Genomic DNA, 56,039 nt, shown 5'->3' with positions numbered 1-56,039 from the left:
ATCCGTACGGCTTCAGCAAAATGCTGCTGCTGTACGCCGCCCGCTCCTGGCACCGGTGGTTCTCGCAGCAGATCATGGTGGCGCTGCCGTCCAATCTGGTCGGCCCGGGTCCTTCCGGCGGCATCTGCGGACTGCTCGCCCGCAAAATCGCGGCCCTGGAGAAGGGCGGCCCGTCGGAACCGTTCCGGCTGTCGTCCCTCGGCGAGGAGCGCGATTACCTCGATGTGCGGGACGCGGTCTCGGCCTATGAAACCATTCTCGGCCACGGCGAGCCGGGGGCGGTCTACCGCATCGGATCGGAGCGGCTTCGTCCGCTGGGCGAGATCGTCTCGGTCTTCCGTTCGCTGAGTCCGGCGGCGCTGCCTCTGGAGGTCGAGAACAAGCCGCGCCCGGATCCCGTCAGACCGGTGGATGTCTCGGCTTTGAAGGCGCTGGGCTGGTCCGCGCGGATTTCTTTCGAAACGTCCCTGTCGGATGCGCTGGAGTATTACAGGCGGAACTGACGAGCGCTCCCACCTTTGAAGGAAAAGAGGTGAATGCATGCTGCCGAAAGTAACGGTCGTGATTCCCTTCTACAACTGTCCGTACGTGGATCAGGCGGTTTCCAGCGTGCTGAACCAGACCTATACCAATATCGAACTGATTGTAGTGGATGACGGCTCCACGCTGCACAAAGAAAAACTGGAGCCCTATATGGACCGGCTGATTTATCTCGGAAAAGAAAACGGGGGAGCCGCCTCCGCTCTGAATATGGGTTTTGCTCTCGCCACGGGGCACTATGTAGCCTGGCTGAGTTCCGACGATCTTTTTTACCCGGATAAAATCAGGCGTCAGGTGCAGTTCATGCTGGAACGGAACTCGATCTTCAGCCATACGGCCTTCGACCAGATCGACGAGGCGGGAGCCGTCACGAAGGCGAATGTGGCGTCCAGATACCGGTATCCCCATGAATTTACGCGCGCTTTCCTGTCGATCTGTCCCGTCAACGGCTGTACGGTCATGATGCGCCGGGATCTGTTCAGAGCGGTCGGATATTTTGACGAGACACTCCGGTATACCCAGGATTACGAGTTCTGGATCCGCGTGCTGCTGGCCGGTTTTTCGCTGGATTTCCTGGATGCCCCGCTTACGCTGTACCGCCATCACGGCGGCATGGGGACGATGCTGTACCAGCCTGCCATTTGGGAGGAGGTTATGAGCGTCCGCAGCCGTTACCGGAACGATTTGCTGCGGCATTCGCGAAGCCAGAGGCGGTTGCTGTCCGGAAGAAGGCACACGGCATTGCGGTCTCGCAGACGCCCGGCCGCCCGGCTTCGCAAGCGCCCGGCTAAAGCGGTCAAATCCCGCAAGGGGAAAGCCGGCAAAGGGGTTAAAAAACACAGATAACGGGCAGGCGACTGCGGGAAGGAGGTGGGAAATGCCGCCCCGGGTGAGCGTCATAATCCCTTTTTACAATTGTGCTTATGTGGATCAGGCGATCGTCAGCGCGCTAAACCAGACGTATCCCGACAAAGAAATCATTGTAGTGGACGACGGTTCGACCCTGCATCGGGATAAAATAACGCCGTACTTGCCGTGGGTCCATTATTTGGGGAAAGCAAACGGAGGGACGGCCTCGGCGCTCAACCACGGAATCCGTCACGCTTCGGGCGATTATATCGCCTGGCTCAGTTCGGACGACCGTTTTCACCCGCATAAACTGGCGGTTCAGCTTAACGGGCTGGCTTCGGCGAATGCGGACATCAGCTTTACGAACTACGAGGTTATTAGCGAGCACGGGCACGTCCTGTACGCCCCTAATTTTCCTACCGATCCGGGAAATACGGAGTATTTCAATACGTCCACGAAGCTGTACACCTACATGCTCCAGTACAACCCGATCAACGGGTGCACTGTCCTGATGCACAAAAATCTGTTCCGGAGCTACGGATTTTTCGACGAGACGTGCAAGTACACGCAGGACCTGGAAATGTGGCTCCGCCTGGCCGCAGCCGGGGTCCGGATCGAGTTCGTGAACGAGAAACTGACCCAGTACCGGCTCCACGGGGAGATGGGGAGCCGGAATCACCAGCCGGCAATCCAGCGCGAGGTGGATATGCTGCGTGCCCGTTACAACCCGCTGCTGGCCGCACGCATCGCTTCCTTGGAAGCCGGGAGTTAGAGGCCCCGCCCGTCTCTTGCATCAGCTTGAAAGAAGGTGTGCCATGAAGCTTTTATTCGTGTTTTATATCCCGAGCGGAGGAATGGAGACTCTGAACCGCCAGCGGGTTATCGCGCTGAAGAGAATCGGCATCTCGTGCAGCCTGCTGTATTTGCATGAAGGAACGGGGATGCAGAACCTGGACGGGGTGCCCGTTTACGTAACGAAAGACGAGAAAGAGATTACGGAGCTTGTCAACCGGGAACGGTTCGAGGCGGTTATCATCTCGACGGTGGCCGAACTGATTCTTCCCCTGCGGTCAAGCGGCTACACGGGCAAAATCATTTACGAGGCGCAGGGACTGGGGAGCGTGGAGGAAGCGGAGTTTGTTATGAAACGGGTTTTACCGCTGCTTACCCTGCACGCCGATGCCATGCTGTGCCCCCGCACCCCGCACCTGATCCGGATGTTCGAGACGTACTACGCCCGGATGAAAAGGTTCAGCTTTCATAATTGTATCGACATGGAAAGCTTCCGCTTTGAAAGGCATCCCGTCGCGCCGGTTCCCATCATCGGGTGGGTCGGACGGATCGAGCCGAACAAGAACTGGCGGAGTCTTCTGGAGGTCGCACGCTTGTTCAAAACGCGGGACCGCCCGGTCGAAATCCGCATGTACGTGGACAATACGCTCGGATCGGAAGAGGGGGAGTTCCGTAAGCTGGTTGCGGATTACGAGCTGGGTTCCCGCTTGACGGTGCAGGCGAACCTGCCGCACAAAGAAATGGCACGGCAGTATTCCGTCATCGGCGATTCCGGCGGCGTGCTGCTCTCGACCTCACGCGTGGAAGGATTCGGCTATGCCGTGCTGGAAGCCATGTGCTGCCGGTGTCCCGTCGTCTCGACGGATTCGGACGGAGTCAGAAGTTTTATCGCGGACCGCGTAACGGGAAGGTTCTATCCCCACGACGACCATGAAGAGGCGTTCCGGCAAATTTCGGAGATCATGGACAACGTCCCGCTGCGGGAGGAAATCCGCTTCAGAGCGAGCCGTCATGCGGCGGAAGTGTTTTCTCCGGATCTGTACGCCCGGCAGTTTTCCTGCATGCTGGGCGAACTTGGAATCGGGCATGTGAAGCAGCACGGTTAATAACGCTTGGCGGACTCCGCCAAGCGTTATTTCGCGTACGCGCACGATAGAGACAGGGGTGCAAAGGACTGCAGCCGTTTACTTGGGGAGCAAAAGTTCCTTCAGCTTCGCTGAACGAAACAGTTCGGTTGCGGGCATGCCTGCACGAGGATCAAAGCGGTACGCGAGATCGCTCCGGTCGCCGTTGTAGCAAACGGAGTAAGCCCCCTCGGGAGCGGCGCGCAGGGCGGCCGTCAAGACCTGCAGATCCATGTATTCAAAATCCCGCTCCCGGTATGCGATCGCGGCGAACGGGGTCGCAAGCCCTTTCAGGCAGGCATGAACGGCTTCGACAGGCGGCATGCCGGGAAGGAAGCGGGTGCTCAGCAGAGGGTCCCGTATCCCGTGAAGTAAACCCGCCGAAGCCCGGCCTGGGGTTACGTCGACCACGATCACCTGAAAGTTGCTGTAGTATTGGTCCAGGAGGCAGTCGAGCCGGTCGGGAAGACTCTCGGACGCATCGGTCACCGGTAAGTAAACGGTCGTTTCCAGAGGAATATTTTGTCTTTCCCTGGCCTCCTTTTTGGCCAAACGGAATGCGTGACGCCAGCGCCTGTGCTGCTCGACAGAACCCTTGAGCTTGGCGGAAATGCTGAAATCCGAGTCGACCCGGTATTCCACGAGTTCTACGGGGATATAGCGCAGCTCGCACAGATGAGATAATCTCAGCCAATATTCGTAGTCTTCGACGGGTTCCATGCGGTATCCGTCTATTTTCCGGGCGAAGCGCGATTTGTACATAAAAGATACACCTACAATGCACACGTCGAGAAGTTCCTCTTTCGGCTTATTCTGATACCGGCGGAATTCCTCCTGAAAGGCCTCGTCGCGGAGCGGCAGTCCGTCCGCGTCTATTTCCCGGAAGCAGCTGTAGACCAGCCCCACTTCCTCTGGCGCATGCGCAAGCTCATGCCGCAGAAGCTCGATAAAGTACGGATGGGTGCGGTTGTCGCTCGACACCCAGGTCACATACCGGATATGGGGATCTTTAAAAAGCCGCTTAAATCCCCGGTTCAATGAAGCGGATACGCCTACATTCCTTTTGTTTTCCAAAATCTCCACGCGTTTGTCGTGGGCGGTCAACTGCCGGATCTGCGGTCCCATTTGTTCCGATACTCCGTCGATCACGATGATAAAGCGGAAATCCGCATAGGTCTGGTTAAGGATGGTTTCGATCGCTTCCTGTAAATAAGACGGCCTCTGCAAATACACCGGCATGACAATGCCGACATCGCTCATGTAACATCCCTTCTTTCCTGGCTGATTGCTTGGGCAGACAAGCGTACCGCCGTCGCGCCGGATGCATACTTCAGTTTATTCGGCCGTATTTGACGGGTGTGGACATTGAAAGGGGAGGCGATTAATTTCTGTATTGTCCATTCCCGTGACCCATCTCCGGCATACATTGGAGTACAAGATTATGCGCATTCGACAGGAGGCCCCTATGCCTAACTTTCAAGTGAACGCTTCGGGCAATCCGAAGCAGGAACCTTCGCTAGCCGTTAATTTGCTGGATGCCAATATCATGATCGCAACGGCCACCGATTTTACGTTGGGGCCGCCGCTTACGGGCGTATACCGGTCGCAGGATGCGGGAGTGAACTGGACGAATTCCTTTCTTCCCCTGCCGCCCGGGTTTACGGGAGCGGAGGCCGCCTTTGCGGCTTACGGGTTTCCGAATCTGTTCCTGATCGTGGCCCATGTTTTCCCCGGCAACTCCAGCGGTACGATTGCGGTTTACAGGTCCACGGACAACGGGCTCAGCTTCTCGGCGCCGATTATCGTGAATCCGGGATACGGCACGTTTATCAATGACGACTGGACGAAAGTGTTCTATGACAATTCTCAATCCAGTCCGTATCTCGGCAACGCTTATGTGACCTATAACCGGCAGTACAATGTCGATGCGGGCGGTTTTTCGATGGCGACATTTCAGCGGTCCCTGGATGGGGGAGTCACTTGGGAAGCTCCGTTGATTTTATCGGATGTGATGAGGAATACCGAGCGCCCCGATGTCGGTATCGGGTTGCAGGGGGACCTCTACTTTGCCTGGATCGACACGACACCCCCCGCAGCCTACTACATTAGACGGTCGCTGGACGGTGGCGAGTCTTTCGGACCGCCTATTCTGGTCTCCGGCGTATCGGTCGTTCCGCTTGTACTGCCGGTGCCCGGGTATGAGTTCCGCGTCCTGACTTGCTCGAACATTATGGCGGATACCGCGCTTGTGTCCCCCGGACGGGGGAACATTTATGCGGTGTGGCAGGATTTCCGACAGGGGTATGCGGATGTGTTTCTGTCCCGCTCGTTGGACCAGGGACTTACCTGGAGCGCACCGATTCCCATTACGGATAGCCCGGCAGGAGCGCAAAATTTTTTTCCGGCAATAACGGTATCGCCCAAAACCGGTACCATTACCGTGATTTACTACACGAACCGGCTGAACGGCTTCGATCTCGACGTTTATGCGGCCCAGTCCAGGGACGGAGGCAGCACTTTCACGAATATTCGCGTGACGACCACTTCTTTTAACCCGAATGGAGACGACCCCGTCCCGACGCCGCTTATCGGAGATTACATTGATGTCGGCACCGTTCCGCCGGACAATTTCTATGCCGTCTGGACTGATACGAGAACCGGTGCGCAGACGACGTGGGGCGGGTTTTAACATTTACTAAAGGAGGTGAACCCAAATGGCGAATTCGCAGGTATCGCCGGCAGGAACGCTTGCCCAGACACCCAGCGTGGCGGCCAATTACTTGACTACGCTCAATATCGTGGCGGCTGCGACGGATTTTACGACGGGGGCCGCCCAGATTGCCGTCTATCGCTCGGTTGACCAGGGCATCTCATGGGGACCGCTTATTCTGCCGCTCCCGGCGGGATATATCGGCGGCGAGTCCAACGTCGTGGCTTACGGGTTTCCAAATGTGTTCATCGTGGCGTCCCATGTTTTCAATGCGGCGGGCAGCGGCTCGATTGCCGTCTACACGTCAACGGACAACGGAATCACTTTCGGAGCACCGGTCATTGCGGCTCAAGGGTTTACGACGTTTATCAACAATGTGCAGGTGAACGCGGTCTTTGACAACTCCCAGGCCAGTACGTATCAGGGCAGCGTTTACCTGGTCTATGTCCACCAATTCAATACGGACTTTGTGGGCGGGTCCGTGATCTTCTTTCAACGTTCGCTGGACAACGGGCAGACCTGGCTGCGGCCCGCGCTTGTATCTCCGGACGCCGATTATGTGACGCGTGGGGACGTGGCTGCGGGGCTGACGGGAATTGTCTATGTGGCCTACATCTCGTTAACTCCGGTTACACGCTTCGAGGTAAGCCGTTCGCTGGACGGCGGGGCCACTTTCCAGACGCCGATAATCGTTTCGCCCGTCACGCTGGTACCCAACGTCCTGCCGGTTACGGGGTACGGCTTCGAAGTACCGACCGGCGCCTGTATCGCCGTCGATAATTCGGCGCTGTCGACAAGCGGGATTCTTTACGCGGTGTGGCAGGATAACCGGCAGGGTTATTCGGACGTATTCCTGTCCCGGTCCTTCGATCAGGGACTGACTTGGACGGCTCCCGTCTCTGTTACGTCGGCTCCGGCCGGCACTCAGAACTTTTTTCCTTCTATAGATGTGTCCCCCAAAAGCGGGCTGATCACCATTCTGTACTATTCCAATCAGATTAACGGGTTCGATTTGGATGCGTATGTGGCCATATCTGTGGACGGGGGGGCCTCGTTTTTTAACCGGAGAGAATCCACCGCCTCCAGCAACCCGAATGCGGGCAGCGCCACACCGGTGCCGACCATCGGGAATTATACGGACATCAGCACCATCCCGCCTTACGGGTTTATCGGCGTTTGGATGGATACGAGAACGGGTGCGCAGGCGATCTTTTCGGGCAATTAACCGGTATGGGAGCCGGACGGGAGACATATTCGAAATCCGGGAGCAGGCGCATATGCAAAAAAACGGACGGCCCTCGGGGTCGTCCAATCTTTTTGGTTCCGGAAGAATATACTGCTTAAGAGATTGCTAGAAAAGGGGTGAAGAAGTAAGACTTTTACGACAGGAATGCTTATTAATACGAAAGGTTTCGGGACAGCCTCCGCTAATGCGGCCGTTCTCATCAACAACGAAGACGCTGTGAATGCGGCCCGGATTGTCGCTGAAATCTTTTATACGCTGAGCACGGGGGTTCGCAGAAGCAAACAACCTTAAAAGGCCGCTTCCGAATAGAAGGGCCTCTTTTTTACGGGCAAATCCCGGCACCGACAGTCAGAGCGGATCGCTGACCGTCAAATCATTCGTGGTGAAGGTTGCAACAAGAACCCCTTCGTTTTTAGCGTACATCGTCATCGCAAGGGGATAAGGATTGGTCAAATTCGTGTGAATGTGAAGCGTAAAGGGCTGATTGTGATTATATACCGTCGGCAGATGGGCAATCGAACCGGGCAGCGGAGCGGGATCGAGATGATAGAGCCCCAAGAGAAAACGGCTCTGGCCTTGATAGCCCTGTATAAGAACGTCGAAATGCCGCTGGGCGATATTTTGAAAGACAAGATCGAAACTCTGGATATAACGCGAGTCGTAAGGTCCGAACTCGTAGGCGTCAAAATAGTAAATAGACATGGTCACCTTCCCTTCCGTTCAATCCGGCACAGTTCAGTATATGAAATTGCCGCACAGACGTATGGACACGTACACATTTTGAGCCCGGTGAGGCAAACGACCCGTGAAGGAGGGGAATAGCCGCATATAGTGTAGGGATAAAGGCATGCCGGTGCCGACACGCAGCCTTGTGAGTTTCACGCAGAAAAGAGGGGACATTCTTGAAGATACTGCTCGCGACCTATTGGCGGTTACCGCATTTGGGCGGAGTGTGGCCGCTTATGGTCAATATGAAAGAAAAGCTGGAGGCGCTAGGCCACGAGGTCGATGTATTCGGCAACAGCGAAGATGAAAGTGTGTTTCATATGCCGTTCAGCGGCCGTGTTTTTTATAAAGAGGCGGTAAGGCCTTTTCTGGAAAAGAAAATAAGCCCCGAGCTGTATCCGATCCTTCACTCCAGCTCCTGGCTTTCGCATTTTGAAATGAACACCTTGAGCATGGAGCTGGCCGCCGCCTATTTCGGGCTGGAGCAATATGACGTGATTCATACGCAGGACGTTCTGGCCACGCGTTCTTTCCGGCGGGTCAAATCACCGCGGACGGGACTCGTCGCCAGTCTGCACGGTTCGGTGGCTCACGAGATCAAGCTGCATCTGTTGGAAAATAACGTCAACCTGGAGGAGTCGCTCATCTGGCGGTTCCAGTCGGCTATCGAGCATCTCGGCGCCACGAGCAGCGATATTACGATCGCCTCCTCCCAGTGGCTGAAGCGCCTGCTGACCACGGAATACTCCGTTCCCGAGCATCAAGTCGAGGTGTTTCAGTACGGGTACGCTACGGGCGATTTCTATGCGAAGATGGCAAGCTCCGCCACCCCGATCTATAAGCCGCCTGGGAAAAAAGTCATTATTTTCACCGGCCGGCTCATCCCGATCAAGGGCTTGTCGCTGCTTATCGAAGCGGTCGGCCTGCTCCGGACGGTGCGGGACGATTTCGTCTGCTGGATCGTGGGAGAAGGCGACCAGGAGGCGGAGCTTAACCGGCAGTGCGCGGAACTCGGACTGCTGGAAACGGTCCAGTTTATGGGCAGGCGGAACGACGTGCCTTATCTGCTTGCCCAGTCCGATATCTTCGTGCAGCCGAGTTATGTGGACAATCAGCCTTTGTCGCTGATAGAAGCGCAGCTCGCAGGGAAGCCGTCGATCGTCAGCGACGCCACGGGCGTGCCCGAGATGGTCGAGCACGGCCGTACGGGGCTTATCTTCCCGTCGGGCAACAGCCAGCAGTTGTTCACCCACTTGTACACGCTGCTGGAGAATACCTCTATGCGGGAAGCGATGGGCAGGGAAGCCGGGCAATGGGGGGCCGTCCACTGGTCCATGGATCTGATGGTTCAGCGGCTTCTCGATGTATACGGCAGGGCAATCGCCAAAGCCGCTCAAGCCTGAATTTCCTTGCGGGGACAGAAAGGAGAATGATCATGAGCGAGAAAGTGTATGTGATTGGCGACCTGTACAATTCGCTTTTTTCCGTGCAAGTGTCGAACCCGGAGTATCTGGTCGATTACAAGCTGTGGAACCAGATCCGGGCCGGGCTTCCGGATAACTACCGGATGCCGGACCCGGTTATCCAGCATATTTTGAACAGCCACCCGAACGGGTAGACGCCGGTTCGCGGAGAACCGGTGCGGCTGCGTGTCCATGAAAGGAGGAAAAAGCATGAGGCTGGTGTTTCCTATCCTCACCTTGAATTTCGGCGGGGCCCAGCGGATGCTGGCGGAAATTACGAACGGATTGGCGGACCGCGGGTATGACGTCACCATCGTGATGCCTGCTCATGCCGAAGTCAAGTTTGATATCCGGGCCCGGATTGTCCGCGGCCGTCACAGTATTACGCTGGACGCGGACGATATTCCGCCCGGAGACGTAGTCGTCTCCAACTTCTACACGACCGTGCCCGCATGCGTGGAAGCGAGCGCGCGGGACCGGAGCGTTCATGTCCGGTTCAGTCTTTGCTACGAACCGACTTTTCTGCCGGACGATCATATCACGTTCCCCACCTATCATACGACGCCGCATCTTATCGTACTGTCCGAGTGGCAGCAGAAGTTGATCGAGCTTAATCACGGCATCCGCGGACATATCGTCCCGATCGGACTTGGACCGTTCATGCAAAATCTGAACCTCCGGAAATCCACCCCGCCCGCTGTCAAAATTTCCGCTGTCGTCCGCAATTCGGAGGGAGGGATTGCCTGGCACCGCGACCAGGATTATCTGGTCAGCCGGCTCGCGTTCGTCAAACATCATTATCCCGATACGGAAATCAATCTGATCTGCCCGCCCGACGAATTTCATACCGCACCGAGTCTGCAGCGTCTCCGCGATACGGGCAGTTTTCAATTCTGCCTGCCCAATAACGACGAGGAGCTGCGCTACCTCTACAACAAAACCGATATCTACGTCAGCTCTTCGCTCTACGATTCCGGTTCGCTGCCCGGCCTGGAGGCCATGCGATGCGGGGCGGCGCTCGTCACGACGTATTCAGGCGGAAATGCGGATTATGCACGGCACGAGCGCAACTGCCTCCTTTCTTACCGGTACCAGAACCGGCTGGCGGCAGACATCGTCCGGCTGATCCACGATAAGGAGCTGCGGGCCCGTCTGGCTCTCCAGGGCCTGTACGATTCGTATCAATGGCCGTGGGCCAGAAGCGTAGACGCATTCGCCCAGGCTATCCACGATATCTGGAACAGCCGCTGACCGTTTCGCTAAAAAAAAGCAAGCCCCGGTATTCCGGATTGTCCGGAATAAACCGGGGCTTTTGTTTCGGGCCACGACACGGTATCTGCACGGGAACGAGACGGCATGGCGCGGCACCGGCACGAGACCCGTGAGACACGGCGTGGCACAGGCACGCGAACGACGAGACATGGGGCAGACATGGCGCAGGCTTCCTTCGGGTGCCTGCAAACCGGTGCCGCCTTAAGCCAGGAACGCGGCGCAGGTTTCCCGCAGCCCGTCGGCGATGCGGTACCGGGGGCTCCAGGCCAGCTCTTCCTGTGCCCGGCGGTTGTCCAGGCAGCTGTGCCGGATATCGCCGGGCCGGGCTTCGCCGAACAGGACCGGAACAGGCGCCGACCGGGTCTCGCGGATGAGCTCGGCCAGCTGCCGGATGGTCGTGCTCCGGCCCGTGCTGACATGGTAGAGCCCGCAGCCCGTAGATGCGGCGGCCGCCAGATTGGCCTCCACGACGTCCCGGACATACACGAAGTCCCGGGTCTGCCCGCCGTCTCCGTGAATCGTGATGGGCTGTCCCCGGCGCAGCTGCTGCAGGAACACGGCGACTACGCCGCCCTCTCCTTTGGGCGTCTGCCTCGGGCCGTACACGTTTCCGTAACGGAGAATCGTATAGGGCAGTCCGTACAGCTTGTGAAAAATCCGGATATACCCTTCCGCCGCAAGTTTCGACTGACCGTAGTACGAAATGGGCGCGGCCGGGATATCCTCCGATAATTTTTCGTGCACGCTGTCCCCGTACACGCCGGATGTCGAAGCGAAGACGAACCGCCGCACAGCCGATTTCCGGCAAGCATCAAGGAGCGACACCGTTCCGGTAATGTTGACCTGCGCATCGAAAGCCGGATCGGCTATGGATCTCTGAACGTCGGCTTGAGCGGCCAAATGGAACACGACTTCGGGCCGGATACGTCCGACAAGCTCGTGAAGCTCCGGGCTGTTTAGTTCCAGGACATGAAGAACGGCTTGGCCGGGCACCCATTCGGCTTTTCCGCTCGACAAGTTGTCGAGCACATGGACTTCATGGCCCGCGTCCGCGAGCGCTTGCGCCAAGTGAGAGCCGATAAAGCCCGCCCCTCCGGTGACTAAGGCTTTCATAACGCACCTCTTTTCTCTGTGCTTGTATCCTCCATATCGTATGAAAGCAGGGGGGCGAAGGTCCGGGCGCAAGCGGACGAATCCGCCGGTCCGGCACGTTTCTGCCGCCTTTTTTATAGGATAGAGGCCATTCTCCATGTCAATCCCGTTATCCCGTCCATATGATAAAAGAAGATGCTTGTTCTCCGCGCAAACGGTGCGGGCTGCAGGAACGCCGGCAAGGAAGGAAACAGAGGCGAAACGGGGGGAAGGTTCTTGAAAATATTGCTCGCGACCTATTGGCCGATTCCCCATCTCGGCGGGGTATGGCCGTTTATGCTTCAGCTTAAGAAGCGGCTGGAAAACTGGGGGCATCAGGTCGACCTGATGGGGAACGGACCCGACGAATACAAATATTACATCTACGGAACCGACCTAAAGGTGATGAAAGACGATCTGATGCACATGCTCCAGGCAAAATTAAACCGGAACGCGCTGCCGGCCCTTCATCAGGACCCGCTCGTGCGCCGGGTGGAAATGGATCGCTACTGCATGGAATTGGCCGCGGCTTCGTTCGGACTTCAGCAGTACGACGTCATCCATGCCCAGGACGTGATCGCCTCGCTCGCATTAAACCGGGTAAGGCCCCCGAGCACCGGTCTGGTGGCGAGCATTCACGGATCACTGGCAAGGGAGATTAAAATCTTGCTGGACGAGGAAGGCAGGCTGGATTCCGAGAGGCTGCGGCCGCTTGCGCACCTTTATTACCGCACGCTCGAATATCACGGCGCCATGGCGGCGGAGAAGGCGGTAACGGCCTCCAACTGGCTGAAAAACGTTCTCTCCCGGGAATACGGCGTACCCGCAGGACATATCGAAGTGTCGCCCTACGGATTCGATATGGAGCCGTTCACGCACAAGCTCGCCGCAGGCACGCCCCTGGTCCGTCCGGAAGGGAAAAAACTGATCGTGTGTCCGGCGCGTCTGGAAACGATCAAGGGGATTCACTTTCTGATCGCTGCCCTGGCCAATTTGAAACAAAGACGCTCCGACTGGATCTGCTGGCTGGTCGGCGACGGCGACAAACGCGATGAGCTGATCGCTCAGGTGCGGGCCGCCGGGCTTGAGGACGATGTCCGGTTCCTCGGGCACCGGGAAGATGTGCCGGCCATCCTGGCGCTCTCGGATATCTTCGCGCACCCGAGCGTGCAGGATAACCAGCCCTTTGCCGTTATGGAGGCGCAGACGGCAGGCAAGCCGGCCGTCGTCTCCAATGCGGGCGGGCTGCCGGAAATGGTCGCGCACGGCGAGACGGGGTTTGTCTCTATGGTAGGGGACACCGATACGCTGGCCTACCACCTGGAGCTGCTGCTTGCCGACGACGAACTCCGGCTGAAGATGGGCGAAGCCGCCCGTCTCTCGGGCTGCGAACGCTGGTCCCTGGACCGGATGACGGAGCATTTCGTAAAGGCCTATCTGGCGGCCGGACAGAGCCGGGGACGATTTTAGCCGACGCGGGTAATCACCGATTGTCGCCGACACCGCCGATAAAGGCGATACAGCCGACACCACAGATAACGCCGATAAAGCGATAAACGAGATAAAGGCGATAAAGGTCGACAAACACAAAAAAACCTCACGTCTAATGTGAGGTTTTTTTGTGCCGCAGCACTAAATACAATAAAAGGCAGAGAGGACGGCCTCTTGTCTGCCTTTGCCGTAATAGATCCCGTTACGGAGCGATAACGAATGCCCCGAAGTGAATGGGGCCGCGAATCGATATGCTGCCCAGCCCCCGGACGGCAACGGTCAGGAAGTAGGGCTGCGAACCGGTCGGAACGACCGAAGCTTGAATCGAATGCTGGAACGAAACCGTCAGGATGTTGTCCGTGATAGTCGTCAGAACGCCGGTACCGATCAGAGCCGAATCGTCCGTCTCGTAAATGACGGTTCCCGTGGGGCTGCCAACGCGGATTCTGACCTGAAGAATCGGGAGCAGCGGAGTGGCGAGAAGAAGGTCGGGCTGCCAGCCGATCGTTCCCTCGAAACGGAGAAGATTGGTAGTATCCGCAGGCGTCAGGTTAATCGTGGCGACTTCGAGCTCGACGCCGCCAAGCAGCGGATTCGTTACGGGAAAAGGCAGGGAACCTCCGCCTATGAGAGCATCATTAGTCTGATAATCCAAAATGGTAGCCAAGGTAGCTCATCCCCTTTTGAAAGAATAGTCTTACAAGATTAGTAAATTCACTCTCAGGCTGTTTCGAAACGGACGAGTAGCCGGGGCAATAAAACCATTTCACCGGATTTCAATCCTCTTCAAGGACAAATCCCTCAAACACAATCGGGCCTTCGATCAGCGCTTTTCCTCCTTGCGAACGCACGGTCAGGTAATAAACCACGATGTCGGCCGCGTCCCCTTCGTCTTCCCCTTCCATACTTGCCGTTCCCCCGCGGAAGCGCGAATCTTCGCTGCTCTCAACAACGGGTCCGCCCGGATGGTCGCGCCGTATTTTGATTTCCAGTTCGCCGATGTCGTAAGTGACGGGGTTGCTCCAGGCGATGTTCACCTTAAAAAGAATCCGGCTGCCCGGCGTAATTCCGTACAAATAGAGGGGGCACAGGAACATTTCCTGATCGCCCGCTTGAAGCGGCAGAGCATAGGTATGCGGATCTATTTCCACCTTCTGATAGTACTTGTACATGACGTTTACCTCCGTGTTCCGGATGCTCGCGGCTCACATCCTTTCTAACAGAGTATGCCGGGACGCGGCGGGGGATTGGATGTGCGCATCCATTTTTCCGGGCAAGGACGGGGGTCCACGCTGAATGTCCCCTTCGCGCATTGTATACAACAGGAGGCCAAAAGGAGGGAGTATGATGCGTTTACAAGACTTGGCGGGGAGCTACGACTCCGTATTCAGCCTTGGACAAAACTGCCTGCCGGCGATTCAGATGGAAAGGCACGGCCTGCGCTCTTCCGCAGGGGTGCTGGATTGGATGATGTCGGATTCGCTCACGGACGTGAACCGGCTGCTGGGCAGACGGTTTGACGGATTCATGGAGCTTGCCCATATGAGCGTGGTGGAGCCGGTTACCCTTCAACCGAATTATCAAGTGAAGGATTCCGCATACGGCGTCATATCCGTCCACGATTTCCCGGTGAACCGGAATTCGCCGGAACAGCTTTTCACCTACGGAGAATTCAAGGAAAAGCTGAACCGCCGGATTAACCGGTTTTTAAAACAATTAAACGAGGAAAAGCGTATCCTGTTCATTCGCATGCATGGAACGTACGAGGAGACGGCCGAACTGGAGCAAGTGCTGAACGGGCTTGTCGCGCATGAATACAAGATCCTGCTGGTGGAATATGAGCAGGTGCCGGGCCTGGTCGAGCTAGACTGGCCGCTGCCGCATACATGCGCCGTCCAGGTCCCCTATGCGGATATCTGGAATTTTAACAGCGACCGCTGGTGGGATATTTTTTTTGCCGATATCAGCTTGAAATAAGGTACGGCAGAAGGGAGACGGGGCGTCCATGGACTTAAGCGGAATAGCCGGAAAGTACGATTTGATTTACAGCCTGGGGGGAAACTGCACTCCTTCCATTCAATTAAAAAGAATGAACTTGCGTTCGTTTTCGGGTGTATTCGACTGGATGGTTTCCGAATTGGAAGATGTGAGCGGAGTATTGGAAAACAGATTCCAGGGATTTATGGAGCCCGGCAATTTGAAGGCGGTCGGGATCGATTACGGAGGCGGGAATTTACTTGTGATGGATAGAAAATCCCGGATTATTTCGGCACATGATTTCCCTCAAAATCAGAACCATATCTTCCATCTGGCTTCTTATCCGGAATTCAGAAGCAGGCTCGACCGCCGCATTTACCGGACTCTGCATCACCTGATGTACGGCAGCCGGCTGCTGTTTGTCCGCACGAACGCGTATTACGAAGAGGCGTGCGAGCTGGAGCGGGTGCTGAACGTGCTGGTAAAGCAAGATTACCGGGTGCTGGTGATCAACCACAGCAACGCTGACGGCATCACAGACCTGCAGTGGTCCCTCCCCCGGACGTGCGCGGTCGGCTGCTACAGCATCAACCCGGCTTGCTGGGATACGCTTTTCAAAGACGTCAGCCTGGGCTGAACCGGGGAACGGGCGGTCCCCAAAGGGCTGCCCGCTCACCAGAGTTTGCACTGGCAGTTCGCTGCCGATTCAGCAAGGCGGGCGTTCAGGCTCATTTCGAAGGGCATGACCACGCATACTCCGGCGGAAAAGACCGCCTTTTTTTGCGCGTCTCCACATCCGCCCTCCCGATCCGGCGATCCGGCCCATACGATATGACAGAAGAGGCCGCAGAGAAGGAGACGGAGGTGAGCGGCGGGTGAAGAAGAGACGGAAGACACCGCTTGCGCAAAGTAGTGACGTAAACAGCCTGCACACGTACCGCAACGATCCCGCTCCGAAAGTGTCCGTGGTGATCCCGGTCTATAACGAGCGGCGGTCTCTTGCGGCTGTTATACGGGAAGCGTACCACGTTCATCCGAGCGTGGAAGTGATAGCCGTAGTGAACGGCTCTACGGACGGTTCCCGCGACATCGTGGAGAAAATGGGTCCGAGGATGATCGCGTTCGATACGGCGCTCGGCCATGATGTCGGCAGGGCCGTCGGAGCGCGGGCGGCCCGAGGGGATATTGTGCTTTTTACGGATGGGGATATCGTGATTCCGGCCGCAAAGCTCTCCGCTTTCGTCAAAGCCGTGGAAAACGGGGCCGATGTGGCCATGAACACCTACACCGGCCCGGTCAAGCGCGATAGCGTCCACCGCGTCATCCTTGCCAAGCATGCGCTGACCGCTATGCTGGACCGGCCGGACCTGGCGGGAACGTCGCTGACGACGATTCCGCACGCGTTAAGCCGCAGGGCGATAAACGAGATCGGGGCGGAGGCGCTCGCCGTCCCGCCCAAAGCGCTGGTGCTCGCCCTTCACAAAGGGCTGAATGTCAAGGCCACGGTATATGCGGCCGTAGGAGCCAAGAATCCCAGGAGGAGAAAAAGCGCCGGGAGAGATCCCGTAGGGGACTTGATCTTAGGCGATCACCTGGAAGCGCTGCATGCCTGGATCGAAGCCGCGGCGTTTTCGGAAGGGGCGGCGGAGCCTCTTCGGACCGCGACAGGAAAGGAGGGAGCGGATGAAGCGGCTGAAGACTAATAAGAAGCCGTCCGGCACAGCGAGAGGACAGAAGCCGCGAAGCCGGATGCGGACCCGCAGCGGAAATCCCGGGAAAACCGGCGCGAAGGCGGTAACGTCCCGGAAGGGACGGCGGATTGCAGAGCTTGCGGCAGCCGGACGGAGACTGGGAGGTCTGCTCGCCGCAGGCTTACCGGTCCGGTCCGCTTCCGTAGACGGAGACGAAGCGGGCTCCTGCCGGACGGATGAAGCGGCGGCGCGCAGACAGATGAACGATCTCTGGGCCCGCCACGGCGGAGTGCTCAGCGGTCTGAATCCCGCGGGACCGGAATATGCGGCTGCCGCGTCGGCTTTTGCGCAGGGCTATTGCGAGAGGGTGGGGCTGCGGGACAAGGGATGGTTTCCTTTTCCTTCGGATCAGCGGGTTTCCGCCGTCATTCTTCTGCACGGCGCGGGACCGGAAGCCTTCACTGTGCAGGATTCGCCCTTGCTGAGACTGCTCGGGGAACTGAAGAGGCTGGCTCTGCACGAGGTTATCCTTGCTTCGCGTGACGAGGCGGTTACCCCGCAACTGGTTCAAACGTTTGCGGCTCCGCGGCTTGAAGCGGAAGTGAAGCTTGTTGGCGCGGGAGGCGTGTCCGCTGGGGGCGGAGGAGAAAGGCTGGCGGCAGCGGAAGCGGCGGAAGGCGACATCCTGGTGTTCCTGGATGCGTCCGTGTCCTCTGCTGCGGAGGAAATAGCGGCGCTTGCCGGTACGGTCGCCGGCGGGAGCGATGCCGCCTTGTGGGACGTTTCCGCGAAGCTGCCTCACTTTCACAAGCGCCCGCCCGAAGTCATGGCGAAGCAGTTCGTCAACTACGCGCTGGGCCGCCGGGATTTGCGGGCGGACAGCTTGACCGTCCTGCCCCACGCTCTGTCCCGCCAGGCGGTGAAGAAGCTCGGAGCGGAGCTTGGCCATCCCGTCAGGGCGCATGGAACCGCTCTGCTGGAAGGCCTCGCGGTTTCTTCCGTGCGGCTTTCCGGCGGGGATACGCGGGGCGCGCGGCCTTTCGCTTGGATGGACCGGAGCCGGGCATCCGATCACCTGGAAGCGCTCCGGCTCGCCATGGATAGGCTCGGTCCGCGGCTTTTCTATCCGGACAACTGGCGCCGCCGGGGATACGCTGCGGATACGGACTCTCCTTATATAGCGGAGGAGCCGTCTGTTTCGGGAGATTTTTCACGGGAAAGCATCTGAGTGGGAATTAAGGAAGCGGGGGGCCGCAGAGTCCGGTCCCACTGCAAGCGCCGTCGCTTGTCCGCGGACACCCGCGGTTCTCCGTGCATATACTTTTGAATAAAAGAAAACCGGGCGGCGCAGGGGAAGGAGGGACGGGATGGAACGCGAAAAAGACGCGCTGGTGCGGCATATTTCCAGATCCCATCTGGAGCTCGCCAAAATCCTTCACTATAAAAGCGAGGTAGCCGCGCATATGGCGGGATTGATCGGTCAAATTCCGGATAAGAACCCGGCGTTTGCGGATAACGAAACGCTTCTGAGCCAATCGGTTAACGTTACACGGAATGTGACGAGTTACTTGTCCTCGCTCGCGGATCTGGAGGAAGCGCTGGCGACCAACCTCGGGCTCGTCGTGAAGGAATTGGAAAGCGGCGAAGGGGACGAATAGCCTCCGGAAAACGGGCGCCGTAAGCTGAAAGACGGACGCCGGAAGTACGCCGAAAGCCGAAGCGGAAAGAGGCGGAGGGCGGATACGGCAAAGTACGCAAGGCACGTAAAAGAAAGGCGGGCGGAGCTTGTGAGCAGGGAAGTCTCCTATGTACGGATTCTCCAGTCCGTGGCGCAAATGCAGGTGAGCATTGCGTCGATGCTGGAAGCGAAGGCGGCGGAAGCCGAAAAATCGAAAGCGTGGATATGCAGTCACTTGACGGCGCAGCAGTTTGCCACGCATCAGGATCAGGTGCAGCAGCCGCTGGAAGTTCACGACGGTTTGATCGAGTTGATCGAGGCGATAACGAGAATGGAACAGTCGCTTGGCAAGCATCTGCAAATTGTAATCGGAGAACAGGAAAATCAGGGCGGCGGTGGTATGGGCGATTTCTCCGATTTGCTCGGAGGCGGGAACAAATGACCTCGCGCCTGACGGAGGATGCCTGGAAGCTCGAAATGCTGCAGGCTCTGGCCTGCAGCCAGCGGGCGATGATGCGCGTAACCGAGGCGGCCGCTGCACTGCCGGGAGCCGCTGCGCGGGGCGCGGACTCCTCATGCGGAGAAGCGGGTACAGCGGGCGGCAATCAGCCCGCCGATCTGCTGCTTCCGCCGGAGGCGTTTCCCGGCGGCCGACGACCGGGTTCCGCGGCCAGCGGGCTTCTTCAGACGCTGGCCGCCTATCATTTCGTGCTGCAGCGCAAAATCGACCTGCTGCTGCAGCCGCGCCGCCGCCGGTCGAAGACTGCCGCGAAGCCGTGGCTGAACACACGTGAGCGGGTCCGTTCGGGCACGCGGGCGTTTGTCTGCCCCGGCGCGGAAGAGCCCGGGGGAAACGCCGAAGAAGCGGCGCCTTCAGCGCCGGCCGGTTGAGCCCGGCGGGAGCGGAAACCGCCGCTTGCGCCAGCGTATTCGCGCCGGTGTAAGCGGGAAAGCGAGGGCAAGAGCAGGAGGCAAGCGGACGCGCAAACAAGAGCAAAAGGGCTAGAGCTAGACCTGGTGCGGATGCGGGAACTGCGCCGGCCTGGCGGCGGATGAGAATGCAGCAGATGCAGATGCGGCAGATGCGGCAAATGCGGTAGGCAGCGGATTACTCATCCCCAGCGCACGAGCAGCCCGCCATGTACCAGTCCGCCGCCGAAGCCATAAAGAAGCAGTAGGTCGCCCGGCTTGATTTTGCCTTCTTTCAGTCCCATATGGAGCGACAGGGGAATGGTGGCCGCCGAGGTATTGCCGTAATACTCCAAGCTGTACAGCGTTTTCTCGACAGGGAAATCCAGGCGCTCGCAGACGGATTCGATAATGCGCAGATTAGCGCTGTGCGGAATAAACCAGTCTACCTCGGACATCGCCATACCGGCCGAATCCAGCAGTGCGCTTACCCCTTTGGGGACCGTGCCGACGGCGAATTTGTACACTTCCCGTCCGTTTTGGACAAGCTTCCCGGCACCTTCCAAATCTTTCTCCCCGAGACGGTCCGCCAGTCCGGAGCGGTACAAATGCACGCCGCCCGTACCGTCCGATCCCAGATGGTGCCCAAGGAAAGCGCCGGGAGCCCCGTCGGCCGCGGCCTCAACGAGAGCGGCTCCCGCACCGTCGCCGAGCAGAATACACGTGGTACGGTCCGTATAGTCGGTAATGGCCGACATGTGATCGGCGCCGAGCACGAGAATTTTGCGGTGCAGGCCCGCCGTAATAAAAGCGTTCGCCGTATGAAGCGCATAAACGAAGCCCGCGCAGGTCGCGTTCAGGTCGAGAGCGCCCGTCGACGGGATGCCGAAGTGCGCCTGTACGAGACAGGATACCGTCGGGAAAGGAAGATCCGGCGTATTGGTCGCCGTCAGGATCAGATCCACATCCTCCAGGGAAACCCCGTATTCGGCGATCATGTTATCGATGGCGGAGATGCACATATGACTCGTATATTCTCCGGGAGCGGCAATTCGTCTTTCCCGCATGCCGGTTCTCTGGACGATCCATTCGTCGTTCGTTTCCACCAAGCGCTCCAAGTCGGAGTTTGTCAATCTTTTCTCGGGAACATAGCTGCCGACCGCGGAAATTCTTGCTTTCGAGTTCATCCGATCACCTCACCAAGAATATAGTAGTTGATATTAGTACCAGGTACTAAATTTAATGTACACTAAAAAAGCCCCCTCTGTCAATCCGGCTGATTTCCCATGGTGAACCGGACCGCAAACCCCATTTGGAATAGACGGCAGTAAGTCCTTCAAACCGTTCTCCGCTCCCTGGGAGGGGCCGTTCGGAACGAACTGCTGCCGATCCGTCAGCCGGAGCAGGGGGCCGAACCCCCGGGTTAAGGCCGAACATTATGCGGACGGGATTCAGCCGGTATCCGGCAGAAAGATTTCCCCCGATTTCTTGCCAAACTTTGTCCGGGTGGGATATGATTGTTTTTTTAACATATCTTAAGACTGTAAAGATTTGTTTATAGTCGAGCCCGACAAGGAGTCTTGTTCCGATGAAATTGTTTTTTTCTACGATTCAGTGGCTGGCCTTTATTCTGGCCGGGAGCTTGGTCGCTCCGCTTGCCGTAGGCAATGCGCTGCATCTGCCGCCGGCGGATATCGCGACGTTTATGCAGCGGACTTTTCTGCTGATCGGCGTCTCCGCCCTGCTGCAAACGCTTTTCGGCCACAAATTGCCGATGATGGAAGGCCCCGCCGGCCTGTGGTGGGGTATTTTCGTTGTATACGCGGGCCTGATCTCTTCGGGTGCCCTGGCACTCGCGGACGGTCTTCGCCAGCTTGAAATGGGTATGCTTTTGACGGGAGCCCTGTTCCTGCTGCTCGGTGCCCTCGGGTGGATCGGCAAAATCCGCAAGCTGTTCACGCCTCTTGTCACAGGCACGTACCTGCTGATTCTGGTCGCCCAGCTCAGCGGCTCTTTTATGAAAGGACTGCTTGGAATCGGCTATCTGCAGGATGCCGTGGATTCGCGCGTGGCCCTGCCGGCCTTCGCCGTGCTTCTGCTTTCGATGCTCCTGCCGCGGACCCGCAGCCGGTTTCTCCGGAATTATTCGATTTTGCTTGCGCTGCTGACGGGCTGGGTCCTGTTTATGCTGCTGGGTATCGCGCCGGACGTACCGGCTTCCGATGCGGCGTTCGCCCTGCCGGGAATTTTCGAGTGGGGACTTCCACAGTGGGACGCGGGCATTCTGCCGACGTCCGTCCTGATCGGTCTGCTGCTGCTCGCGAACCTCATTGCAAGCATTCAGGTCGTGGAAAAAGTGTCCGCCGACAAAAACGCGGCCGCAGCCCCTGTGAACTACAATCGCACCAGCCTGATGATGGGCGTCTCGACGGCACTCGGAGGCTTGTTTTCCGCGATGGGCTGCGTGCCCATTTCCGGAACCGCGGGATTCATACTGACGACGGGACTTGTTCAGCGGCTGCCGTTTGTGCTGGCCTCCGTCTGCATGGTGCTGATCAGCTTGTTCCCGCCGGTCACGGCCATTTTCACCTCCCTGCCGATGCCGGTAGGTTACGCGGTCATCTTCGTGCCGTTCGCTTCGATGATCGGCCTCGCGCTGCGTGAATATCATTCGCTTAAGGGTGGCGACCGCGATTATTTTATAATCGGGGTGTCGCTTATGATCGGCATCGGCAGCTTGTTCGTCCCCGCTTCGGCGATTGCTCAGCTTCCGGGTCTGGTCCGCACAGTAGCCAACAACGGGCTTGTGCTGGGTATGCTCGTCTGTATCGTCCTGGAGCAGTTTTTTCTGTACCGGGAGCGTTCCGCACGTAAAAAAGACGCCTCCGCGGTGTAAGCCTTACGTATATAAAAAAGCCTCTGACAGACCGATGCGTTGGATATGCATCTCCTTTGTCAGAGGCTTTTTTGCTTGCCGCGCGGCAGGGGCGTTTGCGCAGGCATGTCGCCCCGGGGCCCCTGCCGTCGCGCTCGACGGACACTCCCGCAGCGGCGCTGCCCGCTTGCGTCGCCCGTCTGCGCCGCCCGTCTGCGCCGCCCGTCTGCGCCGCCCGTCTGCGCTGTCGCGGCCCCGCGGCTTTAGCCGTGACTGCCGCTCCTAAAGCGTCACCGTTACGGACGTTCCCCGTCCCGGCTCGCTTTCCGCCGCAATGGAGCCGCCGAGCCGCAAGGCCAACTGCCTGGCAATCGCCATGCCGAGGCCGGTCCCACGGGTGGTGCCTTCCGTGTTCGTTCCGCGGTAATAGCGGTCGAACAGTTTACCCAGAGTCTGCTTATCCATGCCCACTCCGTTGTCTTCGACTCGAAGGATGAAACCCCCTGGCGAGGAAGCGGCCCACTCCGGGGCTTTCCGAAGGAATACCCGGATCTGCGTGGACGGAGGGTTGTGGCGGACGGCATTCGCAAGGAGGTTGTCGAGGATGCGGCGGAGCGCCTGCCGGTCGACGGAACGGACAAGCGCCTCCTCTTCCGGCTCGAACGACACGTTGGCGTGGGCGAACTCCGCATCGTTCACAACCCCCAGAATACAGCGGCGCACGAACTCGTTGAGTTCGGTTTGTTCCGCGGCCTGGGGCCTCTCGTCGTTGCTGAGACGGAAAGTCAGACTGAGATCGCCGATCAGCTCATCCATAAAATCCGCCTTATCTTTGATGATAGCCGCAAATTCCCGGATTTCCCGTTCCGTCCACGTGTATTGGGGCGTTTCGAGCATATGGGCGTACCCCTTGATGGAAGCCAGAGGTGTCTTTAAATCGTGCGAGATGCCGGATATCCACTCGTCCCGCGTCCGCTCCAGACGCCCACGGGCTTCCTCGGCGGAGCTTAAAGCGCCGGACAGATGCTCCATCGACTGCATGACATCTCCGTACAGGCGGTAGCGCCGCTTCAGGCGCCCGTCTCTTCGCCGGCTGCCCGATCTCCCTTTCGCCACGCCCGGCTCCGTATATTCTCCCCGGCTGAGCCGGTGCAGCCAAGCGAGGATATGCACGATCGGCGTGCCGAAGCGGTGGCCGTACCAGAACGCCGCTCCGACGAGCAGCACAAGCAGCCCGGCGGCCAGGCCGACGAATGCCGTAAGCATGACCTGCGCTTCCGTAGCCGGGAAGACGTTCTGCTCCGCGCTGCGCACGGGGGCATGGACGATCCAGGTGCGGCCGTCCTCCAGGCTGCGCGAAGCGGAGGCGAACCCGTAACGCTCGCTGTATTGGCGGCGGAGCGCCAGATCCTGCAGCGTATAGACCGCGGGGATCGAATCCGGCCGGTTGTACGAAGCGAGCTCCCTGCCGCTGCGGTCGAGAAGCTGGAGAATGGCACCGGACCGGTCCAGCCGCTCCCGGATGGAAGCGGGTATCTCCGGCTGCTTATCCCCGGGCGGACCTGCGGCGAGAATCTCGTCCAGCAGAACGTTTTCGGCGCTGCGTTTTCCGTAGAGCAGCGTATAGGTCCTGCCGTCTTTTTCTTCGATCCAGAGAAAAAGGGTGTAGGGGAACGGCTTATTTCCCGTCCAGTAATCGATAAATTCTCCGGGCTCGTACTGTGCCGGAACATCGGCAGGCGTCCCGTAGGACCGGATAACGGCCCCGGTTTCATCCACCGCCTGCAGCCAGCCGCCGGACCGGAGCGCTTTGTCCAGCAGATCCTCGTCGAAGATCAGCTTCCCGTTCTCCGTCCGGACCGTTTGGACGAGCATGGACATGCCGGCTTTGCTGAAATCACGGTTCATTTCGAGCTTTGCCATGCCGGTGAGCATATAGGCGACGGCTCCGCCGATCAGCAGCAGAATAAAACTGCTCACGGTTACAAGCTGAATGACAAAACGAACAATCAGCCGTTTTCGGACCGTCACGGTACGCGTACCTCCTGCGGAGCAGCCGGGCGCACAAGCTTGTAGCCGAGTCCGCGCACCGTCACGAGAAAGCGGGGATCGCCGGGATTTTCCTCGATTCTTTCGCGTATGCGGTGAATATGCACCATCACGGTATTGTCGTCTCCGTAGCTGTCCGTTCCCCATACCTGCTCATACAGCTGCTGCTTGCTGAAAATCCGGTTCGGGTGGCGGCACAGAAATACGAGCAGTTGAAACACGAGTGCCGGACACGCCAGACTTTGCCCCTGCACCCGGAGTTCTCCGGCCTGCACGTGAACCTGAAAGCGTCCGTAGTCGTAGTGCTCGGAAGCTTCTTCCGCCGCCGCATCGGCAGCTCTCGGATCCCCGGCTTCCGGCGCGGTTCGGACATGTCGTCTCAAACGGGCTTTGATGCGTGCCGCCACTTCCAGAGGATTGAACGGCTTCGTCACATAATCGTCTCCCCCCAGGGCGAAACCGGTCAGTTTATCGAGATCGGAGCCCCTGGCGGTCAGAAAAAGAATCGGCGCATCCGTTTCGGCCCGCAGCAGCGGGCAAATGTCGAAACCGCTTTTTCCGGGGAGCATGACATCCAGAACAATCAGATCATAGGTCTGACGCTTGCAGGCCTCCAGAGCCTCCTCGGCGGTTGAGACGGTATCGATCCGCGTAAAACCTTCCTTGGCAAGAACTTTCTCCAGCATATGCAACAGAGCCGGTTCGTCGTCGACGATCAACAGCCGGGCTTCTTTCATACAAAACCGCTCCTTTATTCCATTCTTGTTCCCATCATATCACGATCGGGTGAACCCGTCTGAAACAGCACCTTAACGGAACCTTAACGAAAGAGGAAAAGAAAGGCTTCGAAAATAAGCTTCCGGTAATGCGGCGTTTCGGCTGAGGTAATGTCCGGATGGTACGCTGAACGTGCCGGAGCAGACAGATGAGACAGAGGCTCCGCGTTCTTAAGGAAATCGTAAAGGAGAGGGAGAAATGAAACGAACAGCGACGATCTGGGGGATGGCAGCCGTACTGCTTGTTCTTCCGGGACTTGCCGGTTGCGGCAGGACGGAGGCGGAGCCGTCCTCGGCCGTTTCGCCTGCGCCCCCGGCAGCATCGCCGGATGCGGAGAAAGAGGCGAAGTTTGAGCCGGAGAACCTTGCGGCCCTATTTTTGCAGGGGAAAATCAAAGAGATTTACAGCCGCTTCAGCCCTGAATTCAAGAAAGACGTGAGTCTGGAGCAGTTAAGCGAACTGGCCGGAGATTTCAATAAAGATGTCCGCGCATACAAGCTGCAGAGCAAGCTGCCCCTCGGGGACGGGGATCGTTACGTATGGACGGACGAGTCCGGGCAAAAAGGGCTGACGGCCGCTATCGACGGCAAGGGGGTCATCCAGGGGCTTCAATTCGTGCCTCTCAAGACGTATCCGGCTTCGGACGAAGCATTCAGCCGCGCGGAATTTTCCCTTCCTTTCCGGGGGGAGTGGACCGTGTTCTGGGGCGGAACGAACGTGCTTCTGAATTATCATTACGAGCATGAATCCCAGCGGTACGCCTACGACCTTGTGCAAATCAAGGGAACTTCCAGCTACACCGGCGATCCGGGCAAACTGGAGAGTTATTACGCGTACAACCAGGAAGTGACGGCTCCGGCTCCCGGCATCGTGAAAGCGGTGGAGAACGGCAGGCCGGATAACCCGATCGGGCAGACCGACGAGAAGAATCCCGCAGGCAATCACGTGATCATCGATCACGGCAGCGGTGAGTACAGCTTTCTGGCCCATTTCAAAAAAGGCACGATCACGGTAAAACCCGGAGACAAAATCGAACGGGGCCAGCTTCTCGGGCGTGTCGGGAACTCAGGCAATACGAGCGAGCCCCATATCCATTTTCACGTTGCGGACGGGACGGATTTGTTCGGGTCGAAGTCGGTCCGCATCCGTTTTGAGGGGGGAGCCGCGCCCAAGCAGGGCGACGTTCTAAAGGGAGTCCGCTAAGAAACGTAAGTCCTCCATTCTTTTTGTCGAAAGCCGCTCTTTTATCTATAGAAGGAATTTATGGAATCGGTTAAAATAGGTAAAAGAGATGCAACATATCGCATGAACGGCTCGTCAGAAAGAGAAAGAGTGGAGGTGAACATTATGAAAAAAATGACGAATATCGTCCTGTTGGCCTCGTTGCTCGTGTTCTCGCTCGGTTCCTCGGCGTTCGCGTTTTCCGATTTGAAGGGCAGTCCCGATGAGGCGGCCATTCAATCTTTGCAAGAGAAAGGAATCGTTGAAGGGATGGACGGCGACCGGTTTGCACCGAATACATCGATGACGGCGGCTCAGGGCGTACAGTTGATCGTTAAAGCACTTGATTTGAATCTGGGCAAAATCCGTTTCATCCGCGCGCCTAAAGCAAGCGACAGTTTCACGAAAGCCAAGGATGACGTCTGGTATTCCGAATCGTTCATCATTGCGGCTATGAACAGTCTTCCGATCGGCCGGGATATCGATCCCCAGCAGACGCTGACACGGGAGCAGTTCGCCGAATGGCTTCATGCCGCGGTGGAGAAAACTGGCCCTTATCCCGTTGTGAACATGTTCGTGAACATTGCGGATCAGGCGGAAGTGACGCCGGGCAGCATGAACGCGATTCAGGTTCTGCTCCTGACCAAGATCGCCAAGCTGGACGATGCGTCGAAGTTCAATCCGAAGAAGCCCATTACCCGCGCCGAAGCGGCTGTAATGGCTTATAACGCGATGGAATTCGTTGCGAAGCACAGCAAGGCGGAGGAGCCTGCGACAGCTCCTTCCGAGGAAGAAGGTGTTAAGGTCATCGTAGAGAAACAGAGCGATGAGCTTAACAAGGTCACCCTCTCCCGCGGTCTTCAGCCTAACCCGGGTTACGGAATCACCATCGACCGGGTCGACTACGTTTCGGATTCGGAAGCCGTAGCCTACTACACGCTGCGCAAGCCCGACCCGGACAAAATGTATCCGGCCGTCATGACCGAAGCGAAAGCTTCCGTCACGGTCAAAGCCGGTTATAAGGTAACGGCTAAGCCGTCGAAGTAAAAAGCCGCGGCGGCATAAAGTCCCGCAGGTCCGGCAGTAGGGGAGTGAGGCTCCTCCGTTGTCTCGGACTTAGGGCGATGCCCGGCATCCCGAACACCTCCCTGAAATCGGATTCCACGATTTCAGGGAGGTGTTCGGCGTTTACGGGACGTCCCGCCGATCCCCCGGGAGTGAGGAACCCCACGCGTGCGGCCGGCCACCGCGCTGCGCCGCAACATGCGCTTGAGATTCACGCGCGTTGGAACACACTTTCGATCAGGTTTCGGCTGCCCGGCCCCTGCTTCCGGGAGAGCCGCAAGAAACAGCAAAAAAGGACGCGATCCGAGTGATCGCGTCCTTTTTGCCTTTGACCAAGCCCCCTGAACCTAGCCTAGCCCACCACAGCCACAGCCAAGGCGACCGGCTTGCTCGGCAGATGGTGAATCGAGCGGACATACCGGATCGTCCGCGTTTTCGCGCGCATGACGATGGAGTGCGTCTCGGCCCGCTCGGCGGAGAGAAAGCGCACGCCGCCGAGGAAATCTCCCGGCGTGATGCCCGTGGCGGCGAAGATGACATCGTCGTCGCCGATCATATCCGGCAGGCGCAGCAGCTTCGCCGGATCGTCGATGCCCATCGCGCGGCAGCGCGCCGCGTCTTCTTCGCCGGACGGCATGAGGCGGCCCTGCAGCTCGCCGCCCAGACAGTGCAGCGCGGCCGCGGCCAGCACGCCTTCCGGCGCGCCGCCGGAGCCGATGTAGAGATCGACGCCGGATTCCGGGAACGCCGGCGCCATCGCTCCGGCTACATCGCCGTCGCTGAGCAGCTTGAGCCGCACTCCGACCCGGCGCAGCACGGCGATGTGCTCCGCATGGCGTTCGCGGTCGAGGATCGACACCGTCAGATCGGCGATGTTCTTGTCGAGCAGGCGGGCGGCCGATCGCAGCGTCTTCTCCAGAGGCTCGTCCAGACTCAGCTTTCCGCAGAGCGCGGGTCCGACGGCCAGCTTCTCCATATACATGTCGGGCGCGTGCAGGAGTTTGCCTTTGTCTGCGGCCGCGATAACCGCGAGGGCATTGTTGAGCGCCTTGGACACCAGTTCCGTGCCTTCAACGGGGTCAACGGCAATATCGACTTCCGGTCCGTCCCCGCTGCCTACGCTCTCTCCGATATAGAGCATGGGCGCCTCGTCCATCTCGCCTTCGCCGATCACGACGGTTCCTTTCATGGAAACGGAACGGAAGGATTCCCTCATAGCGGCGGTTGCGGCGCCGTCCGCCTCGTTTTTATCCCCGCGTCCCATCCAGCGTGCGGCCGCAAGAGCGGCGGCTTCCGTAACACGTACAATTTCCAAGGACAGTTCTCTCTGCATCTTCTTTTTTTCCTCCACATCTTTAATATGACGCATATATAAATTAATGTGTTGTACTAAATACTAATATATGATATAAAATAAGTGAAATCAATCCTTGTTTGAGGATTATTTTGAAATGTGCAGCCTAAATGCTGCATGTTATGCTCACGATGGGACGAACTTTCCTCTTTCTAAAAAGAATGAAAGGGATTTCATCATGAACGGGATTATGACGTCATATATCTTCATTAAGAACCAACAACCAATCACAGAGGAGCGATGAAAAACAATGAGCAAGGCGAAATCGGACGTCATGCTGGGAACTCTGCTCTGCAAATGGTGCAACGAGATCGTAGGGGAATTGGATACGGAGAAAGTGACCTTGTATTACACGCAATGTAAAGATGGCGCCTGCCGGGCAGCCGTAGACAAAGAGGGAGTGGGACACAATGAGCAAGCAATGGCTGATGCACTTTTATGAGGGAAATCAATCACTAGCGGGACTTCTTGGCGGCAAGGGCGCCAATTTGGCCGAAATGACCCGGGCGGGGCTTGCCGTTCCCCCGGGGTTCACTCTGACTACGGAAGCTTGCAGAGCTTACTATATAGAAAGCCGGCTGCCGGACGGTCTGCTCGCGGAAGTGCGCGAAGCGATGGCGGAGCTTGAACAGAGCAAAGGACAGCGTTTCGGGGACGCGGCTTCGCCGCTCCTCGTCTCGGTCCGTTCGGGTTCGGTCACGTCCATGCCGGGCATGATGGATACGATTCTAAACCTCGGCCTGAACGACGATACGGTGGAAGGCTTGGCCGCCGCCACCAAAAATCCGCGTTTCGCCTATGACTGCTACCGCCGTCTGATCCAAATGTTCGGCAGCGTCGTTTTCGGAATCGAGGGAGCCTGGTTCGAGAAAAAACTTCACGCGCTGAAACAGGCTGCCGGAACGGAATCCGACCAGGATATTCAGGCGCAGGACTGGCAGGAGCTGATCGGCACGTATAAAGCGCTAATTCTGAAAAGAGCGGGCGTCCCGTTTCCGCAGGACGTTTACGAGCAGCTCCGGCTGGCCGTCGAAGCGGTTTTCCGCTCCTGGAACAACCAGCGCGCGCAAATTTACCGCCGGTTGAACGGAATCCCCGACGAACAGGGAACCGCCGTCAACATCCAGGCCATGGTATTCGGCAATCTTAACGAAGAAAGCGGCACGGGTGTTGTGTTTACACGCAATCCGAGCACGGGAGAGAGAGTCCTGTTCGGCGAATATCTGACGAATGCGCAGGGGGAAGACGTCGTCGCGGGCGTACGCACGCCGCAGCCGATCGCGAAGCTGGCGGGGGACATGCCCGCCGTTTACGACAAGCTTGTAGGGATGGCGGAGCTGCTGGAGCGGCATTACCGCGATATGCAGGACATCGAATTCACCGTTGAAAACGGGACGCTTTACATGCTCCAGACGCGCAACGGCAAAAGAACGGCTCAAGCGGCCATGAGAATCGGCGTGGAGCTTGTCCAGGCGGGCATCCTGACGAAGGAAGAGGCGCTGCTCCGCGTAGAGCCTTCGCACCTGGATCAGCTCCTTCATCCGAGCCTGGATGAAAGCGAAGCTCCTGCGGCGCTGGCGACGGGCCTTCCGGCATCGCCGGGGGCGGCTTGCGGACAGGCCGTCTTCACGGCGGACGAAGCCGACGCCTGGGCGCGTGCGGGCAAAGCCGTCATTCTCGTCCGGACGGAAACGACGCCGGAAGATATCCACGGCGTGCTCGCCGCGCGAGGCGTGCTGACGTCCCGCGGCGGCATGACGAGCCATGCGGCGGTCGTGGCGCGCGGCATGGGCAAGCCGTGCGTGTGCGGCTGCGAGCTGCTGGCCATCGACAGCGAAGAGAAGCAGGCCTCCATCGGCGGGACGGCGATCCGCGAAGGCGACTGGCTCACGATCGACGGCGCCACGGGGCGCGTCATGATCGGCGAAGTGCCGCTCAAGGAAGCGGATATGTCCGCCGAGCTTCAGCTGATGCTGGAGTGGGCGGACGACGTGCGGCAGATGAAGGTGTACGCCAACGCGGACAATCCCGAAGATGCTGCGAAAGCGCGCAGCTTCGGAGCGGAAGGCGTCGGCCTGTGCCGCACGGAGCACATGTTCCTCTCGCCGCAGCGGCTGCCGATCGTCCAGGAGATGATTCTGGCCGACTCGGATGCGGCCCGCGGTGCCGCGTTGGAGAAGCTGCTGCCGATGCAGCAGGAAGATTTCGACGCCATCTTCCGCGCGATGGCCGGCCTGCCCGTGACGGTCCGGCTGCTGGACCCTCCGCTGCACGAGTTTCTCCCGAACCTGGAGGAGCTTGTGGCCCGCCATGCGCAGCTTACCGCCGCGCGGTCCGGCGCTTCCGGTCCGGATGCCGAGCTGCAGAAGCTGGAGTTCCTGATCCGCAAAGTCCGCGGCCTGCACGAGGTGAACCCGATGCTGGGGCAGCGGGGCTGCCGGCTCGGCATTCTGTTCCCCGAAATCTACAGCATGCAGATCGAAGCGATTTTCGGGGCGGCCCTGGCCTGCCTGAACGACGGCGTCGACGTCTCGCCGGAAATCATGATCCCGCTCGTGGGTCACGCCAACGAGCTGCGCATCATGCGCGGGCTGGTCGACGAGGTCGCGGACAGCATGCTCGGCGACCTGCAGGCCCAGGTCAATTACCGCGTCGGCACGATGATCGAGGTGCCGCGGGCCGCGCTGACCGCGCCGCAGATCGTGCAGCATGCCGACTTCTTCTCGTTCGGCACGAACGATCTGACGCAGATGACGTTCGGATACAGCCGCGACGACGCGGAGGGCAAGTTCCTCACGCATTACGTCGACAGCAAGCTGCTGCCGGACAATCCGTTCCAGGTGCTGGACCGCGACGGCGTCGGCCAACTGATCGAACTGGCCGTTACCCGCGCGCGCGCCGCGAAGCCGAAGCTCAAAACCGGCGTCTGCGGCGAGCACGGCGGCGATCCGAAGTCGATCCGGTTCTGCCGGGAAACCGGCCTCGATTACGTGTCCTGTTCCCCTTACCGCGTGCCGCTCGCCCGTATAGCGGCCGCGCAGGCCGAGATCGAGATCGCCGCGGAAGAAGCCGCCGCCGGGCAGCAAAGGATTGTATCCTGACCGCATTTTATATATCATGGAGATATACCCGATTCACCTGCGGGAATCCGCCCGTGAGGAGTGAGAGTCATACAGCTGTCTCAGCGCCAGATGGAAATTCTGGAACTCATTCATAAGCAAGCGCCCATAACCGGGGAGCAGATTGCCGAACAGCTTGGCGTAAGCCGTCCGACCATTCGTTCGGATCTGTCTCTTCTGGTGATGCTCGGCCATATCAACGCGAAGCCGAAGGTCGGTTATTTTCCGAACCAGTCGTTTCGCGAAGAACAGGCGGGCGGGCTGAAACTGAAAGTCAAACAGGTGCAGTCCATGCCTGTCATCGTACGCAAAACCGCTACCGTGGGCGACGCCGTCGTCGCCCTTTTTGTAGATAACGTGGGCGGTCTGGTCGTAGCGGATGAAGAAGGCATGCTGCTTGGCGTCATTTCGCCGAAAGACCTGTTGAAAGTGACACTGGGCAACCCAGCGGCCGCCTCCATGCCGGTTTCGCTGGTCATGACGCGCAAGCCGCAGCTTGTTACGGTGACTCCCGATGACGACGTCATCGAAGCCGCCCGTAAGATGGCGGAGAACCAGGTCGATATGCTGCCTGTGGTCGTGCCGCATGAGAACGGCAGCGATACGCCGTCTCTGGAAGTGGTAGGGCGCATCTCCAAAACAACAATGACCAAAGTGCTGCTCGACGCAGCCAGGAAGTGGTAAGGAAGGGGAACACATACCGGATGGTTCAGGATGCACATGAGGCGCAGCAAACGATCACAATCTGCTCCGATTCTGTCGGAGAGACGGCGGAGACGGTCGTACGCGCCACAATCCGCCAATTTAACGGCCACAATGTCAAGATGCGGCGCATCGGGCATATTAAGCATGAAGATGAAATCCGCGAGATTATGGAGGAAGTGCACCGCGAAGGCGGCTTCGTCGCTTACACGCTCGTCCAGCCTGAACTGCGGGAAATGATGAAAGAAGAGGCGATCCGCCTGGGCGTCCGCGCCATCGACATCATGGGGCCCATGATGCAGGCGTACATCGACACGTTCGACGGGGCGCCGAGTCGTAAGCCCGGCCTCATGCACGAACTTGACGACGCCTATTTCCGGCGGGTCGAGGCCATTGAATTCGCCGTCAAATGCGACGACGGGCGCGATACGACTTCGATGATGAAAGCCGACATCGTACTCATCGGCGTGTCCCGCACCTCGAAGACGCCTCTCAGCATCTTCCTGGCGCACAAAGGCTACAAAGTCGCGAACTTCCCGCTCGTGCCCGAAGTGAAGCTTCCGAAGGAGCTGTTCGAGTTCCCCGGCAGCCGCATCGTGGCCCTCACCATGAACGCGGAGAAGCTGTTCAAGATCCGGATCGAGCGGCTGAAGACGCTGGGACTGCCGTTCGGCTCCCAGTACGCCACCATGAACCGGATCAACGAGGAGCTGGAGCATGCCATCAGCATTGCGAAGCGGCTCCGCTGCCCGGTCATTGACGTGACGGACAAAGCCATCGAGGAGACGGCGGGTCTGATCATTGAGTTTTTGCAGGCGTAAAGCCAATCGCGTGAGCGGTTGGGTGAAGCTCCCCGGTTATGGACCGGGGGGCTTTTTTTAATTGAAATTTTGAATAGACAGCAAGTGGAAGGAGGAATAAGGGGTTATCCAATATTTGACATTGTTTGGGTATGCCAGTAGCATGATAGTATCCTGAACCTGGCCGTATTTGGCGAAAAGGAGCGGTGAAATTCATGCCTTGTGTCCGGCTCAAAAAATCCTCTCTGATCATCGGGATCGTTATCCTGCTGCTTGCGCTTTCCCCCTTTGCTTATTCCCGGTACACCCTTTATAACCTCGAAAGAGGAATTTTGGCTTATTTAACGGAAACGAAACACTACGAAGAGAAGGAAATCCTCAGCATTGAGGCAAAGATCAGCAAGACGCCGAGATATCCGATCTATGTAAAATTCGCGGACGAACCCGATGTCACGTATCTCTACATATACAGGGACGAGAAGTACATTCAAACTCCTCCCACCAGGGATGCTCGCGGGAACCTGATTCTTCACAAACATACCGAAAAAGAGACGTTATGATCGTTTTAAGCAGCCGCTTGCAAAACTGCTGTTTCCCGCCTTTTTTCTCTCATCCATGGCTGTCAACTTTTAGCAGGGAGAAAATCATGCGGAACCATATCCCGAACGCCGTAAAAAGAACTATGAAAGTATCTCATTGAGTCCAGGAAATATGCCGATGAGGAGATTTTAAGTATCAAAGGGAAGCATAGTAAAACGCCTGCGTATCCCGTTTATGTTAAATTTAAAGATGAACCCGGCGTAACTTATGTGTACACCCATAACGGGGACAAGTGGATTCAACTAGAGGCAGCCCGAGATCAATATGGAAATCTGCCTAAGTACAAACATGATGAAAACCCGAACTTGATAAAATAACAAATCAACCGGAATTATCAAAGCGGCAGGGCATCACGGGGAGCAAGGGTGCGCATACTTGACCGAAGAAAGGTTAACATGGAGGAGATGAACTAATCTGTCATGGTCGTGTTTACTATAGATATTAGAAAAGTATATGTGTACACCCATCGTCTTCAAAAGGACGGCACATTTAAAGAGGTCGAACAAAACTTATCCATACAAGAGGGGGATGCGGTGTTTGAGGATTACGATCTTGCCGAACAATGGATGAAAAACAACCCCGTGGTTTACGTGGATGATGAAAAAATTTATAACGAGTCTGAAACCTATTCGTTCGGATCACCCGCTTTCAACATCAGGCAGCATCGCACGTCCCTTCCCCAAAATATTTTCTTCACGAAAAAGGAAGTTGCGAACGTTCTGGAAAATGGCGATGACGAAGTTAACCATGTTCTGGTTGTGGATTACGACGGAATTGTACATTTACTACCGGAATGCAGCAATTTGCGCGGATACGCTGTAAGGTTCGAGACTTTTATAGCTGGAAAAGGTTATGTGGGGTCCACAGGTAATCTCCGTCATCTGGATGAAACCTATCGTGCTTTGTTAGATGCCTGGGTCGAGCATCTGCATCACGGAGATGAGGCTTACAGGGATTATGACATCGGGAAGATCACGGTAGAGGAATTGCAAAAAGAGGCTGAAGCTTTAGTTGCTAAAATGAGGACTCTGGGTTCTGAGAAGGAGAGTTGATTAACTTTTGACCTATTTTATTACTTTTATCCTTAACTTTATAGTAGCTTACTTTATTTATGACGATTCCAGTTTCCTTAAACCTTTCATCCATTCTGTCTTTATACTGATTTTGGTGGTTGGGATGGATTTAATTTTTAAAAGCAAAAAGAAAAGACCATTCAAGTGAAAGCACAAATAAGAAATAAATAACGGAGGATGGGCTGATTAATTCGATTATCGCAAGGAGGTTTTGATATTATGAAAGACCTAATATATAGTGTGCTAATCGCCATCCTCATAACAATAGCCGCCTCTTACGTCGAAAGACCTGTTAGTTTTTATTTTTTCGTGATTTGCCTAGTTATCTGTTTCGGTGTGGGCTGGATCGTTGAAAAGATAAGTAAATATATTTCGAAAAATAAAAAGAGTAAGCAATTTAAAGATTAATGGAGGATGACGGATTAAATTCAGGGAATTTATCATCCGGTCACTTTTGTAATTGACAAATGGAGAACTCGCCTTCGTAAATAGAAACATTCAATAAGGTTCCGTCTGATTTTTTAAACATGTAAGTTGCGCCCGCACTTAGATCCCCTGCATAAGTCCAGCCATGTTTTTCAATTTGTCTCTTAGAGCTGTTTTTCAAGCCATCTGTCTGATGAATGCCCGGAGCTGTATAAACGTGTATTGTGCCTGCTGAATCCGGAATGGTTTTTTTGAGAACGGCGTTACGTGGGACGGGATATCCTTCTGGCGAAATCGTGTATTGAGCTGTTCCTGACCAAAAAAGGTAACCAGCACACAAAATAACCAAAAGTAAAGCTGGCATAAAAATTTTTCTCATAATTTACCGCCTTCTTGATTTGTCACTATTTTTAATGCTGGTGGACATGCAACTAAAAAGAACATAGGTAAGAAGACTCTTACAAACGATACTCCTTGCCCTGGCAAGGGTGGCTGCGTCAGATTTTTAGCTCCCCGAGCTTGATTAGCTCGACTACCGCCTGTGAACGACCTTTTACATTCAACTTTTGCATGACATTCGTAATATGTTTTGTAACACGCATAGTTAAAACCCAGTAACGGCGCGGTTTTGACGGTTTCAGCGTGTCCCCCGCCCGCTTCCCTACAACGTGACTTTCCTATAACGTTAACAATTCTTCACTTCATTCGTCACACAACGCATTCCCCCGGCGACATATTGATTTGCGCAAGACAAGCGCAACGAAACTACATTCAATGGGGGACAATCAAATGAACACTAATGAACTACGAAACAAACGGCACGACGAGCAGCGTATTTTCTTCAAGGTTGATGTTTTGGCGGTTCGCGGCGGCATAATCGCCAAGATCGGGGCAGACGGTTTTGCAACGCTTGCAACGATCGCTTCGTTTATGGACGAAGACGGCGTATGCTATCCGACGCAAGAAACACTTGCCGAAATGATGGGTGTTACCCGCTTCACCGTAATTAAGCGTATCCGCACGTTGTTAGAAACGAAGCTTGACGACGGTACACCTGTCCTTGAACGAGCGTGGAGAAATCGCACAGGCGGTGGCGTTGGGAAACAGTCTGTATATAAAGTCAACATGGCTTGCGGCGTATCAATGGGGCGCGATTCTAAAGACGTTAAAAGTATTGACGTTAAAGAATCGCACGTTAGCGAAATACACGTTGAAGAAAAGCACGCGCTAATGTTGAAAAACGGTACGAATAACGTGTACAATTTCAACGTCTTGGATGTTGTCGCAGCTTCACACAAAGAAGAACCAGTATTTAAGAAGAACCAAGAAGAAGAACCAATAAAAGAAGAAAGAAAGGACAAGCTTTCTTATCTATCTATTCCTTCGGAAAATGCCAACGACAACAATATACACTTACCCCAGGTCGTTAAGGAAGACGTCGAGCATAAATCCTTTAATTGGGGTGAGGAATGGGAAAAGGATTTCGGCGATGCAGACCGAGAACGTAGACGTAAATCCGAACGCCCATTAACCGCAAAAGAAAAGGCGGATATTGAAGAAATTCAGAATAGCCGAACGGTGACTTATTCGCTATCAGACGAAATGTTCGAAGCAGCATTCGGGGTTAAAAATAATACTTCGACTTCTTGTTAAAGTCACAACTAGTATAACTGTATATATGACAAGACGTGTACTCCTACGGGTTCGGGGTTCACGTCTTTTTATTTACCCGTAGCGTCACAAATTGTATAACGCGAGGTGACATAATGAATGCAATTGAACAGTGATACAGTCCGCCTTATCCGGGCGAACACGCAAATGAACCAAGTACAACTTGCTAAAATCGTCGGGATTTCACGCGCACTACTTGCAAAGATCGAAACGAATGCGAAGCCGATTTCGAATAGCGTCGAAAGGCGTATTCGTACCGCATTCGGGCTAGACGACGAGAAAATAAGTCAACTACTTAACAATGCGCTTTACAGCGTACCGGGGAGGAATTAACCAATATTACCAGACTGCCCCCCGCCAATATGAAGAACATTTTGAATGACTTTATGTAGGACTGCAATGAAACTTAATGAATTATTTTTGGAATCGGAGTTAACTATTTACTTATTACGCCGATATATTACAAATAACATATACTTCAATGAAGAGAGAGGTCCGCGATGCAAACGAATGGTATTTACGCATCATCAACTCCAAGCACTATAGTAGCAAAGAATAACCAGCTTGCTACTAAAGTGCTTGTCCCTGCAAGTAACAATGCTTCTGATGCAGTAGAGATGTACACCCCGAGTGTGATTGATGAAGGACAACAAGAGCTTCGTGCATTGGGAGGCCAGTGGATTGTTGGAAGGGAATTTACATCAGTTCAAGGTACGGACTACTCAAAGAATTTTCTGGATGATGTAAGCGGGTTTCTGGTAAAAAGCGCATATGAGCGTGATCTACTGCTTCAGCGTTACACAGGAGACGAATTGAGTCAGCATCTTGAGCAATACGATAAGCAAGTTCAACTCAAAATAGAGGATATCGCGCAGACAACAGCGAGCACTTTGTCTCAATATTTGAATTTTGAAAATGATTCTATTTTTGGAGGTAGCAAGGAGACACAAGGAGAGTTCCTCTCCACCTATAAGCCGATCTTCGACAAGGATGAGTTGACCGATCGTATTAAGAATATGCTACAGGAACAGTCCCGGCTTCTGGGCAAGTTACAGGAGGAGCAGGGGGACCAGTGGAAGCAGATCATGGAACAAGGCGGCAAGGGGATTACAGACTTTCGGGATTTACTGAAGGAGGAGGCAAGTAAAGCCTCTGTAGGAGAATCTACCTCTTTTCAAGATATTAGTTACCGTGATGTAGCAGGAGTATTCGATGCACTGGTACACACAACAGCTAAAGCTATGAACACGTTTACTTTTGATACGGAATGGATGGCTAACAATTTAGGGACCGCACGTCTCAAGCTGGATCTTTATTTGCAACAATCGCCTATGTCGTCAGCGATTAAGGAGCAGCTCACGCAGTCCGTAGATAAGGCAATGAGTACCAAGATGGGAATCGCAGAATATGACGACTATAAATTCTCTCTTATCTCAACGCCTTCCTTCCGCAAACAATTTGCTTCACATCAAGAAATGTCATTGGAAATAAAGCGAAAGTACAGCGCCCATCTACAAGACCTTAATGCCAAGAAGTCTGTAGGAACGATCATGTGGGAGAGCATGAAGGGATTATTGAATCAGAAGCCGGAAGATCTTCTCAGTGGCCTGATGAACGCCTTCAATAGTCTGCATCACAGCCTCATATCAGCACCGAGTATGCAAGGGGATGTAGGTCCAAAGGCCAAGCTTGAATTTGCAAACCAGGTACGAGATGCGAATCTAGAGGACTGGAACAGCTTCATTTCTTCTCTGAATATGGGTCAACAGCAGAAGAGCGCGCTTACGATACCCAAGAATAGTATTGATATTAAAGTATAGTCGTGAATAACGTAGAGCTTCTGTCCGGAATTCAGCCGGGTAGAGGCTCTTCATATGTGTTCTAGTTCGCAGCTTCAATTCTCGATAAGGGGAATATCAAGCCGAATATTGCGAATGAACCTGAAAATGGGTAAGAGCTAACCGCCATCAGCAGTGGACCGTGGGCATTGGCGCCATTTTCAAAAGTGAGTACGGTCTCGAGAAAATAGGGGAAACAATATATGTCCCAACTCCTCTGTCGAAGAAAAATGCACAAATGTAAGGACATTGTACAAGTCGTGAAATGCCATTTGCTTCTAGGTAGCAAAGATGCATATATTCGATAAGTACGGGTTACGTTACAAAAAATAAGCAATCATAAAAAAGAAGGACAATGGAATAATTCGTCCTTCTTTTTTATGGATCATTTAGGCCAATACGATTCAACCGGCGCTGTACTAAAAAGACGAACTAATCAACCCATACGTTTTGAAGAGGAAGTCCTCGCTCTGTTCGCGCCAAGTCAACAACACGTTGGATAAAGTCAGTTTTTGCCCGCGTGTAACCTTCAGGATCTGAAGGATATTGTTCAGCCAACGTTCGTTTTAGTTCCCCATACTCTATTACGAAATCAGGATGGGCACGAAGGTAATCGCGAAATAGTAGTTCATTTCTTTCGTAAAATCCTTCAAGCGGAAAGATATGCAAATGATGCGTACGTGCTCCTGCGTGTTCTTTTACAAAGAAGTGTCGCCCGGTCTTGAAGGCTCCAATATAACGATAGCCTGAATTGCTAAGCAGGTTTTCATAGATTTGCTTATCAAGCAACGTATGAACTGCAGCGGAAATATCGATAATGGGCTTTGCGCCTTGATTGGGTATTGAAGTACTCCCGGTATGTTCAATGGCAGCGATGTGTGGAGCCAGTATTCCAAGCAATCGCTCTTTCTCTTTTTCAAATTCCACAGACCAGTCAGAACTGTAGGGAACTATGTTGACTAAATAATGTTGTTGAGCGGACATTCTTTCACTCTCCCTTTTTTCTATATTCAAGATAACCGTTTACAAAAACGTGAGGAGGATTACACCAATTCATGTTTGTTTTGTCAATATTGCAAATGATCGCTTGTCGTTGTAAGGTAACCAGCACACAAAATAACCAAAAATAAAGCTGACATAAAAATTTTTCTCATAGTCTACCGCCTCTTGATTTATCACTATTTTTAATGATTGTGGACATGCAGCTAAAAAGTACACAGGTAAGAAGACTCTTACAAACGATACTCCTTTAACAGCAGAAAATTACGATTTCCATGTCTTTTTGAACAATCTATTTTGGGACCAAAGGGCGATCCGTGTATAGTGCTTCCCCAAAAAACCACCCCCAAACAAGAAAAGACCTTCCGTTATCCCCAAAGGATGATCGGAAGGTTTTCTGTGCCCTGGCAAGGGTGGCTGCGTCAGATTTTTAGCTCCCCGAGCTTGATTAGCTCGACTACCGCCTGTGAACGACCTTTTACATTCAATTTTTGCATGACATTCGAGATATGGTTACGCACGGTCTTCTCGCTGATAAAAAGCTGCTGTGCGATATCCTTCGTCGTTTTGTCCTGTACGAGTAATTCAAAGACTTCGCGTTCACGATTTGTGAGTAAGAATTTGTTTTTATGGTCGCTGCCCTTCAAGTTGTCATCCCTCCTTGCTCGGGTTTTGGAGTAATTACAAGGGTAAGGGATACAGTCAACTTAGTGTATGAAGGGCGCTTACCAATGGTGCGATGGCGTGGGAAAAATAGGCGGGAACAGGGCTGTTTTAATACCCGTGATCCCTCATCCCGATTTTGATAATCGTTTGTAACAAATCCCGGTCGTCCCTGTTGTAAACTGTTCTGGAGGGCATTTAGGGAGGAGATTCAAGCCATGCGGAAAAGATGGGTGGCAGCGGGAATGACGGCGGCGCTGCTGGTCGGCGTTACGGCCGGCGCTTACGCGACGAGCAATCTGAAGGAGATCAAAGCTTTTTTAAACCCGGATTTGCAGGTGGATTTGAACGGTTATACGTTTGCGCTGAAAGATGAGCAGGGGAGCGATCTGGTCCCTATTACGTACGAAGGCAACACGTACCTGCCTCTCCGCGATCTTGCGCAGCGGCTTGATTTGAGTGTGACTTGGGACGGCACGAACAATAAGATCTTTCTGAAAAACAAGCCTTACATGGAATTTTCCGCAGAGGACGAGGCCATGCTTGAGAAATACGGATACGGATTCCGGGTTCCGAGATGGCTGGAGAATGTGGTGGTGAGCGTCATACCGGAGGAAAACGTGAAAACGTCCATCGAAGAGGGCCGTTTGGATAAACGGGCGCAGGCGCTGACGCTGATCCACTATATGGTCCAGGATGAGAATTTGCACCGTCTGCACGACGTGGCGGCCCGGATCGAAGTGTACAAGAAAGAGGACTGGCCCGAGGTGAAGAAAACGGCAGCGGGCGCAGAAGTTCTCGGCGAGAACGACCGGTACGTTTATATCGCGAAGAAGTCCGCTGAGAATCCCTACGAGCCCGGAACGCTGGATGCGGAAGGCTTCGGAGATTTGCGGGATTGGCTGGATCTGCACGACTATTACTTTACTTTGAGCGGTAAATAAGCGGGAAAGCAATTAGTTGTATAGGCGAAAAATGAAACGTCTCCGGGAGGGGGCGTTTTTTTGACTTTTCCATGTGAAAAACCATTCATACGGCAAGAAAATTAGTTCTTTAGTAGTAGTCATTAAAGGACGAATCAAACAAATATATACAAATTTTTCCCTCTAGGCTATATAATATAGGAGCAATTACCTATATGAATTCAGAAGGAGAAGAGAAACGAGCCCGACAGAAACGGGCAGCCATGTCATACTATTCATTCGGGAAAGAAGGCATTTTTATGAGACACTTACATAAACTGTTGAGTTTAATGATGATCGTCTGCTTGCTTCAAGTCGGTCCTTTGGTGCACGCGGAAACGGTTCTCCAGAATCAGGCCGTGAACGGCGGGACGATTAACCAGAATATCGTTTTCATTGATGTAAACAATCATTGGGCGAACGACGCTATCTACGATATGGCGAAGAAAGGCATCATCAGCGGCTATGAGGATTCCTCTTTTAAACCGGAGAAATCCATCACCCGTGAAGAGTTTGCCAAGCTGATCGCCCTGACGTTCTCGATCAATCTGCAAACACCGGCCGAGCCGACCTTTGCGGATTTGAATCCGGACAAGTGGTCGTTCGGTTACGTCGAATCCACGAAAGAATTTTTGACCGGCTATTATCCGCCGAAAGGCAAGCCGTTCTTCAGCCCGGATACCAAGGCAACTCGTGAAGATGTTGCCGTTGCGCTCGTCAAAACGATGGGTTACACGACTGACGATCTGCGGAGCAGCAGTACGCTCGGAAGAAATTTCAGCGATGTGGACGAAATTTCCTATAACCTTCGGGACTATGTCGCCATTGCGACGGAAAAGCAGTTGATCGGCGGCTACGAGGACAGCACGTTCAGACCGCAGAAGCCCATCACAAGGGCGGAGGTAGCCACTCTTCTTTTCCGGGTCATTAAATCTTCCGCTCAGGATCAGGCCGACGGCCCTTCCCTGGAAGTGACCGTACCGGAGAAGACGGAAAGCGGCACGTTCTATGTTTCGGGCAAAACACATCGCGACGCCAAGGTTCAGATCAACGACAAGGCGGTATCGACCGATGAAGGCTCTTTTAAGGAAGGCTACCGTCTGGAGAAGGAAGGAACGTACGAGATCCGGATTACGGCCAAGCTTCCGAGCGGAAAAACGACAACCGTGACCAAGAAAGTAACGTACCAGGTGAACGGTCCGGACTTGAAGGTAGACAACACGCCGGACACGGTTACGAAGGGGTCTCTGACCATTTCGGGCAAGGTGAAAAAGGATACCAATTATTCGTACCCGACCGTCTATCTCAACGATGAGAAAATGTACGTCAGCAGTTGGGACGGCACCTTCTCCAAAGAGGTAAAGCTGGCGGAAGGCGAAAACACGTTCACCGTTAAAGCGGAAAACGAAGCGGGAAAAGAAACCGTCGTTACGAAGAAAGTCACCTTTAGCTCCGGTGGTCCCGAGCTTAGAGTAAACTCCATTCCGGACAGCTCGCAGGTCGCTTCGATCAAGGTGTCGGGTACCGTTAAGGATGCCAACGATTCCTATCCTATCTTGTATATCAACGACAAGAAAGTATATATGTACGGCGGTTCTTTCAGTGAGTCCGTCAGATTGGAAGAAGGCGAGAACACGCTGACATTCAAGGCGGAGAACCAGAACGGAAAAGTGACGGTCGTGACCAGAAAAGTGACCTTTAACGTCAACGGGCCGACCTTGAAGCTGAATGCAACCCCCGAGAAAACCGCCTCTAAAACTTTGACGGTTTCCGGGTATGTAACGGATAAGAACGACAGCATGCCGACTCTCAAGATTAACGGGAAGAAAGTGTACTACACCTCCTACGCCAGCGGATCATTCTCCGAAGAAATCACGTTGTCGGAAGGAGAGAACACGCTCATTTTCGAAGCGACCAATTCAACGGGAAGAAGTACGACCTTGACCAGAACGGTCACCCTGGAAACCGGTGCGCCTATTATTCAGGTCAGCTATCATCCGGGCAGCACGACGCTCAGTTACATGACGATTTCGGGAACCGTAACGGATAAGAACGACAGCTATCCGGTAGTTTACTTGAATGACCGCAAAATTTATAGTTCTTCTTATGACGGATCTTTTTCGGAATGGCTGGATCTGAAAAAAGGCGCCAATCCGTATACGATCGTCGTGTCTAATAAATACGGCAAAACGGCAACGGTAACCGGAAATGTTTACCGCGTCGACCGGTAGGATCGATTCGGGCGCGGCATTTGCCGCTCTCTGACGAACGTTGCGAAATAACCTCTCTCGTGGTTTACATGAGAGAGGTTATTTTTGTTCCTTCCGCAGAAGGAAACGCTGCACGCTTGACGATCCCGGCCGCGAAGGAAGCGGCCGCACAGACAGCCCGCTGCGGCTTACGGCGCATTCTGCCGCTCCGCTTGCGGGAAAACCCCTTTGAGGGCCACCCGCCCGCAAGGAAAAGACGCCGCTGCCGGTCACCCGCCCGCCGCCGGAACAAAAACAGACCGCCTCCCGTAGGAATCGGTCTGTAACCGGCGCCGCCGTCACAGAAACGGCGCCATGATCGGCTGGATCAGCCCCAGCGAGAACAGCGCGGCCAGGATCATCGCGACGCTGGCGATGGCTCCCTCCTCGCTGCCGAGCTCGTGTGCCTTGCTCGTGCCGGCCCCGTGGGCGCCCATGCCGAGCAGCAGGCCCCGCGAGATGCCGCTGCGGATGCGCAGCGAGCGGATGACCAGCGGCCCGATCACCGAGCCGCAGATGCCCGTCACGACCACGAACACGGCCGTGACCGAAGGAATGCCGCCGAGCGAACGCGACACCTCCATGGCGATGGGAGTCGTGATGGAGCGCGGCGCCACGCTCTCGATCATCTGCGGGCTGGCGTGAATCCAGCCCGCAGGCAGCACCGACGTGAGCACGGCGACGACGGAGCCGCACAGCACGCCCGCCACAAGCACGATGGCGTGCTTGCGGAGCAGCTTGAACTGGCGGTACAGCGGGATCGCGAACGCTACGGTGGCGGGCTGCAGCAGATCCGTCAGCGGCTTCGTGCCGGCGTTGTAGGCTTCGACCGGCGTACCGGTGAAGAACAGACCGGCGATAAGCAGAACCGGCGCGACGACGAGTGGCGACAGGTAGGCTTTGCCTGTTTTCCGGTACAACCGGTTGGCCGCCCAGAAGACGACGATGGTGATCAGCAGGTACAGAAGTCCGGTTCCGGTCATAAGGAGGCTTCCTCCTTCTTGTCTTTGCCGGCGCGTCTGCGTCCAAGATATTCCGCCACGAGCCCCGTGCTGGCCATGACGAAGAACGTGCTGATAATGATAATGAGCAGGTACCGGCTTCCCGATACCGAGAACATTTCCTTATATTCCAAAATGCCGACGGCGGGCGGGACGAAGAAGAGCAGCAGCTTCGAGAGCAGAAAATCGGCGCCCTTCTCGACCCATTCCAAGCGGACCCAGCCGAAGTGGAGCGCAGCGAAAACGATGAGAATGCCGACGATGCTTCCCGGCACCGGCAGGTGAAGCCGCTCGGACACGAGACGTCCCAGATAGGCGAACGCGATCAGCAGGACGATCTGACCGCAGGTGACGAGCGCCCGCCGGACGTGAACCGGAGCAAACCGGTCCGGCGGCCAAACGAAATTTTGTTTTTTATGCGGACCGCTTAAAGGTGGTGCGGGTTGTTTGTTCATCCGAATAATCCCCTTCCATAATTTCGAGTATACGCAGGGGACAAGGATAGGTAAAATACATATAACGAATGGTTTTCATTCCTTTTCTCTATGGAAGGGGAACCAATGCAGTCGCATAAAGGAGACGATGACTTGGACGTTAGGCATCTGCAATATTTTCTGGAGACGGCTAAGCGCAGAAGCTTCACCAAAGCGGCGGAAGCCCTTCACGTCACTCAGCCCACGATCAGCAAAATGATCCGCATCCTGGAGGAAGAGCTCGGCGTCGAGCTGTTCGACCGTACGGCCCGTCAGATTGTTCTGACGGATGCGGGCGAAGCCGTCATGATCCAGGCGCAGCAGATTGTCCGCTCTCTGGAAAATCTCTCTGTCGATCTGGCGGACGTGACTTCCATGCGCAAGGGGCAAATCCGGATCGGCCTGCCGCCGATGACCGGTGCGCCCTTCTTCCCGGAGCTGATCGCCGCCTTCCATAAGCTGTATCCCCGGATCGGAATCCGGCTGATCGAGGAAGGGGCCCGCACGATCGAACGCGAGGTGGAGAGCGGGAGCCTCGATCTGGGCGTCGCGGTGCTTCCCGTCGATGCGGAGCGCTTCGACATGTTTACCTTCGTCAAGGAAGAGCTCCGGCTTGTCGTGCATCACGGGCACCGGCTCGCCCGCAGGCAGACCGTCCGTCTTGTGGAGCTCAGCGGCGAGAAGTTCCTTATGTTCCGCGAAGGCTTCACCCTGCACGAGAGCATTCCCGCAGCCTGCATTCAGGCGGGATTCAAGCCCGATGTCATCTACGAAAGCTCCCAGTGGGATTTTCTGAGCGGGATGGCGGAAGCGGGCCTCGGCGTCGCCCTGCTGCCCGAAACGATCTGCCGCAAGCTGAGTCCGGACAAAGTGGCCACGATCACCCTGGTTTCTCCGCGGATTCCGTGGCATCTTGTTATGATTTGGCGCAAAGAGGGTTACTTATCTTATGCCGCCCGCGAATGGCTGCGGTTTTCGAAGGAGCGGCTGTCCCTGCCGAATCTCTAAGCAGTCTAGGAGGCCGGCTCCAATCGCTTCGCGCCAGGCACCGTTTTGTTTCCAGGCAAAACATGGTACGATATACCCAATGCTTTCACCCTGATCACGGACGAAATGAGGACCTTTATGATTCGCACGGTCGCTGTTACCCGCAGCGGAGAACTGGTTTTGGACCTGCCTTTGCAGGAGCTGGGCGGAGATTCTATCGACTGGTACTGGGTAGACTTCAACAATCCGACTCACGAAGAGGCTATGCTGCTCGACACCCATTTTCATTTTCATCCGCTTGCGGTTGAAGACTGCTTTCATCTTCTGCAGAGGCCGAAGATGGACCACTATGAGGATGTCCATTTTTTCGTTCTGCACGCGATTCATCCGCAAACGCTGGAAGCCGATGAGGTCGATCTTTTCGTCGGTCCCCGATTCCTCGTATCTTTCCACTTCACCGAGCTCAAAGAGGTCGACGACGCCTGGCAGAAGCTCCAAGCCGAACCGGACAACTGGAAAAGAGGCTCTTCCTTCGGGGCTTATCTCGTCATGGACATGCTTGTGGATGAATACTTTCCTTGTATACATATGCTGGAAGACGAAATGAACGATTTCGATTCCGACCAGACAGGCACGTCCATTCACGCGCTTATGCGCGGCGTTTTCGACATCCGCTCCAAGCTGGCGCATCTGAGGCGGACGATCATCCCGATGCGCGACCTGCTCTACCGGGTCGTCAATTCGGACAAGCTGCCGAACGAGCGCGAGCAGAAGATTTATTATGCGGACATTTACGATCATCTGCTGAAGCTGGCCGAAATGATCGATTCGATCCGGGACACCACCGCGGACATGCGGGAAAATTTCATTTCATTGAATTCTTACCGGATGAATACCATTATGAAAACGCTGACTGTCATCACGACGATATTTATGCCGCTGACGTTTCTCGCGGGAATTTACGGAATGAACTTTGACAACATGCCCGAACTTCATTGGCACTACGGTTATTTTATTGTTCTTTTGATTATGTTCGGAATCGGGTTTGCCATGTATGTCTGGTTTAAGCGCAAAGGCTGGTTCGATTGAGAAACCGGCAGCTTATTTATAATCCGTACTAAAAAAAGATCGGGAGGATGCGGGCATGAAAGTTAAAAGCGCGTGGTACCGGGAAAGCTTCGGAAAAGACTATCTGCTGGTGTACAAACACCGCAATTTCGAAGGAGCTTACGCCGAGGTCAAACGGATGATGAACTGGCTTCATCTACCCGAAGGCGCCCGTGTGCTGGACCTGTGCTGCGGCATGGGCCGCCATTCGCTGGCGCTCGCCGATTTCGGCTATACGGTGACGGGTATCGACTTGTCGGATACTCTGCTTGGGGAGGCGCGGAAGCAGGACCCGGAGGAGCGGGTAACCTGGCTGCACGGAGATATGCGGCGGGTTCCGAGCGAGGAATCTTTTCACGCCGTGGTCAATTTGTTCACTTCCTTCGGATACTTCGAGCAGGAGGAAGAAAACCGCCTGGTGTTGTCGGAAATCGCACGGCTTCTGCAGCCGGACGGGAAATTTATTATTGACTATTTAAATCCCGCTTATGTCAAAACGAACCTCGTTCCCCATTCAAGCCGCGAGGAGAACGGCCTTTTTATAGAAGAGACGCGCTCCATCGAGAACGGGTATGTCCGCAAACAAATTTGCATCACGGATAATCAGGATGGCCCGCGGCATTATTCGGAACAGGTGCGCCTGTACAGCTGCGAGGCTTTTGTCGATATGCTCTACACGGCGGGCTTGCGGGTCGAACGGATTTACGGCAGCTATGACGGAAAGGATTACGACCGGGAGTCGTCTCCCCGGATGATTTTTGTCGGAGGAAGGGAAGGAGAAAGCCTGCAATGAGTCATTCAACAACAGTCATCGCTTTACGGGAGGGGCTTTGGCAGATCAAAGTCCCTCTGCCTTTTCCCCTGCGATGGGTCAACAGCTATCTGCTTCGGGAGCCGGACGGGAGCCTGACGGTGATCGATCCGGGCCTGCGCACGGAAGCCGCGGAGGCGCTGTGGAACGAAGCGCTGGAGGGGCTCGGCTTCGGGTACGACCGCATCTCGCAGGTCGTGCTGACCCACCACCATCCCGACCATTACGGGATGGCGGGCTGGTTCCAGGAGCGCACGGGCGCGCCGGTTTACCTGTCGGAAACCGGCATCGGTCAGGTGCGGCTCCTGTGGGGCGACGGTCAGCCGATGACTTCGCTGCTGACCGGGCTTTTCGTGCGGCACGGCATGGACGCCGCGCTGTGCGGGGAGCTGGCGAAGCATATGGACAGCTTCGTCCCGCTCGTTTCCCCGCAGCCGCAGCTGACCGCGCTGCGGGCGGGAGACCGCGTGCGTCTGGGCGGCACGGCGTACGAAGCGATCGAGACGCCCGGACATGCGGCCGGGCATCTGTGCTTCTACGACGCGCAGACGCGGGAGATATTTTGCGGCGATCATGTGCTGCCGCAGATCTCGCCGAACGTGAGCTTTATGCCGGGCGTCGAAGACGACCCGCTTGGCGCTTACATGGCCAGCCTACGCGACGTCGCCCCGCTGCCCGTCGAAATGGCGTACCCGGGCCACCGGTCGCCCTTCGCGGGCTTCGGCCGGCGGGCGGAAGAGCTTGTCCGCCATCACGAGGAGCGGCTTGAGCTCATGGCGGACAAGCTTCATGAGCCGATGACGGCGTATGAGCTGTGCCGCGACACGTTCGGCGACCGGCTCACGCTGCATCAGCTCCGCTTCGCCATGGCGGAGACGATCGCGCATACGGTTCGCCTCGCGGTTGAAGGCCGGGTGACCCAGAGCGAGAGGGAAGGGCTGATCGTGTACGAGGCGCGGGATGAAGGGTAGACGAGGATGCCGAACTAACAATATACAGCGGACTCTCCGGTAAGGGGGTCCGTTTTTTATGCGCCGCGTACTTATTTGACATTCCTAGCGCTTCTTTTTACAATCAAGATGTAAAAACATTTTGACATTGGAGTCTGCTATGGAAAATCGGATTCATGAGCTGCGCAAACGAATCAGGCTGTCTCAGGAAGATCTCGCAAAAGCGTGCGGCGTGTCCAGACAGACCATTAACGCTATTGAAAACAACAAGTACGATCCGAGTCTCCAACTGGCTTTTCATCTGGCCCGTACGCTGGGCGTCACGGTGGATGAGTTGTTCCAGGCAGACAAAGACACGTAAACCAGCAGGATACAAGGAGGCGGAAACTGTGACCGGACGGAAAACACCGAAGCAGCGGCTCATTGCCGCGGGTTTCGGACTTACCTCACTGGTTGTCATCGGATTTACGCTTAAAAAGTACGCGTCCGGAGAACCGGTCGGAACCAGCGAATTAACGAGCATAGCAGCTGCCCTGGCAGCGATGTTCGGCGCTCTGACCTGGGGGAACAAGGAAGACGGGGAAGGCATTACCCAGGAGGAAGAGATGGGCAGGCACATTACTTTCGTAAGCGCCAAAGCGGCCTATTTTATTATGCTTGCCGCTTCCCTGATCGTCTGTATAGTGGAAAAACTGGCTTTTGGACGGGATAATATGGCTGTGCTGATTTTACTGGGGCTGGGCATCGTGCTCCTTCCGGCGGCGGAATATATTGTTGCCCGGAAGTACCGGTGACCGGAGGGGAAGCCGCATGCTGCCTATGTAAGGGGAACGGGCAAGGGGGAAGCCGCAGCCATCTTGCGATGAAAAAGGAAAAAGGGAACCGCCGTGACGGCGGTTCCCTTTTTGTGTCGGTTGATCTAATTCGAAGCGTCCGCAGTGAGAGCCGGAAAACAACTCTCCTGTCGGACTTTTCGTCCTCTCTACTCCGTTCCTACATAAGCGGTTCGCTTTTTTACACTGCTTGCCGTTTCCCGCTGCGCGAGGTGTTTGGGGCCGCATAGAGGGGAGCATACCCCGGGTTTAAGAAAGGCCTCTCAGCTTCCGGGAGCGTCGCCTTTCGTTTCGGCTTCCGATTGCTTGCGGTGGGCAATGCGGGAGCTTGCGGCAGCGGCGATGGCGCCGACGATATCGTCGAGAAACGTATGCTTTTCGTAGGTGCTTTTATCGTTGAGTTTTTTCAGGATGCCGGGTTTCAGCTTGTCGATATAGCCGAAATTCGTGAACCCGATGCTGCCGTAGACGTTCACGATCGACAGGGCAAGGATCTCGTCGCAGCCGTACAAGCCTTCGTCATGCTGAATCATCTCTTGCAGAGGGGAGATCAGCTTGCCTTCTTCCGCAAGCATGTCCAGCTGAATGCCGGTCAGGACGGCGTTTTGTACTTCCCTTTTGGCCAGGACGGATTCTACGCTCGCGAGGCACTGCTCCAGGGTCAGCGATTCGAAATAGTCTTTTTGCAAAAAATAAGTCAGTTCGGCGATCTGAGACGTTTGAACGCCTCTTTTTTCAAGCAGCTCGTAAGTAGCCGAAGCTACTTTTTCACTATCCAGGGAATATTTCACGTTGGGCTTCTCCTCCGTTGTCAAATGAAAGCAGATACCTTAGTATACCCTTTTTTTAGGAAAGAGTATCGCCTTGGAACGGATTTGTCTTCCGAAAGAGGAGGACGCAAGGGATACAAGCCCGGAAATTGTCCCGTTTTTTTGGACAACTCGGGCATAAAGTGAGAGGGCCCCCTGTATACATAGGAGTACGAAGGACAAACGTCATCCGGACCGGCAGGAAACTCCCGAAAGAAGGCGTTGCCGGCGGCGGGCTCAGGCCGTGCCGAACCTTTGCGAAGGGCACATACGAACAGGAGGGGATGGAATTGAGAAAAGTACGCTGGCTTCAGGCGGCAGCCATGACAGGAGCGATCGCAATTCTCGGGACGGGGTGCGGAATGTGGGGGTCGGAGTCCAAACCGATCGACGCTCCGCCGCCCGGTACCGAAACCGCGATGGAGACGGGAACCGGTACGGGGGGGACCGGGGCGGAAGCAGGCGCCAAAACGTCGCAAACCGCCAAAATGACCGTCTATGCGAAAGACCCCAAAGGCTTCGTCGTTCCGGTCAGCCTTGATTTGCCGAAGACACAGTCGGTGGCGAAGACCACGCTGGAATATATGGTGGCCAAAGGACCGGGAGAAAGCCAGCTTCCCGCCGGGTTTGCCTCTCTGCTGCCCGAAGGGACTACGCTGACGGTGGACATAAAGGATAAACTGGCCACGGTCAATTTCAACCAAGCCTTCAAAAAATACGACGCCAAGGAAGAACGCAAAATCATGGAGGGGATCACCTGGGCCATGACCGGTTTTTCATCCGTCGAGCAGGTGAAGATCAAAATAAACGGGCAGGAGCTCAAGGAAATGCCGGTGGCCCACACGCCGCTGGACGAACCGCTTTCGCGGAAAATCGGCATCAACCTGGAGAAACAGGAAGGGGTCGATTACGGCCAGTCCACGCCGGTGACGCTCTATTTCACGAATGCTACGGCTCAAAACGGCAAATATTATGTACCGGTTACACGCCTGGTAAAAAGGACCGATGACGTCGCCAAAACGGTCATGGACGAACTTTTGAAAGGCCCCAACACGTCGAAGGGCCTCCAGCCGGTATTGAACGCTTCCGCGAAGGTGCTGGAGGTGAAGAAAACGTCGGACACGGTGCTGACGGTAAACTTCTCCGACAAGCTTCTGGACGAGAACAAAAAAGCGCCAGCGGACGGGCTCCAGTCGGTTATTTTGTCTCTGACGGAAAATACGAACGCCGCCAAAGTTCAAATCACGGTAAACGGCAGTCCGAAGGTGGAAACCTCCGATTCCCAAACCTACAGCCAGCCCGTCTCCCGGCCGCTTCATTTGAACCCGAACCCGGAAAAGTTGTAAAGGGTTCCGCCTAGCGGGAGTCCGGCAGGTTAGGGCGGGAAAGCCGCATTGCCGGACCTTGCGGAGGTTTCAGGGGAGAGGAGAGCTCTCCCTTTTTTCGTCGAATTCCGCGGTGCTTTTGCTCGGCTCCTTTGTTTGCTACAATAGGAAGGATAGAAATGGATGCTATGATCGTACAGGAGGATACAGAATGCGAGCCGATGGAAGACAGAATGACCAGCTAAGACCGATGAAAATTACGCCGCACTATATCAAACATGCCGAAGGTTCGGTTCTAATAGAAGTCGGGGAGACGAAAGTCATTTGTACCGCAACCGTGGAAGAGCGCGTTCCTCCCTTTATGAAAGGCCAGGGCAAAGGCTGGGTAACCGCCGAATATTCGATGCTCCCGCGCGCTACCCAGGTCCGCAACCAGAGAGAAGCGGCCAGAGGAAAGCTCGGCGGCCGCACGATGGAAATCCAGCGGCTGATCGGACGCGCGCTGCGCTCCGTCGTTAACCTGGAAGCGCTCGGAGAGCGTTCCGTGACGCTCGACTGCGATGTGATCCAGGCGGACGGCGGGACGAGAACGACTTCCATCACGGGAGCCTTCGTCGCGATGGCGCTTGCCATGGAGAAGCTGGTGGCGAACGGCAAGCTGAGCAAGCTGCCGATTACGGATTACCTTGCCTCCGTCAGCGTCGGGATCGTGAACGGCAAACCTCTGCTGGACTTGATGTACACGGAAGATTCCCAGGCGCACGTCGATATGAACGTGGTCATGACCGGAACCGGGAAGTTCGTGGAAGTACAGGGGACGGGAGAAGAGGCGCCTTTCTCGCGCGAGGAGCTGAACACCCTGCTGGCCTTGGCCGAGGGCGGCATCAACACCATGGTCGAGGAGCAGAAAAAAGCGCTCGGACGCGTAAGCGGCCTGATCGGAGCGGGTGCCCGTGCCTGATCGTTCCGCTTCCGGCGTCGTGGTGATCGCCACGCGCAACAAGGGCAAAGTGCGCGAGTTTGCCCATTATTTCGCCCGCTTCGGCAAGGAAGTGCGCAGCCTCGACGATTTCGACGATATGCCCGACATCGTCGAGGACGGCGCGACCTTCGCGGCGAATGCCCGGATCAAGGCGTCGGCGATTGCAGGCAGGCTGAACCTGCCGGTGCTGGCCGACGACTCCGGGTTGTGCGTCGACGCGCTCGGCGGCGATCCGGGCGTATACTCCGCCCGGTATGCCGGCGAGCACGCCGCCGACGCGGCGAACAACGCCAAGCTGCTGCGCGAGCTTGGCGCGGTCTCGGCCGCGGCCGCACGGGCGCCGGGCCCCCCGGACGGGCCGGAGGCCGCGGATGCGGCTGCGCCGCAGGTGCTCAGCACCGCGCGCTTCGTCTGCGCGCTGGCGCTGGTCGACCCGCTCCGCGGGGACACGCTCGAGGCAGAGGGGACCTGCGAGGGTGTCATTATCGCGGAGCCGCGCGGCACGGACGGGTTCGGCTACGACCCGCTGTTTTATTTGCCGGAGCGGGGATTGACGATGGCGGAGCTGCCGCTCGAAGAGAAAAACGCGATCAGCCACCGGGCCGCGGCACTCCGGCAGTTTTTCGAGCGCCATTCCGGCCGCCTGACCTAACCGAATAAACAACGTGTCCGCTTGGCGGGCACGAACCAAACCGGTTTCCGATTCGTTTCGGAACCGGTTTTTTTGCGTGTCATGGTGGGTCCGGCAGGCGAAGGTGACAATTGTCATCCGGAAAAGGTTACGGTTGTGGGTAGGGATGAAATTCGCCGCGCGGTATGATGGATTCAGGTTAAAGAGCTTAACGAAACGATGAACGACGAAACGATGAAATGATGAAACGGAAAGCCCACATAACAGAAGGAGCTGAACCCCTGTGACAACAGCTATTGAATTGAGGCAGGTTACGAAACAATTTAAAGGCAAAAAGGCGGTCGACGGGTTAACGCTGACCGTGGAACAAGGAACGGTGCTCGCACTGCTCGGTCCGAACGGAGCGGGTAAGACGACCACGATTTCGATGATTCTGGGCCTTCAGGAGCCTACGAGCGGGACCGTCAAGCTGCTGGGAGGCCATCCGAAAGATCAGCGGGTTAGGGACCGGATCGGAGCCATGCTCCAAGATGTCAGCGTGATCGACAATCTGAAAGTGGCTGAGACGATCGACCTGTTCCGCCATTATTACGCGAACCCGCTCTCGCTGGAGCAGCTTCTGCTCATCTCCGGCCTGGAAGCCGAGCGGAATAAGATGGCCTCGGCTCTCTCCGGCGGGCAGCAGCGCAGATTGGGCTTTGCGATGGCCGCAGCCGGAGACCCGGAAATTATTTTCCTCGACGAACCGACCGTCGGCATGGACGTATCGTCCCGGCAGCTATTCTGGGATACGATCCGCGCCATGGCCGCGAGAGGAAAAACCGTCGTCCTGACGACTCACTATCTGGAGGAAGCGGATCAGTTGGCCGACAGAGTCGTCGTGATCAATAACGGCAAGCTGATTGCGGACGGGACGCCGAGCGAGATTAAAGCGGCAACGACGGGGAGAGTCATTTCTTTTACGGCAGGCGCAGGGGTTACACATGAACTGCTCCGTGCGATGCCGGGTGTCAGCGATATCAAGTGGAGCGGGCGGCGCGTCGAAATGTTCGGACCGGACACGGACCGGCTGCTTACCGCGCTGATCGACAAACGCGTCGATATGAAAGATATCGAAGTTCGAAGCGGCGGACTGGAAGACGCCTTCCAGACTTTAATTCAAAAAACGAATGCAGGTTAAAGGAGAGAGAGAACGATTATGAATGCGACGATTCTGAAAGCGACAATGGCCCAGTGCCGCGCGGAGCTGCTGCGGACCTTCCGGAACAAACGATTTATTTTCTTTTCGATAGTGATGCCGGTGGCCTTTTATTTTCTGTTTACGAGTACGATGGGAAGCGATACGAAGATCGGCAGTGTGGACTGGACGTCCTACTATCTCATGTCCATGACCGTATACGGCGTTATCGGCGCCAGTCTGACTTCCTTCGCCCAGCGGATTTCGAGGGAACGTACCCAGGGCTGGGTCCGCCTTCTCAGCATTACGCCGCTGCCTTCCTGGTCTTACATGGTATCGAAGGTAGCCGCCCAAGGCGTCATTAATTTATTTATCATTCTGATGATGTTTATTATCGGAGGACTCGGCAAACAGGTGGATCTGCCGGTTTCCGTATGGATCGAAAGCTTCCTCTGGATTTGGGTCGGCGGCTTCTCGTTCATGGCGCTCGGTACGCTGCTCGGTTCCATGCGCAACCCCGATGTGGTTCAAGTGCTGACGATGATTCTGTATATGGGGTTATCCGTTCTGGGCGGATTATGGTTCCCGACCGCTTCCATGTCCGGGACTCTTCAGACGATCGCCAAATTCACGCCGACCTACCGGTTGGGGCAGGGAGCCTGGAATTTGATCGGAGGCGGTTCGATCGACTGGACGGGCGTGCTCATTCTGGCTGTGTATGTCGTCGTATTTGTGCTATTATCTTCCTATATCATCAAGAGACAGGAAGCGGTTTAAATGTTTCGTCGGCAACCGGCAAGGCCCCGCGAGGGGCCCCCTTTTATTTTTACGATCATCTGGCTGGTGTATCTGATCTTCCCGGTCGTTTCGGTTCTGCAGCTTCCTTTTCCGGAGAAAATACTGGGTTCGGG

Annotated in this window: 58 protein-coding genes and 1 pseudogene (2 of these 59 cut by a window edge); 43 read left to right on the top strand and 16 right to left on the bottom strand. The window is 55.7% G+C overall.

Annotated features, from left to right (window positions below; all coding sequences use genetic code 11):
* The 4 genes in view from PCH01S_RS15340 to PCH01S_RS15325 are tightly spaced (at most 43 nt apart) and all read left to right on the top strand, a layout consistent with a single transcriptional unit that may run on beyond the window.
* On the top strand, positions 1-503 hold the end of the coding sequence (locus PCH01S_RS15340; RefSeq protein ID WP_241688733.1) for an NAD-dependent epimerase/dehydratase family protein. The gene continues 505 nt to the left of window position 1, outside the view; 503 of the gene's 1,008 nt are visible here — the last part of the coding sequence; its start codon lies beyond the left edge, outside the window; its stop codon occupies positions 501-503.
* A gap of 37 nt (positions 504-540) precedes the next feature.
* Positions 541-1,386, top strand: a complete 846-nt coding sequence (locus PCH01S_RS15335) for a glycosyltransferase (RefSeq protein WP_042230651.1) — start codon at positions 541-543, stop codon at positions 1,384-1,386.
* A 31-nt stretch (positions 1,387-1,417) separates the two neighbouring features.
* Positions 1,418-2,161, top strand: a complete 744-nt coding sequence (locus PCH01S_RS15330; protein ID WP_042230650.1) for a glycosyltransferase — start codon at positions 1,418-1,420, stop codon at positions 2,159-2,161.
* Positions 2,162-2,204: 43 nt separating this feature from the next.
* Positions 2,205-3,287, top strand: coding sequence for a glycosyltransferase family 4 protein (locus tag PCH01S_RS15325; RefSeq protein ID WP_042230648.1), 1,083 nt, complete (start codon positions 2,205-2,207; stop codon positions 3,285-3,287).
* Between the two features lie 78 nt (positions 3,288-3,365).
* On the opposite strand, the gene PCH01S_RS15320 is transcribed toward PCH01S_RS15325, so the two are convergent.
* Positions 3,366-4,565, bottom strand: coding sequence for a glycosyltransferase family 2 protein (locus PCH01S_RS15320; protein ID WP_042230646.1), 1,200 nt, complete (start codon positions 4,563-4,565; stop codon positions 3,366-3,368).
* A gap of 205 nt (positions 4,566-4,770) precedes the next feature.
* Here PCH01S_RS15320 and PCH01S_RS15315 point away from each other — a divergent pair, with 205 nt between their 5' ends.
* Together PCH01S_RS15315 and PCH01S_RS15310 are read left to right on the top strand one after the other, a co-directional pair.
* Positions 4,771-5,994, top strand: a complete 1,224-nt coding sequence (locus PCH01S_RS15315) for a sialidase family protein (protein ID WP_042230645.1) — start codon at positions 4,771-4,773, stop codon at positions 5,992-5,994.
* 25 nt (positions 5,995-6,019) lie between these two features.
* On the top strand, positions 6,020-7,240 hold the full coding sequence (locus tag PCH01S_RS15310) for a sialidase family protein (protein ID WP_042230644.1): 1,221 nt from the start codon (positions 6,020-6,022) through the stop codon (positions 7,238-7,240).
* Positions 7,241-7,609: 369 nt separating this feature from the next.
* Here PCH01S_RS15310 and PCH01S_RS15305 read toward each other — a convergent pair whose 3' ends face one another.
* Positions 7,610-7,963, bottom strand: coding sequence for a hypothetical protein (locus PCH01S_RS15305; protein ID WP_042230642.1), 354 nt, complete (start codon positions 7,961-7,963; stop codon positions 7,610-7,612).
* 200 nt (positions 7,964-8,163) lie between these two features.
* Between PCH01S_RS15305 and PCH01S_RS15300 the strand changes: the two genes are divergently transcribed.
* From PCH01S_RS15300 to PCH01S_RS15290, 3 genes are read left to right on the top strand one after another with little or no spacing between them, the layout of a single operon-like run.
* Positions 8,164-9,390 (top strand): glycosyltransferase family 4 protein, encoded by a 1,227-nt coding sequence (locus PCH01S_RS15300; RefSeq protein WP_042230640.1) that lies wholly within the window; start codon positions 8,164-8,166, stop codon positions 9,388-9,390.
* Between the two features lie 32 nt (positions 9,391-9,422).
* The gene (locus PCH01S_RS15295; RefSeq protein WP_042230638.1) at positions 9,423-9,605 is read left to right on the top strand and encodes a hypothetical protein; all 183 of its coding nucleotides are present in this window, start codon (positions 9,423-9,425) and stop codon (positions 9,603-9,605) included.
* A gap of 55 nt (positions 9,606-9,660) precedes the next feature.
* The gene (locus PCH01S_RS15290) at positions 9,661-10,701 is read left to right on the top strand and encodes a glycosyltransferase family 4 protein (RefSeq protein WP_042230636.1); all 1,041 of its coding nucleotides are present in this window, start codon (positions 9,661-9,663) and stop codon (positions 10,699-10,701) included.
* Between the two features lie 222 nt (positions 10,702-10,923).
* Here PCH01S_RS15290 and PCH01S_RS15285 read toward each other — a convergent pair whose 3' ends face one another.
* On the bottom strand, positions 10,924-11,835 hold the full coding sequence (locus PCH01S_RS15285) for an NAD-dependent epimerase/dehydratase family protein (RefSeq protein WP_042230635.1): 912 nt from the start codon (positions 11,833-11,835) through the stop codon (positions 10,924-10,926).
* 255 nt (positions 11,836-12,090) lie between these two features.
* On the opposite strand from PCH01S_RS15285, the gene PCH01S_RS15280 reads away from it, so the two are divergent.
* Entirely contained in the window at positions 12,091-13,323 is a 1,233-nt protein-coding gene (locus PCH01S_RS15280; RefSeq protein ID WP_042230719.1) for a glycosyltransferase family 4 protein, read from the top strand.
* Between the two features lie 223 nt (positions 13,324-13,546).
* On the opposite strand, the gene PCH01S_RS15275 is transcribed toward PCH01S_RS15280, so the two are convergent.
* Positions 13,547-14,011: a hypothetical protein gene (locus tag PCH01S_RS15275; protein ID WP_042230634.1), complete on the bottom strand. Its 465-nt coding sequence runs from the start codon at positions 14,009-14,011 to the stop codon at positions 13,547-13,549.
* Positions 14,012-14,120: 109 nt separating this feature from the next.
* The gene (locus tag PCH01S_RS15270; protein WP_042230633.1) at positions 14,121-14,516 is read right to left on the bottom strand and encodes a hypothetical protein; all 396 of its coding nucleotides are present in this window, start codon (positions 14,514-14,516) and stop codon (positions 14,121-14,123) included.
* 175 nt (positions 14,517-14,691) lie between these two features.
* Between PCH01S_RS15270 and PCH01S_RS15265 the strand changes: the two genes are divergently transcribed.
* The 7 genes from PCH01S_RS15265 (at position 14,692) to PCH01S_RS15235 (ending at position 19,581) form a co-directional block, all read left to right on the top strand.
* Positions 14,692-15,321 (top strand): DUF1796 family putative cysteine peptidase, encoded by a 630-nt coding sequence (locus PCH01S_RS15265; protein WP_042230632.1) that lies wholly within the window; start codon positions 14,692-14,694, stop codon positions 15,319-15,321.
* Positions 15,322-15,349: 28 nt separating this feature from the next.
* Positions 15,350-15,958 (top strand): DUF1796 family putative cysteine peptidase, encoded by a 609-nt coding sequence (locus PCH01S_RS15260; RefSeq protein WP_042230631.1) that lies wholly within the window; start codon positions 15,350-15,352, stop codon positions 15,956-15,958.
* A 238-nt stretch (positions 15,959-16,196) separates the two neighbouring features.
* On the top strand, positions 16,197-17,024 hold the full coding sequence (locus PCH01S_RS15255) for a glycosyltransferase family 2 protein (RefSeq protein WP_042230630.1): 828 nt from the start codon (positions 16,197-16,199) through the stop codon (positions 17,022-17,024).
* Positions 17,005-18,240: a hypothetical protein gene (locus PCH01S_RS15250; RefSeq protein ID WP_042230628.1), complete on the top strand. Its 1,236-nt coding sequence runs from the start codon at positions 17,005-17,007 to the stop codon at positions 18,238-18,240. Before PCH01S_RS15255 ends, PCH01S_RS15250 begins: the two co-directional genes overlap by 20 nt.
* Positions 18,241-18,379: 139 nt before the next feature.
* Positions 18,380-18,670 (top strand): hypothetical protein, encoded by a 291-nt coding sequence (locus PCH01S_RS15245; protein ID WP_042230627.1) that lies wholly within the window; start codon positions 18,380-18,382, stop codon positions 18,668-18,670.
* 129 nt (positions 18,671-18,799) lie between these two features.
* Complete coding sequence (locus PCH01S_RS15240) at positions 18,800-19,132, top strand: hypothetical protein (protein WP_042230625.1); 333 nt, start codon at positions 18,800-18,802, stop codon at positions 19,130-19,132.
* Complete coding sequence (locus PCH01S_RS15235) at positions 19,129-19,581, top strand: hypothetical protein (protein WP_042230623.1); 453 nt, start codon at positions 19,129-19,131, stop codon at positions 19,579-19,581. The genes PCH01S_RS15240 and PCH01S_RS15235 overlap by 4 nt, the downstream gene beginning before the upstream one ends.
* A 221-nt stretch (positions 19,582-19,802) precedes the next feature.
* Here the strand turns inward: PCH01S_RS15235 and PCH01S_RS15230 are convergent, their stop codons facing one another.
* Positions 19,803-20,786: a ketoacyl-ACP synthase III gene (locus PCH01S_RS15230; protein ID WP_042230621.1), complete on the bottom strand. Its 984-nt coding sequence runs from the start codon at positions 20,784-20,786 to the stop codon at positions 19,803-19,805.
* 401 nt (positions 20,787-21,187) lie between these two features.
* Between PCH01S_RS15230 and PCH01S_RS15225 the strand changes: the two genes are divergently transcribed.
* A complete protein-coding gene (locus tag PCH01S_RS15225) occupies positions 21,188-22,495 on the top strand; it encodes a purine/pyrimidine permease (RefSeq protein ID WP_042230620.1) in 1,308 nt (435 codons plus the stop codon).
* Between the two features lie 261 nt (positions 22,496-22,756).
* Here PCH01S_RS15225 and PCH01S_RS15220 read toward each other — a convergent pair whose 3' ends face one another.
* Both PCH01S_RS15220 and PCH01S_RS15215 read right to left on the bottom strand, forming a co-directional pair.
* A complete protein-coding gene (locus PCH01S_RS15220; RefSeq protein WP_042230619.1) occupies positions 22,757-24,505 on the bottom strand; it encodes a sensor histidine kinase in 1,749 nt (582 codons plus the stop codon).
* Complete coding sequence (locus PCH01S_RS15215; protein ID WP_042230618.1) at positions 24,502-25,260, bottom strand: response regulator transcription factor; 759 nt, start codon at positions 25,258-25,260, stop codon at positions 24,502-24,504. Before PCH01S_RS15215 ends, PCH01S_RS15220 begins: the two co-directional genes overlap by 4 nt.
* 238 nt (positions 25,261-25,498) lie before the next feature.
* Here PCH01S_RS15215 and PCH01S_RS15210 point away from each other — a divergent pair, with 238 nt between their 5' ends.
* The gene (locus tag PCH01S_RS15210) at positions 25,499-26,503 is read left to right on the top strand and encodes a M23 family metallopeptidase (RefSeq protein ID WP_042230616.1); all 1,005 of its coding nucleotides are present in this window, start codon (positions 25,499-25,501) and stop codon (positions 26,501-26,503) included.
* Between the two features lie 144 nt (positions 26,504-26,647).
* A complete protein-coding gene (locus PCH01S_RS15205) occupies positions 26,648-27,568 on the top strand; it encodes an S-layer homology domain-containing protein (protein ID WP_241688731.1) in 921 nt (306 codons plus the stop codon).
* A gap of 370 nt (positions 27,569-27,938) precedes the next feature.
* Here PCH01S_RS15205 and glpX read toward each other — a convergent pair whose 3' ends face one another.
* On the bottom strand, positions 27,939-28,919 hold the full coding sequence (gene glpX, locus PCH01S_RS15200; protein ID WP_042230614.1) for a class II fructose-bisphosphatase: 981 nt from the start codon (positions 28,917-28,919) through the stop codon (positions 27,939-27,941).
* A 271-nt stretch (positions 28,920-29,190) separates the two neighbouring features.
* On the opposite strand from glpX, the gene PCH01S_RS15195 reads away from it, so the two are divergent.
* The 7 genes from PCH01S_RS15195 (at position 29,191) to PCH01S_RS15170 (ending at position 35,213) form a co-directional block, all read left to right on the top strand.
* Complete coding sequence (locus PCH01S_RS15195; RefSeq protein WP_042230612.1) at positions 29,191-29,382, top strand: GapA-binding peptide SR1P; 192 nt, start codon at positions 29,191-29,193, stop codon at positions 29,380-29,382.
* Entirely contained in the window at positions 29,351-32,041 is a 2,691-nt protein-coding gene (ppdK, locus tag PCH01S_RS15190) for a pyruvate, phosphate dikinase (RefSeq protein ID WP_042230610.1), read from the top strand. Before PCH01S_RS15195 ends, ppdK begins: the two co-directional genes overlap by 32 nt.
* 60 nt (positions 32,042-32,101) lie before the next feature.
* Complete coding sequence (locus PCH01S_RS15185) at positions 32,102-32,743, top strand: helix-turn-helix transcriptional regulator (protein ID WP_129112533.1); 642 nt, start codon at positions 32,102-32,104, stop codon at positions 32,741-32,743.
* Positions 32,744-32,763: 20 nt separating this feature from the next.
* Positions 32,764-33,582 carry a pyruvate, water dikinase regulatory protein gene (locus tag PCH01S_RS15180; protein WP_042230607.1) on the top strand — a complete coding sequence of 273 codons (819 nt, stop codon included), beginning with the start codon at positions 32,764-32,766 and terminating at the stop codon, positions 33,580-33,582.
* A 194-nt stretch (positions 33,583-33,776) separates the two neighbouring features.
* Positions 33,777-34,121: a DUF3139 domain-containing protein gene (locus PCH01S_RS15175; protein WP_042230605.1), complete on the top strand. Its 345-nt coding sequence runs from the start codon at positions 33,777-33,779 to the stop codon at positions 34,119-34,121.
* A 135-nt stretch (positions 34,122-34,256) separates the two neighbouring features.
* Positions 34,257-34,478, top strand: a complete 222-nt coding sequence (locus PCH01S_RS29820; protein ID WP_084706610.1) for a DUF3139 domain-containing protein — start codon at positions 34,257-34,259, stop codon at positions 34,476-34,478.
* 102 nt (positions 34,479-34,580) lie between these two features.
* Complete coding sequence (locus PCH01S_RS15170) at positions 34,581-35,213, top strand: hypothetical protein (RefSeq protein ID WP_042230604.1); 633 nt, start codon at positions 34,581-34,583, stop codon at positions 35,211-35,213.
* 469 nt (positions 35,214-35,682) lie between these two features.
* On the opposite strand, the gene PCH01S_RS15160 is transcribed toward PCH01S_RS15170, so the two are convergent.
* Complete coding sequence (locus PCH01S_RS15160) at positions 35,683-36,039, bottom strand: hypothetical protein (protein ID WP_042230601.1); 357 nt, start codon at positions 36,037-36,039, stop codon at positions 35,683-35,685.
* 118 nt (positions 36,040-36,157) lie between these two features.
* A pseudogene (locus PCH01S_RS29815) lies at positions 36,158-36,256 on the bottom strand (LuxR C-terminal-related transcriptional regulator); the annotation flags it as partial.
* A 193-nt stretch (positions 36,257-36,449) separates the two neighbouring features.
* Between PCH01S_RS29815 and PCH01S_RS15155 the strand changes: the two are divergent.
* Both PCH01S_RS15155 and PCH01S_RS15145 read left to right on the top strand, forming a co-directional pair.
* Positions 36,450-37,313 carry a helix-turn-helix domain-containing protein gene (locus tag PCH01S_RS15155; RefSeq protein WP_042230599.1) on the top strand — a complete coding sequence of 288 codons (864 nt, stop codon included), beginning with the start codon at positions 36,450-36,452 and terminating at the stop codon, positions 37,311-37,313.
* Positions 37,314-37,831: 518 nt separating this feature from the next.
* Positions 37,832-39,151, top strand: coding sequence for a hypothetical protein (locus tag PCH01S_RS15145; RefSeq protein ID WP_042230595.1), 1,320 nt, complete (start codon positions 37,832-37,834; stop codon positions 39,149-39,151).
* A gap of 450 nt (positions 39,152-39,601) precedes the next feature.
* On the opposite strand, the gene PCH01S_RS15140 is transcribed toward PCH01S_RS15145, so the two are convergent.
* The gene (locus PCH01S_RS15140; protein ID WP_042230592.1) at positions 39,602-40,153 is read right to left on the bottom strand and encodes a GrpB family protein; all 552 of its coding nucleotides are present in this window, start codon (positions 40,151-40,153) and stop codon (positions 39,602-39,604) included.
* A gap of 437 nt (positions 40,154-40,590) precedes the next feature.
* Complete coding sequence (locus PCH01S_RS15135) at positions 40,591-40,815, bottom strand: helix-turn-helix domain-containing protein (protein WP_009672290.1); 225 nt, start codon at positions 40,813-40,815, stop codon at positions 40,591-40,593.
* 234 nt (positions 40,816-41,049) lie between these two features.
* On the opposite strand from PCH01S_RS15135, the gene PCH01S_RS15130 reads away from it, so the two are divergent.
* Complete coding sequence (locus PCH01S_RS15130) at positions 41,050-41,775, top strand: stalk domain-containing protein (protein ID WP_042230590.1); 726 nt, start codon at positions 41,050-41,052, stop codon at positions 41,773-41,775.
* A 278-nt stretch (positions 41,776-42,053) separates the two neighbouring features.
* The gene (locus PCH01S_RS29335; RefSeq protein WP_053228721.1) at positions 42,054-44,024 is read left to right on the top strand and encodes an S-layer homology domain-containing protein; all 1,971 of its coding nucleotides are present in this window, start codon (positions 42,054-42,056) and stop codon (positions 44,022-44,024) included.
* A 317-nt stretch (positions 44,025-44,341) separates the two neighbouring features.
* Here PCH01S_RS29335 and PCH01S_RS15115 read toward each other — a convergent pair whose 3' ends face one another.
* Both PCH01S_RS15115 and PCH01S_RS15110 read right to left on the bottom strand, forming a co-directional pair.
* Positions 44,342-45,025, bottom strand: a complete 684-nt coding sequence (locus PCH01S_RS15115) for an LrgB family protein (protein WP_042230585.1) — start codon at positions 45,023-45,025, stop codon at positions 44,342-44,344.
* Positions 45,022-45,498 carry a CidA/LrgA family protein gene (locus PCH01S_RS15110; protein WP_042230584.1) on the bottom strand — a complete coding sequence of 159 codons (477 nt, stop codon included), beginning with the start codon at positions 45,496-45,498 and terminating at the stop codon, positions 45,022-45,024. The genes PCH01S_RS15115 and PCH01S_RS15110 overlap by 4 nt, the downstream gene beginning before the upstream one ends.
* Before the next feature lie 132 nt (positions 45,499-45,630).
* Here PCH01S_RS15110 and PCH01S_RS15105 point away from each other — a divergent pair, with 132 nt between their 5' ends.
* From PCH01S_RS15105 to PCH01S_RS15080, 6 genes are all read left to right on the top strand, one after another.
* The gene (locus tag PCH01S_RS15105) at positions 45,631-46,524 is read left to right on the top strand and encodes a LysR family transcriptional regulator (RefSeq protein ID WP_042230713.1); all 894 of its coding nucleotides are present in this window, start codon (positions 45,631-45,633) and stop codon (positions 46,522-46,524) included.
* A 117-nt stretch (positions 46,525-46,641) separates the two neighbouring features.
* A complete protein-coding gene (corA, locus tag PCH01S_RS15100) occupies positions 46,642-47,592 on the top strand; it encodes a magnesium/cobalt transporter CorA (RefSeq protein WP_042230711.1) in 951 nt (316 codons plus the stop codon).
* Positions 47,593-47,647: 55 nt separating this feature from the next.
* Positions 47,648-48,403 (top strand): class I SAM-dependent methyltransferase, encoded by a 756-nt coding sequence (locus PCH01S_RS15095; RefSeq protein ID WP_042230582.1) that lies wholly within the window; start codon positions 47,648-47,650, stop codon positions 48,401-48,403.
* Complete coding sequence (locus PCH01S_RS15090; RefSeq protein WP_042230581.1) at positions 48,400-49,392, top strand: MBL fold metallo-hydrolase; 993 nt, start codon at positions 48,400-48,402, stop codon at positions 49,390-49,392. Before PCH01S_RS15095 ends, PCH01S_RS15090 begins: the two co-directional genes overlap by 4 nt.
* A 139-nt stretch (positions 49,393-49,531) precedes the next feature.
* A complete protein-coding gene (locus PCH01S_RS15085; protein ID WP_042230579.1) occupies positions 49,532-49,732 on the top strand; it encodes a helix-turn-helix transcriptional regulator in 201 nt (66 codons plus the stop codon).
* 28 nt (positions 49,733-49,760) lie between these two features.
* A complete protein-coding gene (locus tag PCH01S_RS15080; protein ID WP_042230577.1) occupies positions 49,761-50,165 on the top strand; it encodes a hypothetical protein in 405 nt (134 codons plus the stop codon).
* A 302-nt stretch (positions 50,166-50,467) separates the two neighbouring features.
* Here PCH01S_RS15080 and PCH01S_RS15075 read toward each other — a convergent pair whose 3' ends face one another.
* Positions 50,468-50,995 (bottom strand): phosphatidylglycerophosphatase A family protein, encoded by a 528-nt coding sequence (locus tag PCH01S_RS15075; protein ID WP_042230575.1) that lies wholly within the window; start codon positions 50,993-50,995, stop codon positions 50,468-50,470.
* A gap of 308 nt (positions 50,996-51,303) precedes the next feature.
* Between PCH01S_RS15075 and PCH01S_RS15070 the strand changes: the two genes are divergently transcribed.
* The 6 genes from PCH01S_RS15070 to PCH01S_RS15045 all read left to right on the top strand — a co-directional run.
* Complete coding sequence (locus PCH01S_RS15070; RefSeq protein ID WP_042230573.1) at positions 51,304-52,359, top strand: GerMN domain-containing protein; 1,056 nt, start codon at positions 51,304-51,306, stop codon at positions 52,357-52,359.
* Positions 52,360-52,549: 190 nt separating this feature from the next.
* Positions 52,550-53,299, top strand: coding sequence for a ribonuclease PH (gene rph / locus PCH01S_RS15065; RefSeq protein ID WP_042230571.1), 750 nt, complete (start codon positions 52,550-52,552; stop codon positions 53,297-53,299).
* Positions 53,292-53,972 (top strand): non-canonical purine NTP pyrophosphatase, encoded by a 681-nt coding sequence (locus tag PCH01S_RS15060; RefSeq protein ID WP_042230569.1) that lies wholly within the window; start codon positions 53,292-53,294, stop codon positions 53,970-53,972. Before rph ends, PCH01S_RS15060 begins: the two co-directional genes overlap by 8 nt.
* A gap of 262 nt (positions 53,973-54,234) precedes the next feature.
* Positions 54,235-55,131 (top strand): ABC transporter ATP-binding protein, encoded by an 897-nt coding sequence (locus PCH01S_RS15055; protein WP_042230568.1) that lies wholly within the window; start codon positions 54,235-54,237, stop codon positions 55,129-55,131.
* An 18-nt stretch (positions 55,132-55,149) separates the two neighbouring features.
* Positions 55,150-55,905, top strand: coding sequence for an ABC transporter permease (locus PCH01S_RS15050; RefSeq protein WP_042230566.1), 756 nt, complete (start codon positions 55,150-55,152; stop codon positions 55,903-55,905).
* Positions 55,906-56,039, top strand: partial view of a sensor histidine kinase gene (locus PCH01S_RS15045; RefSeq protein WP_042230564.1) — the 5' end (the start) only. It continues 1,018 nt past the right edge of the window; only the first 134 of its 1,152 coding nucleotides appear in the window; its start codon is at positions 55,906-55,908; its stop codon lies beyond the right edge, outside the window.

The organism is Paenibacillus chitinolyticus NBRC 15660 (assembly GCF_000739915.1).
GTDB classification, from domain to species: domain Bacteria; phylum Bacillota; class Bacilli; order Paenibacillales; family NBRC-103111; genus Paenibacillus_F; species Paenibacillus_F chitinolyticus.
This window is presented reverse-complemented; position numbering and strand designations above follow the sequence as displayed.

Excerpts from the sequence above, each read along its gene's own strand:
- glpX (WP_042230614.1), bottom strand. The coding sequence starts at position 28,919 with ATGCAGAGAGAACTGTCCTTGGAAATTGTACGTGTTACGGAAGCCGCC.
- PCH01S_RS15285 (WP_042230635.1), bottom strand. The coding sequence starts at position 11,835 with ATGAAAGCCTTAGTCACCGGAGGGGCGGGCTTTATCGGCTCTCACTTG.
- PCH01S_RS15180 (WP_042230607.1), top strand. The coding sequence starts at position 32,764 with ATGGTTCAGGATGCACATGAGGCGCAGCAAACGATCACAATCTGCTCC.
- PCH01S_RS15090 (WP_042230581.1), top strand. The coding sequence starts at position 48,400 with ATGAGTCATTCAACAACAGTCATCGCTTTACGGGAGGGGCTTTGGCAG.
- PCH01S_RS15225 (WP_042230620.1), top strand. The coding sequence starts at position 21,188 with ATGAAATTGTTTTTTTCTACGATTCAGTGGCTGGCCTTTATTCTGGCC.
- PCH01S_RS15155 (WP_042230599.1), top strand. The coding sequence starts at position 36,450 with ATGAACACTAATGAACTACGAAACAAACGGCACGACGAGCAGCGTATT.
- PCH01S_RS15245 (WP_042230627.1), top strand. The coding sequence starts at position 18,380 with ATGGAACGCGAAAAAGACGCGCTGGTGCGGCATATTTCCAGATCCCAT.
- PCH01S_RS15110 (WP_042230584.1), bottom strand. The coding sequence starts at position 45,498 with ATGAACAAACAACCCGCACCACCTTTAAGCGGTCCGCATAAAAAACAA.
- PCH01S_RS15310 (WP_042230644.1), top strand. The coding sequence starts at position 6,020 with ATGGCGAATTCGCAGGTATCGCCGGCAGGAACGCTTGCCCAGACACCC.
- PCH01S_RS15160 (WP_042230601.1), bottom strand. The coding sequence starts at position 36,039 with ATGAGAAAAATTTTTATGCCAGCTTTACTTTTGGTTATTTTGTGTGCT.
- PCH01S_RS15335 (WP_042230651.1), top strand. The coding sequence starts at position 541 with ATGCTGCCGAAAGTAACGGTCGTGATTCCCTTCTACAACTGTCCGTAC.
- PCH01S_RS15260 (WP_042230631.1), top strand. The coding sequence starts at position 15,350 with ATGGACTTAAGCGGAATAGCCGGAAAGTACGATTTGATTTACAGCCTG.
- PCH01S_RS15330 (WP_042230650.1), top strand. The coding sequence starts at position 1,418 with ATGCCGCCCCGGGTGAGCGTCATAATCCCTTTTTACAATTGTGCTTAT.
- PCH01S_RS15085 (WP_042230579.1), top strand. The coding sequence starts at position 49,532 with ATGGAAAATCGGATTCATGAGCTGCGCAAACGAATCAGGCTGTCTCAG.
- ppdK (WP_042230610.1), top strand. The coding sequence starts at position 29,351 with ATGAGCAAGCAATGGCTGATGCACTTTTATGAGGGAAATCAATCACTA.
- PCH01S_RS15290 (WP_042230636.1), top strand. The coding sequence starts at position 9,661 with ATGAGGCTGGTGTTTCCTATCCTCACCTTGAATTTCGGCGGGGCCCAG.
- PCH01S_RS15320 (WP_042230646.1), bottom strand. The coding sequence starts at position 4,565 with ATGAGCGATGTCGGCATTGTCATGCCGGTGTATTTGCAGAGGCCGTCT.
- PCH01S_RS15095 (WP_042230582.1), top strand. The coding sequence starts at position 47,648 with ATGAAAGTTAAAAGCGCGTGGTACCGGGAAAGCTTCGGAAAAGACTAT.
- PCH01S_RS15205 (WP_241688731.1), top strand. The coding sequence starts at position 26,648 with ATGAAAAAAATGACGAATATCGTCCTGTTGGCCTCGTTGCTCGTGTTC.
- PCH01S_RS15115 (WP_042230585.1), bottom strand. The coding sequence starts at position 45,025 with ATGACCGGAACCGGACTTCTGTACCTGCTGATCACCATCGTCGTCTTC.
- PCH01S_RS15305 (WP_042230642.1), bottom strand. The coding sequence starts at position 7,963 with ATGTCTATTTACTATTTTGACGCCTACGAGTTCGGACCTTACGACTCG.
- rph (WP_042230571.1), top strand. The coding sequence starts at position 52,550 with ATGCGAGCCGATGGAAGACAGAATGACCAGCTAAGACCGATGAAAATT.
- PCH01S_RS15215 (WP_042230618.1), bottom strand. The coding sequence starts at position 25,260 with ATGAAAGAAGCCCGGCTGTTGATCGTCGACGACGAACCGGCTCTGTTG.
- PCH01S_RS15210 (WP_042230616.1), top strand. The coding sequence starts at position 25,499 with ATGAAACGAACAGCGACGATCTGGGGGATGGCAGCCGTACTGCTTGTT.
- PCH01S_RS15130 (WP_042230590.1), top strand. The coding sequence starts at position 41,050 with ATGCGGAAAAGATGGGTGGCAGCGGGAATGACGGCGGCGCTGCTGGTC.
- PCH01S_RS15235 (WP_042230623.1), top strand. The coding sequence starts at position 19,129 with ATGACCTCGCGCCTGACGGAGGATGCCTGGAAGCTCGAAATGCTGCAG.
- PCH01S_RS15270 (WP_042230633.1), bottom strand. The coding sequence starts at position 14,516 with ATGTACAAGTACTATCAGAAGGTGGAAATAGATCCGCATACCTATGCT.
- PCH01S_RS15145 (WP_042230595.1), top strand. The coding sequence starts at position 37,832 with ATGCAAACGAATGGTATTTACGCATCATCAACTCCAAGCACTATAGTA.
- PCH01S_RS15230 (WP_042230621.1), bottom strand. The coding sequence starts at position 20,786 with ATGAACTCGAAAGCAAGAATTTCCGCGGTCGGCAGCTATGTTCCCGAG.
- PCH01S_RS15295 (WP_042230638.1), top strand. The coding sequence starts at position 9,423 with ATGAGCGAGAAAGTGTATGTGATTGGCGACCTGTACAATTCGCTTTTT.
- PCH01S_RS15250 (WP_042230628.1), top strand. The coding sequence starts at position 17,005 with ATGAAGCGGCTGAAGACTAATAAGAAGCCGTCCGGCACAGCGAGAGGA.
- PCH01S_RS15325 (WP_042230648.1), top strand. The coding sequence starts at position 2,205 with ATGAAGCTTTTATTCGTGTTTTATATCCCGAGCGGAGGAATGGAGACT.
- corA (WP_042230711.1), top strand. The coding sequence starts at position 46,642 with ATGATTCGCACGGTCGCTGTTACCCGCAGCGGAGAACTGGTTTTGGAC.
- PCH01S_RS15175 (WP_042230605.1), top strand. The coding sequence starts at position 33,777 with ATGCCTTGTGTCCGGCTCAAAAAATCCTCTCTGATCATCGGGATCGTT.
- PCH01S_RS29335 (WP_053228721.1), top strand. The coding sequence starts at position 42,054 with ATGAGACACTTACATAAACTGTTGAGTTTAATGATGATCGTCTGCTTG.
- PCH01S_RS15265 (WP_042230632.1), top strand. The coding sequence starts at position 14,692 with ATGCGTTTACAAGACTTGGCGGGGAGCTACGACTCCGTATTCAGCCTT.
- PCH01S_RS15050 (WP_042230566.1), top strand. The coding sequence starts at position 55,150 with ATGAATGCGACGATTCTGAAAGCGACAATGGCCCAGTGCCGCGCGGAG.
- PCH01S_RS15170 (WP_042230604.1), top strand. The coding sequence starts at position 34,581 with ATGGTCGTGTTTACTATAGATATTAGAAAAGTATATGTGTACACCCAT.
- PCH01S_RS15315 (WP_042230645.1), top strand. The coding sequence starts at position 4,771 with ATGCCTAACTTTCAAGTGAACGCTTCGGGCAATCCGAAGCAGGAACCT.
- PCH01S_RS15140 (WP_042230592.1), bottom strand. The coding sequence starts at position 40,153 with ATGTCCGCTCAACAACATTATTTAGTCAACATAGTTCCCTACAGTTCT.
- PCH01S_RS15195 (WP_042230612.1), top strand. The coding sequence starts at position 29,191 with ATGAGCAAGGCGAAATCGGACGTCATGCTGGGAACTCTGCTCTGCAAA.